Here is a 56,171-nt window from a genome sequence, read left to right on the forward strand (position 1 = left end):
GAATCCGGCAATCCGGGACCAGCACCCTGCCCGCATCAGCACCTGGCGCAATCACACACTGCACCCGGTCGGGCGGCAGGCCGCACGTCTGCATGAGCTTCAGCGCGTGCAAGGCCATCAAGCTGGTCTGCTCGGCGGGCTTGGCCAGCACCGCATTGCCGGCGGCCAGAGCCGCGGTAATCTGGCCGATGAAAATCGCCAGCGGAAAATTCCACGGGCTGATACACAGCACCACGCCATGAGGGCGCCCTGGCGGCAAGCGCTGAATTTGCGCCGCGTAATAGCGACAAAAATCGGCCGCTTCGCGCACTTCGGCCAGCCCATCGAGCAGCGTTTTGCCCGCTTCGCGTGCGCACAGATCAATCCAGTGCGCCTGCTCGGCTTCCAGGGCATCGGCCAAGCGCAGCAGAAACGCGGCCCGGGCGGGCGCCAGCCAGTCCTTGCGCGCGAAGGCGCGCTGGGCGCGCGCAAGCTTGTCCTGCATGGACGCCGTGCTATCCCAGGCAAAGCTCCCCACACGCTGGCGGATGTCCGCCGGACTGTAAACAGTCTGCTCTGCCCTGCCCGCGTGCTCGTACGTGGGCAGGGTTCTGGCCGCATCATCCAAACGCTGCAATGCACAGATATCCGACACATCAAACCCACCGGAGTTGTCACGCGCTGGTGCGTACAACGCGCGGGGTGCCGCGATGGCCGGGTTATGCACATCAGCGCACTCGCGCAGTTTGAGCAAAGGGTCCTGAATCAGCGCCTGAACAGGGATGTTTTCATCCGCCATGTTGTTGACGAAGGAGCTGTTGGCACCGTTTTCCAGCAGACGCCGAACCAGGTACGCGAGCAAGTCCTGATGCTCACCCACCGGCGCATAAACCCGGCAGGTAACACCGCTGTCTCGCATCACCTGATGATGCAGCTCCGCACCCATGCCATGCAGGCGCTGGAACTCGTAGCCTGTACGCTGCTGATCCATGGCCAGAATCGCAGCCACCGTCCACGCATTGTGGGTGGCAAATTGCGGATACACGTAGGCGCGCTGATCCAGCAGCTTGCGCGCACAGGCTTGATAGCACAGGTCAGTGCTGAGCTTGCGCGTGAATACCGGGTAGCCAGCCAGGCCCTGCACCTGGGCGCGCTTGATCTCGGTGTCCCAGTAAGCGCCCTTGACCAGCCTGACCATGATGCGCTGACCGGCCCCGCGGGCCTGCGCAACCAACCAGTCGATGACCAGCGGTGCACGCTTCTGATAGGCCTGAACCGCCACCCCAAAACCATCCCAGCCGCGCAATGCCGGCTCGCGCAGAACGGCCTGGATGACCTGCAAGGACAGATCAAGGCGCGCGGCCTCCTCCGCATCCAGCGTAAGACCGATGTTGTAACGGCGCGCCTGCACGCACAGATCCAGCAATGTCGGCACCAACTCGTGCAGCACACGCTCACGCTGGGCCGCCTCAAAACGTGGGTGCAGCGCAGAAAGCTTGATTGAAATACCCGCCGCCTGATCGGGATGTCCGCTGGTGTTGCGCTGTCCGATTGCATCAATGGCCTGGCGATAACGGTGCGTATACGTGGTCGCCGCCGAAGCGCAACGCGCCCCCTCTCCCAGCATGTCGTAGGAATACAACTCGCCTGGGCTTGCCGTTTTTTCGGCGCTCACCAGAGCTTGCTCGATCGTGCAGCCCATCACGAACAGCTTGCCGATCATCGCCATGGCCTGCCGAATCGCGCGGCGCAGTACGGGCTGACCCAAGCGCCCGAGCATACGCGGGACAACACCGTGCAACGCTTGGCGTTCGACGTCGCCGTAGCGCAGCACTTTGCCGCTGATCAGCAGCGCCCAGGTGGTCGCATTGACGAATAATGCATGGCTGCGGCCGCGATGCGCGGCCCAGTTCGTGTCCTGCAGCTTGTCGCGGATCAGGGCATCCATGCTTGTCACGTCGGGCACCCGCAACAAGGCTTCGGCCAGACACATCAAGGCAACACCCTCTTCGCTTGATAACGAATATTCGTGCAGCAGCGCCTCAACGCCACCGCGTTGGTGCTGCGTGGCGCGAACCTGCTCGACCAGCCTGCGCGCATATTCACGTGCCTGCTGGCGAGCGCTTGCCCCCAGATCAGCCAGCGTCAGCAGCGGCGCCAAAGCGGCTTCATCGGCCTGAAGCCAGTGCTGGTGCATGGCTCGGAGCAGCGGATCATCAGCGGATGGCAGCGGTGGCGTCCAGGGCATATGCATCACTCGTTGGTCATGCACCGCATGGTAAAAAGCCTGACAAAAAATAGTGTGGCTTTTTACACGCCTATTCAGAATAATAAGCGGTAAACTTCATTTTTATAGGTGTTTTATGCCGCCCCGCGCGCCAGATCGCATTGATTGCCTGATTCTCAAGGAACTGCAGAGCGACGGGCGCCTTGCCAATGTGGAACTGGCCCGACGCGTCAATCTCAGCCCCAGCCCATGCCTGGAGCGGGTCAAGCGCCTGGAAAGCGAAGGCTATATTGCCCGCTATCAAGCCCATCTGGATGCGCAGCGCCTCAACTACGGAACCACGCTGTTCGTGGAAATCACCCTGGATCGCACGACCAGCGAAGTGTTTGCACACTTTCGCGATGCGCTGGTTGATCTGCCGGAAGTCGCCGAATGCCACATGGTGGCGGGTGGGTTTGATTATCTGGTCAAACTGCGCATGTCGGGCATGGATGACTACCGCCGCGTACTGGGTCGCCTGGTTGATCTACCCGGCGTCGCGCAAACGCACACCTATACCGTGATCGAGCAGGTCAAGGACGATCTCGGCCTGCCCTTGTAGCGCGCCGTTACTTGAGCGCCTGACAGATGACCACCCGTCCGGGCGCTGTGCTGTGTTTGTTCAGCACATCCTGAACACGGCGCGCCTTGTAGTCGAAACTCCACAGCCCGTGCAGGCAAGCTGGCAGCGTGTCATGCAACACAGGCTCATCAACCTGATCTCCGCAAAGCACCAGGTAGTCACCTTTTTGTGCATTGACCAGATTGCGATCGATCTTGGGGCGCGTGCGCCCTGGAGCGCCTAACTGACTCATGCGCTCGGTGGTGACGAGATATCCCCCGCCCCCGCCGTCGATATCGCGGGTCAGCGTCAGCACACGGCGCTGGCGGACCAGAAACGCCCGCATGGCCCCGACCCAGGCCAGTTCAAAGCTGTTGCCGTGACGGCGCAGCGCCACGATACGCGCGCCCGGCGTGTTGAGCTCTCGCTGGGCGCGCCCATGTGCACTGAGAAAGGCGGCGGTAAGGTCTTCACCGCGCGCAACCTGGGCCTGCACCGCAGCGAGCAACAACGCGGCGGCCCCGCCAGGCGTCGCCACCACATCCTGGGCCAAGGCCCACAAGCCCACCTCTGGCGCCTGGATGTCATGCAAGCCAGCGCTGGACTTCGCACCGAAGCCCAGCGCCAGACTGCGCCATTTCCCGGGGAAAGCCCCCACGCCAGACTCAGCCGGCTTTGGCTTCGATACGGCGCGCGTGCAGGACCGGCTCGGTGTAGCCGCTGGGCTGCTCGCAACCCTTGAAGACCAGGTCGCAAGCCGCCTGGAAAGCCACAGACTGATCGAAGTTCGGCGCCATGTTGCGGTACAGCGGATCACCGCTGTTCTGACGGTCGACCACTTCAGCCATACGCTTGAGCGTTTCCATGACCTGCTCCTGCGTGCAGATCCCGTGACGCAGCCAGTTGGCGATATGCTGGCTGGAGATACGCAGGGTCGCACGGTCTTCCATCAGGCCCACGTCATGGATGTCCGGAACCTTGGAGCAGCCCACGCCCTGATCAATCCAACGCACCACGTAACCGAGGATGCCCTGTGCGTTGTTGTCCAGCTCCTGCTGGATCTGCTCGGCAGTGAGGCTGGCCGGGTCCGTCAGCAGCGGAATGGTGAGGATATCTTCCAGCTTGGCACGGGCCCGCTTGGCCAGTTCCTGCTGACGCGCCAGCACATTGATCTGGTGGTAGTGGATAGCATGCAGGGTTGCCGCGGTCGGCGACGGAACCCAGGCACAGTTGGCGCCGGCCAGCGGGTGATTCTGCTTGGTCGCCAGCATTTCGGCCATTTCGTCCGGTTTGGCCCACATGCCCTTGCCGATCTGCGCCCGGCCGTTGAAGCCGCAGGCCAGACCGATATCAACGTTCCAGTCTTCATAGGCTGTCAGCCAGGGCTGCGACTTCATGTCGCCCTTGGGCAGCAGCGGACCGGCTTCCATGGAGGTGTGAATTTCATCACCGGTGCGATCCAGGAAGCCGGTGTTGATGAAGATCACGCGCTCGCGTGCTTCAAAGATGCAGGCCTTCAGATTGACCGTGGTCCGGCGTTCCTCATCCATGATGCCGACCTTGAGCGTGTTGCGCGCCAGCCCGAGCAGATCTTCAACCCGATTGAACAACTCGCAGGTCAGCGCCACTTCCTCGGGGCCGTGCATCTTGGGTTTAACGATGTACACGCTGCCGCTACGCGAGTTGCGCGCACCGCTGGTCTTGGCCAGATCATGCATGGCACAAACGCTGGTCACGGCCGCATCAAGAATGCCTTCCGGCACTTCGTTGCCTTCCCCATCCAGCACGGCGTCCACGGTCATCAAATGGCCGACATTGCGCACCAGCAGTACACTGCGCCCCGGCAAGCTCAAGCTGCTGCCATCCAGCGCCGTGTATTCGCGATCCGGATTCAAGCGACGCGTCATCAGCTTGCCGCCCTTGTTGAACGACTCTTCCAGCGTGCCTTTCATCAGGCCCAGCCAGTTGCTGTAAACCACGCTCTTGTCCGGGCCATCGACAGCAGCAACCGAATCCTCGCAGTCCTGAATGGCGGTCAACGCCGACTCAAGATGCACCGCACAGACATGTGCCGGATCGTCCCGGCCAACCGGATGATCGGCATTGATTTCGATTTCGATGTGCAGACCGTTCTGCACCAGCAACACCGCGCTCGGGTTCGGCGCATCACCGCGATACCCGACCAGCGCAGTGGTGTCTTTCAAACCAGTGGTTTCGCCCGACGACAGTTTGACCTCAAGCTGACCATCAACAATGCGATAAGCCGTGCTGTGCAGATGGCTGCCAGCGGCCAGCGGCACACTTTCGTCCAGGAATTTGCGTGCAAACTCGATCACCTTGGCGCCACGCACCGGGTTGTAGGCCCCGGCACGCTCCGCCCCGCCCTCTTCCGAAATCACATCGGTGCCGTACAGCGCGTCATACAGATTGCCCCAGCGCGCGTTGGCAGCGTTCAGGGCAAAGCGTGCATTCATCACCGGCACGACCAGCTGCGGGCCGGCCACCTGGGCGATCTCCGGATCAACATTCTGGGTGGAGATCTGGAAGTCAGCCGGTTCTTCGACCAGATAGCCAATCTCCTGCAAGAACGTCTTGTACTCGTCCATGTTGATCGGCTGGCCGGCGCGCTCGGCGTGCCAGACATCAATTTTCTTCTGCAAATCTTCACGCTTTTGCAGCAGCGCGCGGTTTTTCGGCGCCAGATCCGACAGGATGGCTGCAAAGCCGTCCCAGAATTTGTCGACACTGATGCCGGTCCCCGGAAGAGCCTGTTCAACGATGAACGAATCAAGAACAGCCGCAACCTGCAGGCCAGCGCGCTCCACGCGTTGGGTCATGGTGAATACTCCGGTTTGTGAGGACTGTGGCTGCGTTTGCACGCCGCCGAAAAAGCCGGAAATTATACCTGAGTGACCGCAATACCGCGTGACGTGAGCGGGTGATCGCACTCGCCTTGTCGCGCGCACAAAAAAGCCAGCTCAAGGCTGGCTTTTTGCGGACGCCCTGATGGCGCGCCCCGGTTTCGTTAGGCCGGCCTACGCCAGCGTGAAACCTCGATATTTATGGTGGGCCGTCCGCGACTCGAACGCGGGACCAGCGGATTAAAAGTCCGATGCTCTACCAACTGAGCTAACGGCCCGGATGCTGCTTTTACTGCACCGCGTTTTCTGCGGAGCGCGAAAGGATAGTCATTTTCGCGACGAATTCAAGTGCTTGCACTGATATATCTTGTCGGATCGTTCACCCCGGCCTGCACAAAACCTTCCTGGCGCAGGCGGCAGCTATCGCAAACCCCACAGGCACGGCCCTGATCATCGGCCTGATAACACGACACCGTCGCCGCATAATCCACACCCAGCGCGATGCCTTGGCGAATAATTTCACCCTTGCTCATGTGCAGTAATGGCGCATGAATGCGCAAACCCTGGCCGCTTTCAACCCCGGCTTTGGTCGCAAGCTGACTGAGCTTCTGGAACTGCTCCAGAAAAGCCGGACGGCAATCAGGATAGCCCGAATAATCCACGGCATTCACGCCGATAAACAGATCCTGCGCACCAAGCACCTCGGCCAGCCCCATCGCGAGAGACAAAAAGACCGTGTTGCGCGCCGGCACATAGGTGATGGGGATATCGTCGCTGGGCGTGGTCGGCACCTCAATCGCCGGGTCAGTCAGGGCCGAACCACCGATTAGGCGCATATCCATTTCGATACGCCGATAGCTCAGGCAGCCTGCCTGTTCCGCCAGGGCCCGCGCCGCCTCCAGCTCTGCCACATGGCGTTGGCCGTAGGAAATGCTCAAAGCGTGGCAGCGAAAGCCCTGCGCCTGTGCCATCGCCAGCACCGTGGCTGAATCGAGACCGCCGGAAAGCAGGATGACCGCATCGCGCGGTGCGTGTTCAATGTCCTGGTTCATCGCCCCATAACAATTTGTGCAGTTGTAGCTGAAAGCGCAGCTCAAGCCCGCTGTCCAGGACCCATTGCGCAAGCGCACTGGGATCGACCTGACCAAAACTGGGCGACACCAGCACCGCGCAACGCTCCAGCAAACGGTACTGATCAATAATAGTGACCGCCCAATCAAAATCAGCCCGACTGCAAATCACCAGCTTGACCTGATCATGCGCACGCAGGCCATCCAGGTTGTCCCACAGATTACGCCGCACTTCACCGGAATCGGGGGTTTTGATGTCCACCACCCGGCTGACGCGCGCATCCACGGGCGAGATGTCCAGCGCACCGCTGGTTTCCAGCGACACCGCATGCCCGGCATCGCATAGGGCACGCAGAAACGGAATGCAGGTTTTTTGAGCCAGCGGCTCGCCCCCGGTCACGCAGATGTGCCGGGTGCCCTGAACCAGAGGGTCGCTCAGCAGATCTTCAAGCTCACGCCACTGGCCACCATGAAACGCGTATGCGCTGTCGCAATAACGGCAGCGCAGCGGGCACCCGGTCAATCGAACGAACGTGGTCGGCAACCCGACCTGCAGCGCCTCGCCCTGCAAAGAGCGAAACACTTCAGTGATCTTCAGGCGCGCGGCGGTAGGGGCTCGAACTTGGGTCTGCGCGCTGGTCAGCGCGTCACCCACCGCCCATCTGCTGCAGGCGCTCACGCGCCAGATTGGCCGCCGAGCTGTTCGGATAGTCGCTTACGACTTTATTCAACACCGTCCGCGCTTCAGCATTCTTGCCCTGCTCGACCCTTAACAGGCCTTGTTTAAGCAGTGCATCGCTGGCTTTGGAACTCGCTGGGTAACGGTTGAGAACTTTGGAAAACGCATCCCAGGCTTTATCAAAAGCGCGGTCTACGTAAAACGCCTCGCCGATCCAGTACTGGGCATTCGGCGCATAGGGGCTTTCCGGGTATTTGCTCAGAAAGTCCTGGAACGCACCAACGGCCTGATCGTAACTGCCTGACTTGAGGCTCTGGAACGCTGCCAGATACGCCTTTTGATCGGCATTGTTATCTTCTTGCAGCAGCGCAGACGCAGCGCCCCCGGTCGATCCACCTTCCAGCCCTTGCAAGCGGGTGTCGATGTCGACGTACAGCGCACGCTGACGTTCGTTCTGCCGGTCCAGCTTGTACTGCAACTCTTCCACCTGACCGCGCAGCATGCGCACTTGCTCTTCCAGGTTGGCCACGCTGCTGCCCAACCCCACCGCTCCCAGGCCGCTCAGACGCCGCTGGGTTTCCGCCAGCTCCGAACGCAGCTCCTGATTTTCGGCATCCAGAGCATTGAGCTTGAGCTGGACCGGATCGGGCTCCGAGCCCATGCTTGCGCAGCCGCTGAGCGCGGCCACGGCCAGAACGATGGGTATACGCATTACTGATAAACCATAACGACGCGGCGATTCTTGGCCCAGGCGGTTTCACCTGAGCCCAGCACCGCTGGCTGTTCTTCGCCGTAACTCACAACCAACAGCTGAGCCCGGGCCGCACCGCGCAGCAGCAGTGCGCGACGCACGGCTTCGCCGCGACGCTCGCCCAGGGCGATGTTGTACTCACGCGTGCCACGCTCGTCGGTGTGGCCTTCAAGCCGAATACGCGCACCAGGGTTGTCACGCAGGTAGCGGGCGTGAGCATCCAGCACCGGCAGGAAGTCCGCACGGATCTGGCTGCTGTCGTAGTCGAAATAAACGGTCAGTTGCTGACGCAGCGCGGCGTCGCGCTGTTCGGCCTGGCTCAGCGCATTAGCCTGTCCCAGCTCGCGGTCACTGACGCCCTGCCCGTCCAGACCACCGCTCTGACCCATGCTCTCCTGATCGTAGGCGCTGGTATCCTCCGGCTGATCCGGCGTTGAACTGCAACCCGCCAGCGCCAGCGCGGCGGCCATAATCCAGATGCCAAACTGATTTTTCATTGTGTCGTCCTACTTGTTGAACGGCGACCAGGCCGGTTCCCTGACATCACCCGGCTGACTCAAACCCTGCTGTATGCCGGTGTCTATCGCTACAGTCGCCAACTCGGCCCCACGGGGCCCTTTGGTCGAATAAATTATAACAACGCCGTTGGGTGCAAAGCTTGGGCTTTCATCCAGCGGGCCGTTACTGAGCACACGCAGATCACCGCTTTTCAGTTCCAGCGCGGCAACACGGAAACCACCGTCGTCACTTTGATGCACCAGGCTCAGAAAACGCCCATCCGGCGAATATGTTGCACGGGCATTGCTGCGACCTTCAAACGTGAGGCGCTTGGGCTCGCCGCCGCCAGCCGGAATGCGATAGATCTGCGGCCGCCCGGCCCGATCCGAGGTGAATACGATGTACTGGCCATCGGGCGAATAGGACGGCTCGGTATCGATAGCCGGATCATTGGTCAGACGCCGGGTGTTGCCGCTGGCCACCTCCAGTTCATAGATTTCCGGGTTGCCTTCATGCGACAGCGTAACCACCAATTTGCGCCCATCTGGCGAGAAGCTCGGCGCACCGTTGATGCCGCGGAAATTGGTCAGCTTGCGCACCACCCCGGTCGAGACCGTTTGCAGGTAGATCGCCGACTGACCCTGGTCGAAAGCCACAAAAGCCATCTGGCGACCATCCGGTGACCAGGCCGGTGACATGATTGGCTCGCGCGAGCTGACCAGCTGGCGCGGATCATGCCCATCGGCATCGGCAATCATCAGCTTGTAAGTACGGCTCTCCACCGTACCTTCCGCCGTCACATAGGCGATGCGCGTGTTGAACACGCCCCGATGGCCGGTCAGTTTCTGATAGATCAGGTCACTGATCTGGTGGCTGGCATAACGCAAGCCGCTGGCGCTGACCGGAATCTCGTAAGCCAGCGACTCGGTTCCACGAAACACGTCCAGCATGCGGAACTCGACCAGCCAGTTGCCCATGGAACCACGGCGGATGCTGCCGATAACCAAGTGCTCCACGCCCAACGCACGCCAGTTCTCGTAGCGCACGTTCTCCGCTTGACTGGGCTGAGCCAGCATATCTTCACGCGGGAACGGGGCAAACAGACCGCTGCTCTTGAGGTCGGCCTCGACGATGCGCGCCACGTCGGTGTCGAGATTCTCCAGCGCTTCAACCTGGAACGGCACAACCCCGACAGAGACCGGTTCGACCTGGCCTCCGGTGATGGTGATTTCCAGGTTGGCCAGCGCCGGCGTGCACAGCAGCCACAGCAGGGGGATCAGAATTCGGCTCATCATCACGGTTGGAATATCAAAGTCAGTGTTCGTTCAAAAACCCGGGGGTTATTGGGCAAGGGTAGCGGATCAGCGCTGCGTATGGCTTTTTCGACCGACGCGTCGAGGAAACTGTTGCCGCAGCTCTGCAGCAGCTGGAAACTCTGAATCTGACCACCCGGCAGCTGCTTGATCTGAATCCGGCAGGAGAAATCCTCATCCACGCCCGGTGGTCGTGACCAATGGCGCTGGATGTGTTCGAACAGCTGCCGCTGATAAATCTCGCGGTCGCTGGCGTCACGTTTGGCCTGGGCAGCCGCTTCACGTTCAGCCTCGATCGCCGCCTCTTCAGCGGCCAGCGCCTCACGCATGCGCCGCTCGTTCTCTTCCTGGCGCCGCTTGCGTGCCTCTTCCTCGGCTTTACGCTTGGCCTCGGCTTCCGCTTTCTTGCGCGCCTCCTCTTCAGCTTTGCGTTTGGCTTCTGCCTCGGCCTTCTTGCGCGCCTCTTCCTGCGCCTTGCGCTTGGCTTCTTCTTCCGCCTTGCGGCGCGCTTCCGCCTCGGCTTTTTGACGCGCCTCTTCTTCCGCCTTGCGCTTGGCTTCTTCCTCGGCTTTGCGCTGTGCTTCGGCCTCAGCTTTTTTGCGCGCCTCTTCCTGTGCCTTGCGCTTGGCCTCTTCCTCGGCCTTGCGCCGGGCTTCTTCTTGCGCCTTGCGCTGGGCTTCCTCTTCGGCTTTGCGTCGGGCTTCGGCTTCCGCCTGCAAACGCGCCTGCTCTGCCTGATTCTGCCGCTGCGTATCCAAAAAAACCGCTTTGACTGGCACGATCTGGGCTTGCTGCTGGAACAAGGACGGCGCACCAAACCACAGCAGGGCGACAGCCAGCACATGCAAGGCCACCGCCAAGGTCAGAGCGAACACGTCTTGGGCGTCGAATTTCATCGCGCAACCCTACTCCGGTGATTCAGTGGCGAAACCGAGAGTTTTGACGCCTGCCCCCTGCAACAACCCCATGGCGTACATCACCCGGGCATACGGTACCTGCTCGTCACCTTCGACCACCACCGAGGTGTCTGGCTTGTGCTTGAGAATGTTGACCACAATGCGATGAATGTCCTCGTCACTCACCGGCTCTTGCGGATTCTCACCACGGTTGAGGTAGTAGTTGCCCTGCGCATCCACGCTGAGCACAACAGGTTCATTCTCGCTGTCATAGTCCAGCGTTTCGGCCGCGGCGTCGGGCAAATCCACTTCGACCCCCTGGGTCAGCAGCGGCGCGGTGATCATGAAGATCACCAACAGAACGAGCATGACGTCGATATACGGCACGACGTTAATCTCGTGCGCCAAACGGCGTCTTTTCTGCTGCATCATGCCGACGGCTTCTGCAAACCGCGTTCAACAATGCCGATGAATTCTTCGGAAAATGCGTGGAAACGCGATTCCAGACGATCGACCTGACTGGTAAACATGTTGTACGCGATCACCGCCGGAATTGCCGCAACCAGGCCCATGGCGGTTGCAATCAGGGCTTCGGCGATGCCCGGCGCAACCATCGTCAAGGTGGCGTGCTTGGCGTTACCCAGGCCGATGAAGGCGTGCATGATGCCCCACACCGTGCCAAACAAGCCGACATAGGGCGAGGTGGAGCCAATGGTGGCCAGCACCGGCAGACCGCTTTCCAGTCGGTCGATCTCGCGCATGTGGGCAACCCGCACCGCGCGTTGTGCCGCGCCCAGCACTTCGTCGCGATCACCACCCTCGCCACGACTGCGCTCGAACTCTTCGAAGCCCGCCTGGAACAGCGATTCCAGCCCCAGAGGCTGCTGATTGCGCCGCCGCATGGCATCGGCAATATCGTGCAATCGCCCACCCGACCAGAAGTTGTCCTCGAAACGATCGGCCGCCCGGCGCAACGCATCCAGCGTGGCCTTTTTGCGAATGATCATGAACCAGGACACCACGGAAGCCAGCACCAGCAGACCCATGACGATCTGCACCAGAATGCTGGCATTGAGAATCAAATGACTGAAGGACATAGGGTTTTACTTGCTCTGCAATGCGGTCCGCACATCCTCGGGCATGCGGGTGACTTGGAAGGAAGGATACGCCACACACCCGGCGCGCACAGTCAGTTCCGCCAGATCCTGATCCGCTGCGGCCGCGAGCCACATACGTTGACGGAACTGCACTGACGCCGCACCGGCCTTTTCGACTACAACCGACACGATGAGTTCATCATCCAGCCGCGCCGGGCGGCGATAACGCACCGCCAGATCGCTCAGGGTAAAAGCTATGCCCTGCTCCTGCATCAGCGCTTGCTGGTCGAATCCCAGTGCACGCAGATACTCGGTGCGGGCGCGCTCGAAGAAAGCCAGATAGCGCGCGTGGTACATCACCCCGCTCGCGTCAGTGTCTTCGTAGTACACACGAAATCGCTGCTCGAACATGAGATTCAGCCTTGAAACAAATCACTGTTGCCCGGCGCATCCAGGCCCAGCAATCGGTAAGTTTGCGGTGTGGCCTGGCGCCCGCGCGGGGTGCGCAGCAGAAAGCCCTGCTGGATCAGATACGGCTCGATGACATCCTCAATGGTGTCCTTGCTTTCACCAATCGCCGCCGCCAGTGCATCCACGCCCGTAGGACCACCGCCATAGCGATGCACCAGCGCGCCCAGCAGCTTGCGATCCATCAGGTCAAAGCCTTCTTCATCGACCTCAAACATCTTCAGCGCGGCGTCAGCCAGCGCTGCGTCGACGCGCCCATCCGCCTTGACCTCGGCGTAGTCACGCACCCGCCGCAACAGCCGGTTGGCGATACGTGGCGTGCCGCGCGACCGTCGTGCGATCTCACGCGCACCGGCATCGTCCATCTCGACATTGAGCAGCTTGGCGGAACGCGCAACGATCGAGGTCAGATCAGCCGTGTTGTAGTACTGCAGCCGTTGCACGATGCCGAAACGATCGCGCAACGGCGAGGTCAGCGCCCCGGCTCGCGTGGTCGCCCCGATCAGCGTGAACGGCGGCAGATCCAGCTTGATCGAGCGGGCCGCCGGCCCTTCGCCGATGATGATGTCGATCTGGTAGTCCTCCATCGCCGGATAGAGAATTTCCTCGACCACCGGACTGAGGCGGTGAATCTCGTCGACAAACAGCACATCATTGGGTTCGAGATTGGTCAGCTGAGCGGCCAGATCACCCGGCTTTTCCAGCACCGGGCCGGAGGTCTGGCGCAGATTGACATCCAGTTCGCTGGCGATAATGTGCGCCAGCGTGGTCTTGCCCAGGCCCGGCGGCCCGAACACCAGTACATGATCAAGCGCTTCGCCCCGTCCACGTGCAGCGTTGATGAAGATATCGAGCTGCTCGCGCACCGGCTGCTGGCCAATGTATTCGCTCAGTGAGCGCGGACGGATCGCCCGATCAATGCGCTCTTCCTCGCCGCCACCCTGCGGCGACAACAAGCGCTCTTCGAACGGCACATCGTTCATCGCGCAGCCGCCTGCAGAGCCAGACGAATAACATCCTGGGCACCACTGACGCTGGCATCAACCTTGCCAACCAGTTTGCGCGCTTCCGCCGCCGAGTAGCCCAGCGCCTGCAAGGCATCCTGCGCTTCGGCGCGGTCCTGCGACGCCGCACCGCCAGATGCGCTCGAGCCGGCAGGCCCAAGCTGCTCGAAGCGGCTGAGACGCCCGCGCATTTCCAGCAACACCCGCTGCGCAGTTTTTTTGCCGATCCCCGGCACCCGGGTCAGGCGATCATCATCCCCCGCCTCGATGACGGAAAATAGCTCGGAGGTGCTCATCGTCGATAACACGGCCAGCGCCATCTTGGCGCCAATGCCGGTAATACGCAGCAACTCGCGGAACATGGTGCGCTCCTCACGGCTGGCAAAGCCATAGAGCAACTGCGCGTCCTCACGCACCACCATATGGGTGTGCAACACCACGGCCTGACCCTCGGCCGGCAAAGCGAAAATGGTCGACATTGGCGCTTCCAGCTCGTAGCCCACGCCCTGCACGTCCAGCAGCACCTGTGGCGGGGCTTTCTCCAGCAGAGTTCCTGACAGCCGCCCGATCATCGCGCAATCCCCCGCCGCTGCGAACGCATGTGAAAGGCGTGACACACCGCTATCGCCAGCGCATCGGCCTGATCCTCCTGCGGCGCCTCGCGCAATGCAACCAGACGCTGAACCATGAAGTTGATCTGCTGCTTGTCGGCACGTCCACCGCCAACAATGGCCTGCTTGACCGTCGCCGGCGGGTATTCAGCCACGCTGAGCTGCTGACAGGCGATGGCCGCGATGGCCGCGCCCCGCGCCTGTCCCAGTTTGATCGCGCTCGCGACATTCTTTTGAACGAACACCGTTTCCACCGCCGCAGCCTGCGGCTGGTATTGCTCGATCATGTCATTCAACCCCTGAAAAATGCGGGCCAGTCGCTGAGCCATGTCACCCCGCCCCAGCGCCAGGTGGCCGCTGTGCACATGGGTGAATTGTTGTCCGTGAAAATCGATGATGGCAAAACCTGTACGCACCGAGCCCGGGTCGACCCCCAGAATGCGCACCGGCAAGCTCACGCGCTACTCGCTCAGTTCGGCGTTGGCATAGACGTTCTGCACATCATCCAGATCTTCCAGCGCGTCGACCAGACGCTGAATGCTGGCGTAGCTCTCTTCATCCAGATCCACGCTGGTCTGCGGACGCATGGTGACATCATTGTCTTCGGCGACCAGACCCGCAGCTTCCAGCGCATCTTTGACCGCTTCGTACTCATCCGGACCGGTGATCACCTCAACCGATTCGTCGTCGTAGCTGACAATGTCTTCCGCCCCGGCTTCCAACGCCACTTCCATGATCTGCTCTTCACTGCTTCCCGGCGCGAACAGGAAGTAACCCTTCTTGTCGAACAGGTAGGCCACCGAGCCATCGTTGCCGAGGTTGCCGCCATGCTTGCTGAACGCATGACGCACTTCCGCCACGGTGCGATTGCGGTTGTCGCTCATGCAGTCGACCATCACCGCGACCCCATTCGGGCCATAGCCCTCGTAGCGGATTTCCTCGTAGGCGTCACCTTCAAGCAAGCCGGCGCCACGCTTGATCGCGCGCTCGATGTTGTCCTTGGGCATCGACTGGGCCTTAGCCTTGTCTACGGCCAGGCGCAAACGCGAGTTGGTCGCCGGATCCGGATCACCCATGCGCGCAGCAACGATGATTTCCTTGGCCAGCTTGGTGAACAGCTTGCCGCGCTTCTTATCCTGCGCGCCTTTGCGGTGCTGAATATTGGCCCACTTGCTGTGACCCGCCATTAGAACACCATCCTCAAACCGATGAAGGCCGAGTCTTCTATATCGACATCCGGACCACCGTCCAGGCCGGCTTCGAGCTTGCGGTAGCCGGCCACGATATAAGCCTGGCGAATCAGCTGGTAATCCACGCTCAGACCGAATTCGAAGTATTTGTCGATGTCGTCGAAGGCGCTGACGCTGGGGGCATAGAACACCCAGGCACGCCCGCCGATACGGTTGAAGTCCGGCACCCGACCATCCAGCGTGCCGCCCAGCGCGACCGCCGCACCGGTCAAGCCGCTGTCACTGTCGAGAATCACGGCACGGCCACCCACGCCGGCTTTGACATTGGCTTTGGGGGCGCCGGTGTCACCGAGAATCATAAGCCCGACGTGACCGAGCAGCGCATCGCTGCCACTTTCGTCCTGGTACAACACGCCCAGGTCGAGAGAGGCCACGTTGTCAGCCCGGTTCGGGCCCACAGCAACGGCATATTCGCCGCGAATCGAATCTTCGCCGAAGGTCAAATCCAGCGACGCCGAAAAAGCCGGCATGGCCAGTGCGGCCAAGCCCAGAGCGATCAAACCACGAATCATAGAATCAACGTTTTTTGTTAATGGCGTGAATGGCGCGTCCGTCAACCGACAGCGCCGCTTCGTGCACGGATTCCGACAAGGTCGGGTGCGCATGCATGGTCAAGGCAATGTCTTCGCTGGTGGCGCCGTATTCCATGGCCAGGACCATCTCGGCAATCAGCTCAGACACATAAGGCCCGACCATATGAACACCCAAAATGCGATCAGTTTCCGCACAGGCCAGCATTTTGACCTGACCGGCAGCGGCTTCCAGCGCTTTGGCGCGGCCATTGGCGGTGAATGGGAAGCTACCCACGCGGTAGCTGACACCGGCCGCCTTCAGAGCTTCCTCGGTCTTGCCAACCCAGGCCACTTCCGGCGCGGTGTAGATCACCGAAGGTACACAATCGTAGTTCACCTTGGCTTTGTGGCCGGCGATGATTTCGGCCACGGCCACGCCTTCTTCGCTGCCCTTGTGAGCCAGCATCAGGCCACCGATCACATCACCCACGGCATACACATCGGGCATGCTGGTGCGGTAAGCCTCATCAACCGCAACAAAGCCCTTCTCATCCAGTTCCACACTGGCGTCGCTGCTGCACAGATCGCGCGTATAAGGACGCCGGCCCACGGCCACGATCAGGCGATCAAAGCGCTCGCTGTGTTCTTCACCGTTGACGCTGAACTTAACGTCCACACCGGCGCCTTTGACATCGGCGGACATGACCCGCGCGCCAAGCCGGATATCCAGGCCCTGCTTCTTGAACTGACGCAGTGCATCCTTGGCGATCTGACCATCGGCAATACCGGCCAGGAACTGATCCTGCGCTTCCAAAAGCACGGTGTCCGAACCCAGGCGTGACCACACGCTGCCCAGCTCGGTGCCGATCACACCGGCGCCGATCACACCGACGCGCTTGGGCACGCTTTCAAACTCAAGCGCACCCCAGGAATCGACGATGTACTTGCCGTCGAACTTGGCCATTGGCAGTTCCACCGGTTCGGAACCACTGGCAATGAGAATCTTGTCGCACTCCAGCATCTCGGCTTTTTTCTTGCCCAGGGCGGTGAATGCGACCTTGCCCTGGCCACGGATCTGCCCGGTGCCGGCCAGCCCATCCACACCATTAGCCTTGAACAGCTGGGCGATGCCGCCCGTCAGCTGCTGGCTGATGCCGGTCTTGCGCGCCTGCATCGCAGCCACGTCCAGCTTGACCTTGCCGGTGGCGATGCCGTGCTTTTCGAACTCGTGCTGTGCCCGGTGATACAGCTCCGATGATTCCAGCAAGGCCTTGGACGGGATACAGCCAGCGTTGAGGCAGGTGCCGCCGAAGGCCGCTTTACCGTCGTGATTGACCCATTTGTCGATACAGGCGACGTTCATGCCGAGCTGGGCCGCGCGTATGGCTGCGACATAGCCCGCCGGGCCGGCGCCGATAACGATCAGATCGTACTTCTTGCTCATGATCAGTTCCTTGTCGCGGATCCATCTCTCCGCGGTAGTAAAAAGAGCCGGCACAGCCGGCTCCTGGAGTTTGCACGCGCGGCGTCCCGCCGCGGCGTTTAGATTTCCAGCAGCATGCGTGCCGGATCTTCCAGCACTTCCTTGATGGTGCGCAGGAACAGCACGGCTTCACGGCCATCGATGATGCGGTGATCGTAGGTCAGCGCCAGATACATCATCGGACGGATCACGATCTCGTCATTCACCACAACCGGCTTCTTGTTGATGCCGTGCATGCCCAGAATCGCACTCTGCGGCGGATTCAGAATCGGCGTCGACATCATGGAACCGAACACCCCACCATTGGTGATGGAGAAGGTGCCGCCAAGCAGGTCGTCCATGGTCAGCTTGTTGTCCTTGGCGCGCGCCCCGAACTCACCGATGGAGGATTCCACCTCGGCAAAGCTGAGTTTGTCGGCATCGCGCAGGATCGGAACCACTAGGCCACGCGGCGAGGACACCGCAATACCGATGTCGTAGTAACCGTGGTAGATGATGTCGTTGCCGTCCACCGAGGCATTGACGATCGGATAGCGCTTGAGCGCTTCAACCGCAGCACGCACGAAGAAGCTCATGTAACCGAGACGAACCTTGTGGTTCTTCTCGAACACGTCGCGGTATTGCTTACGCAGTTTGTCGACGGCGTGCAGATCAACCTCATTGAAGGTGGTCAGCATGGCCGCGCTTTGCTGAGCCTCAACCAGACGCTCGGCGATACGCGCACGAATACGTGTCATCGGCACACGCTGTTCGATGCGTTCATCCTGAGCCGGGGCCGAACCCACCGCACCCGCATCACGATCACCCACCGCCGCATCGGCTGCTTTGGGCGCCGCTTTGGCTTCTGCCGCCGGTTTGCTGCTGGCGTTGTCTTTCAGGTACTTCTCAACATCAGCCTTGGTCAGGCGACCACCCTTGCCGCTGGCCGGAATCCCTTCAGCCTTGAGGTCATGCTCGTCGAGCAGGCGGCGCACTGCCGGGCTTTGCTGCACGTCGCCAGCCGGCTCGGCCTCATCCGCGGCCTTGCTTGGCTGCGAGGCGGCTGGTTTGTCATCGCTCTTCTTGGCCGCGGCATCGCCAGCTTCAAGCACGGCAAGCACGTCACCCGCGGTGACCGTGTCGCCCGGCTGAACCATGATCTTGACCAGAGTACCGCTATCGGTGGCTGGCACTTCCAGCACGACTTTGTCGGTTTCCAGGTCGGCCAGATTCTCATCGCGGGTGACGCTGTCGCCTTCCGCTTTGTGCCATTCCGCCACTGTGGCTTCCGTGACGGATTCCGGCAATGCCGGCACCTTGATTTCGATACTCATTGAATTGGCTCCTCGCGGGATTCCTGCCTGTTCGTGACCTTGAATGTGTTACGCGCCGACCAGCACTGAACCTTCCTTCAGCGCGGCCTGCATCAGAATGTTCTGCTGAATTACATGAACCTTGTTGTAACCGGTTGCGGTGGACGCCGCGCCTGGACGGGTGGCGTACATCATGCGGTGGTTCTTGCTCAGCGGGATCTGCAAGCGATGCTTGATCTGGTACCAGGCACCCTGATTCTCGGGCTCTTCCTGACACCACACGATATCGCGTGCATTGGGATAACGTTTGAGCGCCGCACCGTAAGCCTCGGTCGGGAACGGATACAGCTGCTCCAGACGCACGATGGCGACATCGTCGATACCGGCTTCCTGGCGCGCCTTGTAGATGTCAAAGAACACCTTGCCGCTGCACACCACGACCCGCTTGACCTTCTTCGGATCCAGATCATCGATCTCGTCAATGACGTGCTGGAACTCGCCTTTGGTGAGATCTTCAAGCTGAGACACCGACAGGGGGTGACGCAACAGGCTCTTGGGCGTCATCACGACAAGCGGTGAGCGCAGCTTGCGCAACTGCTGACGGCGAATCATGTGGAACATCTGAGCCGGCGTGGACGGCACACACACCTGCATGTTGTTTTCGGCGCACAACTGCAGATAGCGCTCCAGGCGCGCCGACGAATGCTCCGGCCCCTGCCCTTCGTAGCCGTGCGGCAGGAACATGGTCAAGCCGCACAGGCGCCCCCACTTGGAGTAGCCGGAGGCGATGAACTGGTCCATCACCACCTGAGCGCCATTGGCGAAATCGCCGAACTGGGCTTCCCAGACCACCATAGTGGTCGGATCTGCCGTGGCGTAGCCATATTCGAAACCGAGCACACCCTCTTCCGACAGCAGGGTGTCGAGCACCTCGAACTGGCCCGGCCCGACATGGGCCAGCGGCGTATAGCTCAGGGTCTCTTGCTGGTTGTGCAGACGCGCGTGGCGATGGAAGAAGGTGCCGCGACCGCAATCCTGACCGGTCAAACGCACATTGTGTCCGTCATCGATCAGACTGGCATAGGCCATGGTTTCGGCAAAGCCCCAATCCAGCGGCGCCGCACCTGCGGCCATACGCGAGCGGTCCTTCATGATGCGATTGACGCGATCATGCACCGTGAAGCCTTCCGGCAACTGCAGCAGACGTTCGCTCAGATCACGCAGTTTTTTCAGGGTAATCGCAGACTTGCAGGCTTCCGCATGATCGCCACCCTGATAAACACTCCAGTCCACCGTGTGCTCGTTGCCGACCATGCCCAGGGTCTTGCGCGCGATGTTCTCGCCACGATCCAGGCCTTCACGGTAGTCATCCAGCATCTGGGCCGCATCATCTGCGGACACCACATCACGCTCGGCCAGACGCTCGGCAAACAACGCCCGCGTGGTCGGCCATTTGCGGATCTTCTGGTACATCTGCGGTTGGGTCACCGCCGGTTCATCAGCCTCGTTATGGCCATGACGGCGGTAACAGACCAGATCGATGATCACATCTTTCTTGAACTCGGCGCGGTAATCCGCCGCCAAGCGGGTGATGAACACCACCGCTTCCGGATCATCGGCGTTAACGTGAAACACCGGTGCCTCAAGCATCTTGGCGATGTCGGTGCAGTACAGCGAGGTGCGTGAGTCGCGCCGACCGCTGGTTTCAATCGGGTTTGGGGTGGTGAAGCCGATCTGATTGTTGACGATCAGATGGATGGTGCCACCGGTCGAAAAACCGTTGGCCTGCGACAGCTGCAGGGTTTCCATGACCACACCCTGTCCGGCAAACGCGGCATCGCCGTGAATCAGCACCGGCATCACTTCCTTGCCAGCCTCATCGCCCCGGCGCACCTGACGCGCGCGCACCGAACCCTGCACCACCGGGTTGACGATCTCCAGGTGACTGGGGTTGAAGGCCAGCACCAGATGACAACGGCGACCATCCACATCCACATCGGTGGAGAAACCCATGTGGTATTTCACGTCACCCGATGCACGCGGATCGTCTTCGATGTTCTTGCCTTCGAACTCGGCAAACAGGTCCGCCGGCGATTTACCCAGCGTGTTGACCAGCACGTTAAGACGCCCACGGTGTGCCATGCCGATGATGACTTCCTCGACATCATGCGTGGTGCTGCGACGCAGTAGCTCATCCAGTGCCGGAATCAGGCTGTCGCCGCCCTCCAGCGAGAAGCGCTTCTGGCCCACATATTTGGTGTGCAGGTAGCGTTCGATGCCTTCGGCCGCGCTCAGCTGCATGAGCACGGTGCGCTGCTCCTGCTCGGTCAGCCACGGCTGGTAGACCTGCCCTTCCAGACGACGCTGAATCCAGCGCTTTTCGCTGGTTTCAGTGATGTACATGTACTCGGCGCCAATCGAGCCGGTGTACACGGTGCGCACCAGATCGAGAATATCGCGCAGCTTCATACGATCTTCGGCGGCCAGCGACCCGGTGTTGAACACCGTGTCCATGTCCTGCTCGCCCAGGCCGTGGAAGGCTGGCTCAAGATCGGGCACGTGCGGCCCTTTGGTCAAACCCAGCGGATCGAGATTGGCCGCCTGATGCCCGCGCACGCGGTAATAATTGATCAGGCGTAGCACCGCAGCCTGCTTTTCCGCAGCCTCGGGATTCATGGCCTCGCCGCGGCGCGCGCGGCGCGCACGCTCTTTGGCCATCTTGACGAAGGAGGAGCGAATCGGTCGATGCGCCACCTCGGCCTGTTCGGCCTCACCCAATCCCCGGAAATAGTTGCGCCAACTTTCGTCGACTGCATCCGGGTTTTTCAGGTATTCCTCATACACCGCCTCGACGTATCCGGAACTGACACCCGACATCGGGGTGCTGGCCAGAAACTTGCGAATGAGGTCCCCGCTCATGGGTATCTCCAGGTCGTCAGATTACTTCGGTTATTGTACGAGAACGTGAGGCAAAAAGCGCTGTTTTCACCGGGAAAATCTCACTTTTTTGCATCCCAGGTGTTGGTCAGATCACTCAGATAGCTTTTGAACTCGTCCGCGAACTCCGGATGCTTGAGTCCGAACTCCACATTGGCCTGCAAATAACCCAGTTTGCTACCACAATCAAAGCGCGTGCCTTCGAACTCGAAAGCCAGCACAGTCTGTTCTTCAAGCATCTTGGCGATGGCATCGGTGAGCTGAATTTCACCGCCGGCACCACGCCCGGTGGAGCCAAGGATCTTGAAGATGCGTGGCGGCAGAATGTAACGCCCCACCACAGCCAAATTGGACGGCGCTTCCTCCGGCTTGGGCTTCTCCACGATGCCTTTGATTTCGCTGACCCCATTGCCGATGGGTTCGACATCGACGATACCGTATTTATAAGTCTCTTCCGGCGGCACACGCTGGACAGCAATCACGGCCGTGCCGTACTCGGCATAAACACGCTGCATCTGAGCCAGACAGGGACGCAGTTTGCCGTCAATCAGGTCATCCGCCAGGATCACCGAAAAATCCTCATCGCCGACCGCCGGCTGGGCACATAACACCGCATGACCAAGCCCCATGGCTTCCGGCTGGCGGATGTACATGCAGCTCACCCCGATCGGCAGCACCTCCCTGAGTTCTCGCAAAGTGTCGGTTTTACCCTTTTGCTCCAAGGTGTGCTCGAGCTCATAGGAGCGATCGAAATGATCCAGAATCGAGTTCTTGTTGTTGCTGGTGATGAACACCAGCTCTTCGGCACCGGCGCTGATCGCCTCATTGACCGCGTACTGAATCAGCGGTTTATCGACGATCGGCAACATTTCCTTAGCGCTGGCCTTGGTCGCGGGCAGAAACCGCGTACCCAGACCAGCCACCGGAAATACAGCTTTGCGAATACGCATGTCTTAGGCTCCTGCTGTCCACTTACCGGACAGGATCGGCTTGTGATTGTTGGCGTCCTTGACCTCGAAGACGAAATCGCTGGCTTTGGCCTCACCATGCAACTTGGCCTTGCCCGGCAGGAACAAAGGCGTTTTGAACTCGACCTCGAGCACACCGGCTTCCTCGGTGTTGACCGGCAGTGTCGCGGCACTGCGCGCCAGCGTCCACATACCGTGAATAATGGCCCGTTTGAAGCCCAGCAGTTTGGCCGTCGGTGCCGAGATGTGAATCGGGTTGATGTCGCCAGACACCAGCGCGTAGCGGCGACCGAGATTGCCTTTGAGGGTCCACAGCGCCAACTCGGGCAGCGAACTGGGCTTGGGTGCCGGCGGCTTCTTCTTGGCACCACTGGATGCCCCGCTCTTGTCGCTGCGACGACTCAGAATGGAGGTGATGCCACGCCACACGACCTTGCCCTGCGCATCCTGAAATTCGGTGACCAGATCAAACTCGTAGCCACGCGCGGTCTCATTGATACCGTTGATCTCGACCGATACGTCGTAGCTGGCGTCGATGCGCATGGGCTGAGCCTGCTCGATGCGATTGGAGACATGCACCATGCCCATCGCAGCGAGCGGGAAATCGGGATGACCCATAAGATGCAAATGCAACGGAAAAACCATGACCTGCGGGTAGCACACCGGCAGGAACTCACTTTTCGTGCCGCCGCAGACCCGCCGGTAGGCCGCAACCATCATGGCGCGGGGCTTGACGTTGTCGGCCGTGGCAATCAGCGGCTCTTTCAGCTCAACAGTTTTGGATGCACGTGACACCACCACTTTGCCAAAGGCTGGCAACGCGGGCGGCAGTCGATCGAAATTCAGTTCAGCCATGATTGAAAACTCCGGATTAAATAAATGCGTGCAATGCGCTTCAGGGCAATTGCTGCTCAATGGTTAAATCAAGTATTCCGTCTGGCGGCTCATTCAGGGTGACACTGGCCTGCCAGTCACCCGATTGCGCCTGCGCCTGACCGCTACGACTGATTCGTGCAACCACCGTCCAGGCGTCAAAAGATGCCAAGCTGGTGTTTTCCAGCATGCGCATGCTGTCATCCAGCGTAACCCGGACCGGCCAGGATTGCGGCAAGGCTTGGCGCGACACCGCAAGCGGCATCGGCGGACCGTGCAATGCACGAACGAATACAAATAATGTGGCGTCCTGCGCCACTTGCGATTGCGCCTCGGGCGCGAGTGCTATATCGATTTCGAAGCGGATGTCTTGAGCATCCACCTCATCCGCAGATGCTGCGGGCTCAACACCAAACTCGGCGCGCAGCCAGGTGGCCATCTCATCCGGCAGATCGGGCAATGCGCGCAGACGCTCGATGTAGCGGGTCTGCGCAGCATCATCGCCGCGCTGGGCCGCCGCCAGCAGCGCATACCACAAGCCGCGCAAGTGCCCCGGCTCCAGGGCAAGCGCCTTGTCGATCAAACTCAGCGCTGCCGCATCGAGCTGTTGACCATTGGCCAGCCCCAGGGCTTCGGCCTGCGCCACAAGCAGGTCCGGATTGCCTTCGGCGGTCAATGCATTGGCTCGGGCGTAAGCCTGAGCCGCATCGGCATGCCGCCCCATAACGCTGTAGGACCGGCCCAACATCATCCAACCCTGCGGGTCATCCGGCTGCTCCTGTAGCCGCGCGTGCAAGGCGGTGACCAGCTCTTCCAGCGACGGCTGCTGATCCGCATCGACAGGTGGCGCCGCTGCGAAATGTTGGGCGCCATGACTCAACTGAAAAGTCAGTGCGGCCAGCGCGACCGGCACCGCGCACAATGCCAACTTTTGCACCAGCGACCAGCTTCGGTGTGCCCACTGCGACTGTTCCGGTGCAACCGCATGCATCTCCGCGGCAAATGTTTGCTCAAGCTGAGCCAGCGCTTCGGCGTGCTGCTGTGCATTCAATTCCTCAGCCCTGGCACGCCGCTCAAGCGTTTCACGCTGCTGCTTGAACGCTTCCGCATTGAGTTTTCGGCGCTCTTGTAACTGAACACCGCGGGATCCGCGCTGACTCCCGACAACCAGCCAGAGCCCTGCCGCCAGAGCCAGTAACAGACCAGTGATCCACACCAATTCAATCATTGATCAATGTCTTTCAGCAGACGCTCGACATCTGCATGTGTCTGTTCTCTCTCACCTTCGGCAGCGCTTTGCATGAGCGCTGCCGTGCGCCGCATACGCAACACCATGGCGGCACCAACAAGCAGCATCAACAGCGGCCCCAGCCATAACAACCAGGTTGTGGGCTTGAACGGCGGGCGGTAAAGAACAAAATCGCCGTAGCGTGCCGTCATGTACTGCCGAATGTCTTTGTCGGACTTACCCGCTTCAATCATTTGCCGGGTTTGTGCACGCAAATCTTCGGCCAAAGGTGCCGCGGATTCCGCAATCGACTGGTTTTGGCAAACCAGGCAGCGCAGCTCGTCATTCAGTGCGCGCCAGCGGTTTTCGTCCTGGTCAGTCCAGGCGTGAGCCAACAACGGCAGCATGAAAAAAACCAAAGCGATGCGACGCATGTCAGGACTCCGCCTTGAGCTGCTGCAACAGCGGCAACAGGTCCTGGTTGACGTAATCCCAGGTCAACGGCCCGATGCGCTTGGCCCGAATCACGCCGCGACGGTCGATCACGAACGTCTCCGGAACGCCGTACACCCCCCAATCGATGCCGACCAGACCATCGTAATCACGCAATGAGGTGACATACGGATTGCCCCGCTGTTCAAGCCAGCGCTGCGCATCGCCGGCTTCATCTTTGTAGTTCAGCCCAATGATGCGCATGCCAGGCTGCTCGCTCAAAGCGTTCAAAATTCCGTGCTCAGCACGACACGCCACACACCAGCTGGCCCACACATTCAGCAGACTGACCTCACCTTCAAACAACGCCTGGGTTGCAAGCTGATCACCCCCCAGCACCGGCAAGCTGAACGCGGGTGCAGGCTTGCCTATCAACGGCGAGTCAACCTCGCGCGGATCCAGCGACAGACCGCGACCAAGGACCGCGATCAAGGCCAGTAGAACCAGCAATGGCACAGCCACCAGCAAACGCTTCACGCTGCAGCCCCGAGCTCGGCGGTGGACGCGGACGCCTGAAGCTTGCGCTCCATGCGATAGCGTCGATCTGTCGCCGCGACTCCGCCACCAACTGCCATCAAAATTGCACCGAACCAGATCCAGCGTATGAACGGCTTCACATACAGCCGCACACTCCAGGCATCCTCGCCCAGCGGCTCGCCCAGAGAGACATAAAGATCGCGAAACAATCCAATATCAATCGCCGACTCGGTCATGGGATTGTTGGGTTGCGAGTGGTAACGCCGTTTCTCCGGCTCCAGCACGGTCAGCTGTCGCCCGTGGGAATCGCGAATCTCAATCACCCCATGTTCGGCGCTGTAGTTCGGCCCTTCAAGGTGATCCGTCCCCTTGAACAACCATTCGTAACCACCAAACGTAACCTGCTGGCCGGGGCGCATGGCCAGATCTTTCTCCGCGTCGGCCTGGCTGACCAAGCCAACGCCAATCGCGAAAATACCCAGGCCCAGATGCGCCACACTCATGCCCAGAATGGATGCCGGCGGCAACCGCCCTTTGCGCAACCAGGCAAAAATTTCGGCCAGCGCCGTCACCGTGCACCACATCGCCAGCACACAGGCCACAAAAATACCCACCCCACGCACATCAGGTGTCATCAGCGGTAGGGCCAAGCCGCCAACCAATGCGACCAGCATGGCCACACGATTGGCGCGCACCGCTGCGCCCCAGTCAGCCTTCCACCAATTAACCCGCCAGGAAAACCCAACCAGCGCCAACATCGGCAGCATCAACGGCACGAACGTCGCGTTGAACCAGGGTGGCCCCACCGACGGCTTGGGCAACCCCAAGGCATCAACCATGAGCGGATACAACGTGCCCAGCAGCACGCTGAATGCGGCCACCACCAGCAGCACGTTATTCACGAGCAGCAGGCCTTCACGTGAATTCAGGCGAATCGGTGCCTGCAGGCTCATGCTCGCCGCGCGCCAGGTGTACAGAGCCAGCGAGCCACCAACCACAACACTGAAAAAGCCCAGAATGTAGACACCACGGGCCGGATCAGTAGCGAATGCGTGCACCGAAACCAGCACCCCTGAGCGCACCAGGAACGTGCCCAGCAGGCTCAACGCAAATGCGGCGATAGCCAGCAGAATGGTCCAACTCGCCAGCACGCGGCGCTTTTCGGTCGCCGCCAGGGAATGAATCAGTGCGGTGCCGACCAACCAGGGCATGAAAGACGCGTTCTCTACCGGATCCCAGAACCACCAGCCGCCCCAGCCCAGCTCGTTATAGGCCCACCACGAGCCCAGCATGATGCCCAGCGTGAGGTAACTCCAGGCCCAGGTCGCCCACGGCCGGGTCCAGCGCAGCCATGCGGTATCAAGGCGTCCATGCAGCAAGGCCGCAATGGCGAACGCGAACGGCACCGTAAACCCGACGTAGCCCATGTACAGCATGGGTGGGTGTATCGCCAGACCGGGGTCCTGAAGTAGCGGATTCAGGTCACGCCCTTCCAGCGGCGCTGGCAGCAAGCGCTCGAACGGATTGGAGGTGAACAGGACAAACAGCAAAAAGCCCACCGTCACGCCCGCAATAACGGCCAACACCGTGGCACTGATCTCCAACGGCAGCTTGCGCGAACGTGATGCCACCGCCAGCCCCCAGCCTGTCAGCATCAGCAGCCACAACAGCAGTGAACCTTCATGGCCACCCCACACCGCCGAAATCTTGTAAATCAACGGCAAGGCACTGTTGGATTGGTTCGCTACATAAGACAGCGAGAAATCATCCTGCAGGAAGGCCACCGTCAACAAACAGAAGGCACAAAGAATCAGTACAAAGGATGCGCGCGCGGCCGGCAACGCCAGAACAAGCGACGCTGTGTTGCGCGAGCGCAACCCCCACAGGGGCACCACGAACTGAATTAGCGACACGGCCAATGCCGTGGCCAGCGCAAAGTGACCCACGGCCGCGATCATGAACGCTCCAGCGATTTGAATGGCGCGCAGCTGTGGCCGGTGCCATCGGCGCCGAGCTTCTCAGCCAGTTCCGGCGGCATGTAGTTTTCGTCATGCTTGGCAAGGACTTCGTCGGCAACGAACAGCCCGTTTTGCAGTCGCCCGGTCGCCACAATGCCCTGCCCCTCACGGAACAGATCCGGCAGGATGCCTTCATAGCTGACCGGCACGGCGTGCTCACAGTCCGCCATACGGAAATCAACCCTCAGACTGGCCGGCTCGCGCTGCACACTGCCGGGCACCACCAGCCCGCCGAGACGAATGCGCGCCTGCGGCGGCACATCACCGTTGACCACCTCCGTTGCGCTGTAAAAATACATCAGGTTTTCGCGAAAAACCTGGCTGGCCATGGCCACGATTGCCGCGACCATCACCACCAAACCCAACACCATAAAGGTGCGTCTTTGTCGTCTTGTCATTGAATTTCGTTGCGCCCCCGGCGTTCTCGCACAATCGCCTGGCGAATTCGACGCCCGCGCCACAGCGCGGTTCCCCAAGCCCCAAACAAGACCGCCAGAAATACCGCGTAACTGGGCCATAGATAGACGGCATAACCGCCCATGGCGAAGAACTCACTCATTGTTCCGCCTCAACAATTTCCCCGACCCAGCGGCTGTGCCGTTCGCGCCACAGCAAGGTCGCGCGCATGCGCACCAGCACGATGGTGCCGAATAACAGCGTGCTGGCCAGCGTCAACTCCAGCAGCGGCACCAGCATGCGCATATCCATGGATGGCGAATCAAATTTACTCACCGTGGGGCCCTGGTGCAGCGTGTTCCACCACTCGACCGAGTAGTGCACGATCGGCACGTTGACCGCCCCAACCAGGGCGAGCAGCGCACAGGCCCGAGCAGCTTGGCGTTTGTCTTCGATAGCCTGATCAAGAGCCAGCACGCCCAGATACAGGAACAGCAAAATCAGTTCGGAGGTCAACCGCGCATCCCACACCCAGTAGGTTCCCCACATCGGCTTGCCCCACAGCATGCCGGTGATCAGCGCTGCCGCAGTAAAGCCCGCCCCGGGTATGGCTGCGTCAATGATGTAGACCTCGGCCACCTTCATGCGCCAGATCAGTGCCACCACCGCGGCCACAGCCATGGAGGTGTATATGAACAATGACAACCAGGCAGCCGGCACATGCACGAAAATCATGCGGTAGCCCTGGCCTTGCTGATAATCCACCGGCGCCGCCCACAGGGCGCCGTAAAGGCCGTGCAGCAGCAGCAACAGACCAGGAATAGCGAGCAACCAGGCCAGACGCCCGGCAAACGGATAAAAGGTCGGGCCGGAGCCAAGCCTGTGAAACCAAAGCCACATAGAGATCAGGAGGATTCGCTTGCGATCTTAAGAGCCGCGGCGCTGGCCCAAGGAGCAAGAAACATGGCCGCGACGAGCATACAAGCGAGCAAGTATAACTGACCGGTGATGGGCAATCCGTCGTGTGCAGCAACCCCGCAGCCCGCGCCAAAAATCAGCACCGGCACATACAACGGCAACATCAACAAACTGGTCAGCAAACCACCTCGTCCCATGCCGGCTGTCAGCCCTGCCCCAATGCCCCCAAGCAGCACCAGCACCGGCGTGCCAAGCAGCAAGCCATAGAGGACCGCCCAGACCTGCTCGGCGGGAAAATACAAAGCACGACTCATCGGCCAGGCCAACAAAACCACCGGCAAGCCGGTGAACAACCAATGCACCAGGGCTTTGATAAACAGCACCAATGGCATGGGCCACGCCGAGAGCAGCATGGCGTCCACCCAGCCCTCCGCCATTTCCTGGCGATACAAAGCTTCCAGACCAAAAATGCACGCGGTCAACGCGCCAGCCCAAATCACCGCCGGCGCATAGCGCGCCAGATGCTCCGGTGAGGGCACGCCACCCAGAGGAAACAGCAGGCAGATCAGACAGAAAATCAGCGGCGCCTGCAGGGCATCGCCCCGGCGGCGCCAGTAGCGCTGCAATTCACGCCGCAACAACGCCGTCAGGCCGCGCATGCACCCTCCAGCGTCTCGATCCGTGGCGGCCTAGCCAACGGCAGCTCATCATGGCTCGCAAACACGCACACGCCACCCTGCGCACGATGGGCTTCGATCAGAGCCGACAAGCGTGCACGGTTGGTGTCATCCAGGCCGTTGGCCGGCTCATCAAGCAACCAGACCACGGCGTTTTCCAGCAACAGACGGGCCATGCCCACGCGCTTTTTCTGTCCGGTCGACAACTGGCCAACCCGCCGCGCGAGCAGCGGCGCAAGCTCAAGGGCATCGATTGCAACAGCGGTTTGTGTCGCGCAGGTGTCGGCGATGTAACGCAGATTGTCGGCGACACTCAGATCGCGACTCAGACCAAGTCGCTCATCAAGAAAGCCAATCGCTTGCCGAGATTCATCCATGCGGCTGGCAAAGCCTTGGCCACGCCAACTGAGACGGCCTGTTTCGGGCGTCACCAAGCCCGCCAGTATGCGCAGCAAGGTCGTTTTGCCACGCCCATTGGGCGCGCGCAGCCACAGCACGTCCGCCGCATGCAGCTGCAATGAATAACCGTTGAAGAGTTCGCGCTCGCCGCGCCGCAACCACAGATTTGTGGCGCTAAGAATCGCCTCAGACATACTCAACCCCAGCCTGACGTCGAGCGATACCGCCGAGTCGCGTGATGGACAAATCCGAAGGCGGGTTCAGCGGCAAAGTGAGGGCGATCTGGGCACGGACGAAACTGGTGCCCGAGGCCGGAATCGAACCGGCACGGCCGCAATGGCCGGCGGATTTTAAGTCCGCTGCGTCTACCAATTCCGCCACCCGGGCCATGCACGATTGAATGGAGGCTAGGACCGGAATCGAACCGGTGTACACGGCTTTGCAGGCCGTTGTATAACCACTCTACCACCTAGCCATTGTGCTGATCATACAAAAAACCCCGGATGAACCGGGGTCAGATGTCGCGGAAGCTCCGACAACGCATCGGACCGCAGTAACTGGAGCGGGAAACGAGATTCGAACTCGCGACCTCAACCTTGGCAAGGTTGCGCTCTACCAACTGAGCTATTCCCGCATCTGGGTCTATTTTACGTCATTTTGATGACGCCCGGAAACCCTTCCGGATTCACTGACTTGCAGTGGCTTGAAGCCGCTGCCTCAGCGAGGAAGGCGGCATTTTAGGGGTTTTTCTGTGGGTGTCAACCCAAGCCGGAATTGGCCCCGTGATGGTCAGTCGGCTTGCGACAACAAAGGCCATGCGGCGCGCAAATACACAGCCATCGACCACAGGGTCAAAACGCTGGCAATCAGCAGTAAAGCGTAGCCCAGATCGTAGACCGGCAAGTTGAAAGTGGACTCTTCCCACAGCAGCATGGAAATGGCCGTCATCTGCGTGCCGGTCTTGAGTTTGCCGATACCGCGCACCGCCACACTGGCGCGCTGACCAAGCTCTGCCATCCACTCGCGCAGGGCGGAAATAGTGATCTCGCGCCCGATGATCACGGCCACCGGCAGCAGCATGGCCACGCCTGGATCATTTTGAAGCAGCACCACCAGCGCTGTCGCCACAATCAGCTTGTCGGCCACCGGATCCAGGAATGCGCCGAAGTTGGACATGGCATTCAAGCGTCGGGCGAGGTAGCCGTCCAACCAGTCGGTAATTGCGGCCAGGATGAAGATGATCGCGGCAACAATCGTGTTGTGCTGAAAATCGAGATAGTAGACGAGCACCAGCAAGGGGATCGCCAGCACGCGCAGCAGCGTCAGTTGCGTCGGCAAAGTCAGGCGCAAAACAGTTATCCGGAGGGGTTTTCGTGCAAATGATCATACACGCGCCGTGCCAGGGCGCGATGAAAGCCTTCGACTTTCTGCAGCTCATCCAGGCTGGCGCGGCGCAACTGACGCATGCCGCCAAAGCGCCGCAACAAAGCCTGGCGCCGCACCGGGCCTAAACCCGGTATGTCGTCCAGCTCGGAACGTGTGCGCGCCTTGGCCCGTCGCCCACGATGCCCGGTGATGGCAAAACGGTGTGCCTCGTCCCGGACCTGCTGAATCAGATGCAGAGCCGGATCATCATCATCCAGGCGCAGTGCCTCGTTCTTACCCGGCATGAACAATTGCTCCAATCCCGGTTTGCGAGCACTGCCCTTGGCCACACCCAATATCAGCGGCGGCTCAACCGCAAGCTCCTCCAGCGCACTCATGGCCGAGGCCAACTGCCCCTTGCCGCCGTCAATCAGCAGCACGTCTGGGCACGGGCTCTCGCCGCTGACCACGTGCTTGAAGCGACGCAGCACCGCCTGGCGGATAGCCGCATAGTCATCGCCCGGGGTGATCCCGTTGATGGCAAAGCGCCGGTACTGCGATTTATCCGCCCCTTCGCTACCGAACACCACGCAGGAGGCCATGGTCTCTTCACCGCGGCTGTGACTGATATCGAAACATTCCAGGCGCTCGGGCACACGCTCCAGCGCGAAACGCGCCTGCAGCGCCAACAGACGACTGCCAATGTTCTGGCGAGACAAGACCCGGTGCTTGAGCGCCTCGCGCAGGCTGGCGCTGGCCATGTCACGCAGGCGCCGACGCACGTCGCGCACTTGCGCCTTGATCACCAGCTTGCGTCCGGCCGCCTCACTCAAGGCGTGTGTCAGCCAGTCGGCCTCGGCCGGGGCCACATTGACGATCAGCTCGTCGGGTGGCGCATGTGAGGTGTAATGCTGAGCCAGAAATTCGCCCATCAACTCCTCCGCGCTGACATCCTTGGGCACGCGCGGGAAGTGCTGCACCTGCCCCCGGTTCTGCCCTGCCCGAATACTCATGACCCCAACGCCGGTCAGGCCGTTGATGGACTCCAGCACGACCACATCGGCATCGCCCTTGAGTCCGGTCACGATTTTGGTCTCCTGCATGCGCCGGATGGCCGCAATGCGGTCTCGGGTGCGTGCGGCTGACTCGAAATCCAGCGCCGCCGCCTGCTCATCCATGCGCGACTGCAACGCGCGCACCAGGGATTCGGCGCGGCCCTGCATGACATCACTGACCGCATCAACGCTGGCGGCATAGTCGGCTTCGGAAACCAGCCCCACGCACGGTGCGCTACAGCGTCGAATCTGGTGTTGCAGACAGGGGCGCGTGCGCGCTTCGAAATAACTGTCTGAACAACCTCTTACCTCGAAAACCTTCTGTAAAGTCGAGATTGTTTCACGGACCGTAGCCGCACTCGGGAACGGGCCAAAGTAACGCTCATTCGGCTTGCGCGCACCGCGGTGGAACACGATGCGAGGATAGCGATGACCGGTCAGGCGCAGATAGGGGTAACTCTTGTCGTCGCGCAAACACACGTTGTAGCGCGGCTTGAGCGATTTGATCAGGCTGCTTTCCAGCAGCAGCGCTTCATCCTCGGATGCGGTGATGCTGATCTCGATCGCAGCGACCTGATCGACCATGGCCTCGATACGCGGGTTACCACTGGCGCGCAGAAAATAGCTGGAAACGCGCTTCTTCAGATTGCGCGCCTTACCGACATACAGCACCTCACCGCCGCCATCGAGCATGCGGTAGACGCCGGGCTGAGTGGTCAGCCGGCGAACAAAAGCCTGTGCATCAAATGCCTCAGCTGCCGTCATCCAGCACGCCGTAACGCATCGCCATGCGGGTCAGCTCTACGTCGTTGGTGACATTGAGCTTGTCGAACAACCGGTAGCGGTAGGTGCTGACGGTCTTGGGCGAAAGACACAGGCTGTCGGAAATCTCCTGATTACCCAGCCCCTTGGTCACCATCAGCATGACCTGCATCTCGCGCTGCGAAAGCCGATCGAACGGTGATTGGTCGGCATCGCTGCCCTTGACCAGGCTGGCAGCCAGATTGCTGGCCACGCTGGCGGCCACATAAATACCGCCATCAGCAACACGCCGGATGGCACTGACCACTTCGTCGGCCGCGGCGTCCTTGCTGATGTAACCGCGCGCACCCGCCGAGAGCAAACGGCTGGGGTAAGGCTCATCCATATGCATGGACACGGCAATGATGCGCACCGAGGGATGCCGCTGCAGGATTCGGCGGGTCGCCTCAAGCCCCCCAATACCAGGCATGTTGACGTCCATCAACACCACATCCGGTTTGAGTTCGCGCACCTGCTCAATCGCATCTTCGCCACTGCCGGCCTCGGCAACGACCTCCATACCCGGTGTGTCTTCCAACACCCGGCGCAAACCGGCTCTCACCAGTCGATGGTCATCGCACAGAATCAGTCTTATCAAAGCTCACCTCCGCTGCGTGGATTCTAGCAGTGATCAGCGCGACGTCCCGGCTTTTTAAGGCTGCTGGCCTACTGCGCAGGCTCGGGTTATGGTGCGCCTCCCATCACCGGGATGAACCTCGATGCGCCTTGTTATCAAGCTGCTTGTGCTCGCTGCCATACTGGTTTCGGCCACCTGGCTGGTACTGCCACACCTCTGGCAACCCGGACTCGAGCGTTACCAGCAGGCGCAGCTCAAGGCCGCTACGCCCGACGCCCCCGGCGTGACGCTGACCTGGCTGGGCGTCAGCAGCCTGCTCGTTCGCGACGGACAACATGCCTTGCTGATCGACCCTTTCTTCAGCAGGCCGCCGGGCCTGTGGGGGCTGTTGAGCAACCAGAACATTGCACCCGATCATGCCGCCATAGAACGCGGCCTGAAACAACTCGGCGTCGAGCAGCTGGATGCCGTACTGGTGTCCCATTCGCACTTTGATCACGCCATGGACGCCGGCGTGGTGGCGCGTATCAGCGGCGCAGATCTGATCGGCTCATCAAGCACCCTGAACATTGGCCGTGGCGCCGGCCTGCCGGGCGAGAGGCTCAAGCAGGCCAGTCCCGAGCAGCCCATGCGCTACGGCCCGTTTACCCTGCACTGGATACGCAGTCAGCATGCCGGAGCCACCGGCGGGCGCCCGACCGGCGATATCACAGCACCACTTACGCCTCCTGCCGGCTATATGGACTATCGCCAGGGCGGCACCTGGTCGATCTTGATCGAACATGCTGATGGCACGCTATTGCATCACGGCAGCGCCGGCTTTGAACCTGGTGCGCTAGAGCCCTACCAAGCCGATATCGCCATTCTGGGCGTTGCGCTGGTCGACGATTACAGCCGCTATTTCGACCAGGTGATCGACGCCACCGGCGCCAAAACCATCATCCCGGTGCACTGGGATGATTTCACCCGCCCACTCAATAAGCCGTTACGACCCTTTCCGCTGATCGTGAGGCTGGACCGCTTCTTCAATGCGGTGGATTACCGCGCTGACCTGGAAGCGGTCACGCTGCCGCTGGGCCAGGCAACGCAGGCGCCCTGGCCGGCGTCGCCTGCACTCAACTAACTGCCAATACCGATCGCGTTGAGGTTGTTCTCACGCGATTCGATCGCCTCGCGGGTGCGCTGTTCCAGCTCGTCCTGGCTGCGCGACAATTCACGAATGCGCTCAATTTCCTTGAGCGTATACGACTCCCATTTATTGGCCGAGGCGAAGGTGTCGCGTGATTGCTTGGCACGGCGGAAGGCCTGCAGGGCCGGCTCGTATTTGCGGTCGTTGAAATAGGCCATGCCCAGCAACATCAAATTGCCAGCCGGATTCTTCAAGCCGCCCTGTTGATCGGCCTGGATCGCCGCCTCGGCCGCGGCGGCGTAGTCACCGGCATTGAAATGCACCCCGGCCAGTCGCGCGTAGTACAGCCCATCGCCGCTGATTTGCGCCGCCTTGCTGAGGGTCGGAATGGCCTTTTCGTACTCGTTGGCCTGTGCCCAGGCATTGGCCAGCGATTCCACGTTTTTGGGCGATTCTTCGATCGCACCTTTGGCCATGCCCTGCTCGATGATGCGTCCAGCCTTGTACGGCACCTGCTCGCCCTGCCACATGTAGGCCAGATTGAGCAGGTCCGATTCGGTTTTCAGCGCGCCGTGCTCGTACAAGGCGTCGAACACAGCCAGGCGCTCGCCGCCCTGCCCGGTCTCGCTGTACATGCCCGCCAGCTGACGCAGATAGGTGCTGTTGGGGTACAGCGATATCAGCTCTTCGTAGGTCTGCGCGGTCGAAGCGTAGTCACCCTTGGTGTAGCTGAGCACCGCCTTGAGGCGCAGCCAGCCCTCCTGCACACGATTGCCAGCGGCCCGCTCAAGCGCAAGTGCATCGTCCACGTGGGTCATGGCGCGATCGTACTCATGCGTCTGATAGTACGCCTGAGCCAACATAATATGCGCGGTCGGCGTGGGCTTGTCCGCCGTTTCCAGCCATTCGTTCATGAAGCGGATGCAGTCGCCATATTGCTCCATCTGAAAATACAGTTGAGCAATGGTGTACTTGGCCGTAAGGACCAGCCCGTTGGGTGCGTCCTCCTGCTCCATAACCTTGAAATAGGCATCAATGGCCTGCTGATACTCATCCCGGCTGGCGTATATGAAAGCGTAGAAATTCCACAGCTGAGCCGTGGCATAACTGTTCAGGCGCCCGCGCTCCTTGAGTCGGTCAAGGATGTACAGCGCATCATCATGGCGATCCTCGGCGGCCAGTTCCTGGGCCTTGGTCAACTGATCAAAGGTGCGTGCGTCGATGGCACCGTTTTGCGCCCACAGGGCGCCCGCCGGGGCCAGCAGTGCCGCCAGCATCAGCATTTTCAAGCGCTTCGCCATGCTCTTATCCATTGCTCATGCGGAATTTGATACGCGTGCGCACCGCCGGCACTTCCTGGGCTTCACCATTGATGACGCGCGGCTTGTACTTGTAACGCAGGGCCGAATCGATGGCCGCCTGATTGAACACCGAGTCGGTGCTCTGCAGCACTTTGGGATTGCGCACAGAACCTTGCTTGGTGACCGTGTATTCCAGCACGACGTCACCTTCCAGCCCCCGCTTGAGGGCACGCCGTGGGTATTGCGGGGCAACCTTCACAATAGGCAGATATTCCCCATCCGACGCGGACAAACCAGCCCCCATGCTGAGGTCAAGCTTGGCCACCAGTTGATCCACGCCCCCCAGCGCGCCGATCTGAGCATTACCGTCGATGTTATCGAAAGCCTGCTCCGGCACGTCCGGCGGAGGGGTGTCGTCAAGCTGCGGTTTTTCGGGCTTCTCCAGCTGGCGCTGGGTCTTGATCTCGACCTCCGGCATGGCGATTTCCGGCAACTTCACCGTGGTCGATTCATCCAGCCGGCGGTCAGCAAACTGAATCAGCGACACCATCACCATTTGCAGACTGAACGTCACAATCGCAGCCGGGAACACCACCATCAATAAACGCATCCCCGACTCCTACTGCTCTGTGGCCAGTGAAACGCGTTCCGGCGGCACCACCTGGCGCGCCTGATCCAGCACTTCGGTGAAGGTCTTCACCGAAGCCAGCTCATCGGCCTGAATGATGACCGCGCCCTCCGGGTTTTCCGCGTGCAGGCGCTCGATGTTGGCGCGCACCGAGCGAATGTCGACGCGGCGGCCATCCATCCACACCGAGTTGTCAGCATTGATCGCAACCAGCACCGCGGCGTTTTTCTGTTCGGCGGTATTGGCCTGCGGGCGATTGACTTCAACCCCGGCTTCCTTGATGAAGCTGGCGGTCACGATGAAGAAGATCAGCATGATGAACACGACGTCGAGCATCGGCGTCAGGTCGACCGTGCCCTCTTCTTCCAGTTCGTCGTTGGATACGTAGCTACGTGCCATGAGTAGTCCTTGTCACGAGCCGGCTAAAGCGCCGGCTCCAGATGATGTCGAGGCAGTTCGTGATCAATGGCCTCGCGGCGGCGCCGCGCCATGCGCTCGAGATAGATGTTTCCGAATACGCCCGACAGCGCGGCCACCATGCCGGCCATGGTCGGGATGGTGGCGCGTGAGACGCCGCCCGCCATGAGCTTGGCGTCGCCACCACCGGTCAGCGAGAGCACGGTGAACACGTCGATCATCCCGGTCACCGTGCCGAGCAAGCCGAACAGCGGACACAGAGCGATCAGCACCTTGATCACGCGCAGGTTGTCGTTGACCTTGACCTTGAGCTCCGAGACCAGCATGCGGCGCACCGCATCGCCGTACCAGGAAAACAGATCCTGGCGAGCATGGAAGTCATGCGCCGCATGTTTGAGCTCGCTCTGGAACGGGCGCAGGTAGTACACCACCCGCTCCAGAATGAGCATCCACATCACGAAGGTCAGCACTGCGATCAGCTGCAGTACCGGCCCTCCTGCGGTGAAGAAGTCATCGATCGCCTCGCGGGCATCGAGCAGAAACAGCAACATGGCTGCGCTCTAACGCCCGGCGCGCTGAGCAACCAGCCCGGCGGTCTGTTCTTCCAGCACATGCAGCAGGCCACGCGCGCGGCTGTGCAGCAAGGTGTGGCAAAGCAGCATGGGGATGGCCACGATCAAACCCAGCACCGTGGTCACCAGCGCGCTGGAGATACCACCGGCCATGGCCTTGGGATCACCGGCACCGTAGATGGTGATGGCCTGGAACACGATGATCATGCCGGTCACGGTGCCCAGCAGGCCCATCAGCGGCGCGACCATGGCAATGATCTTGATCAGCGGCAGACCGCGCTGAATGGCCGGACGCTCCTTGATGATGGCCTCACCGAGTTTGACCTCCAGGGTTTCGACATCGTCATTGGCATGCGCTTCGCCGGCCAGCAGCACACGGCCCAGCGGATTGTCATCACGCGCGCTGTCCGATTTACGCTGGCGATTGACCTTGGCCATGACCGCACCCAGCGCAACAAAACGCCACAGGGCAACGATCAAACCGAACACACCCACCGCGGTGATCACGTAACCCACCAGCTTGCCCTGATGCCAACGCTCGGCCAGGGTCGGGTTGTTGATCAGCGCACGCAGATAACCGCCGCCGGCAGCGCCGGTCGGGTCAACACCCAGCGCGGTGTAGCCGCTGTCGGCCTGTTGCAGCTTGGCAGCGCCTGCGGTGTAGTCGTCGGGCTGACGCGGCAGCACCGAGACGGCATCGGTGTCACCGTCATAGCTCAGATAATCGCCATCCGAAATCAGGTTGAACAGACCAACCCGAACCACCTCACGGCTGGCCTCGGTTCCGACCTGGGTGGTGAAGGCAACCACGCGACCGGATTCGGTCAGCTCGCGATGCAGTTCAAACCACAGCCGTTCGATCTCTTCAATGGTCGGCAGTTCGGTATCGTCATTCATCTTCTTGATGAACGCAGTAATGAAGGCGCTGCGGTCTTTGAACTGCGCCGAGGTGATCGACTGCGCAAAACGTGCCCGCAGATCACCTGCGGTGCCGGTCAGATGACCGAACAGTTCTTTCAGCGAGCCAAGACGCTCATCGCGCTGCGCCCGCTTCTCCTCAACCGCCAGCTCATTGGCATTGAATTGCTCTTCAAGCGTGGCGCTGCGGGATTCAAGCGCCGCAATTTGAGCCTGCGCTTCGGCGATCAGGGCATCCTGACGTGCTGCATCCTGCTTAAAGGCGTCCTCGCGCTTGCGGTTTTCATCCGCATCACGCAGGCGCCCCTGACGCACCTCCTGCAGCAGTTTGTCCATGGCCAGGGAATCCTGCCCCTGAGCCGCCAGCGGCGCGGAAAAAGCCACGGCACTCAGTGCGGCCGCAGCGACCATTGCAGTTTTGAACGCATTCATTGCGCCACCTCCGGCGCCGAAATCGGCAGCGTCACCATGTCGATAGAAGCCTGTTTGCGTGCCATGCGAATGCCGTTACGCACGCTGTTGCGGTAGGTGCCCGCGTCAATCACGTCCCAGCGCTGGGCCTGATGATTCCAGGCGGCAGTGGTGGTGGTGTCTTTGGTTTGAGCGACCATCGCGATGCGCCCAAAACGCAATACATCGACTTCCTGCGGCTGACCATCGATGTCGATGATGTCCTGATAGGCGTCGATCTTGCGGCCGTACTCGTTTTCCACCTGATAGGCCTCGAGGACCTGGCGGAATTTTTCGGCGACATTGATATCCGCCTTGCTGATGGTTTCATCAATGAACGCCAGCCGTTCGCGGCGCTCCACTTCATGAAACGGAAGATCCAGGTTGACGTAAGCCTCAAGGCTTTCGGCCATGCGCGTCACCAGCGGCAACATCTGCCGTTCGATCTTGGCGACCTGGGCGATGGACCCGTCAAAACGTTCGATCAGCGCTTCCTGACCCTTGATCTGAGTCTCCAGCTGCTGGTTGTAATGCTCCAGGCCTTCAATCTGCTTGAGCAGGGCCCGGTAGGTAATCAATTTGGCTTGCTGGGAATCGACCATGGCATCGATACGCGCTTGCGATTCGCGCGCCGAGTCCGCCTTGGTCATGCCCTCATCCACCACCTTGTCCAGCGGGGCTGCGGCCATAACCGACGTGGACGCGCACAGGCCTATAGCCAGAAGCAGAGATGATTTTTGATGTCTGCTGAAGCGCTTCGCCATCAGTCCATCCTCAAAAGTATTCATTGCAATCGGAAGAAGCGGCGACCTCATGCGGCCGCCGCCTCTCAGTTCAGAGGGCTCTTTCAGAACCCTTCAGGTCTCAGTCGACCGACACCGAATTCGGAATCGTCCAACCGTTCCACCAGGCATCAGCCACGTTGGTACCCGGCGCCACGGCACCGATGTAGTTGGTTTCGTCGAAGCTGAAGCCGGACCCGTTGGCCACTGCGGTGATGCTCGGCGCGCTAACCTGAGCTGCGGCACCGGTCACAACCAGGGCCTGATTCAGGTTCACGGCGTTGCTGACGTAGTTGGTCTGGCTGTCAGCATCACGGTGGGTATAGAGGCCACCACTGCAATTGCCGAGGATGTTGACCAGGGTCACGTCGGAGAACGCATCGTTGGTGTCGTCACCATTGGTGTCTGCATCATCGATGCGGATGCAGCCTTCGTCCCACCCGGTCAGGGCAGTGTTGAAGATCGACACGGTCAGGGCGCCGCGCAGGCGCATGCCCGGCTCGTTGGCACTGACGGTGTTGCCGACCAGCAGGATGTTGGCCAGCGTGGCCTGGGTTTGCGGCACGTAGTCTTCATCCGAGCTGTTGGCCTCGATACCGCGCGGGTCATTGCTGCCCTGCGGCGTGGCGTTGTCGCTCTTGATCACGATGGCGTACTGGATGTTGCCCTTGTAGCCTTCATCGAAATCGATGTCGTCATCGTCGTTGCCGGTCAGCACCAGGTGCTTGGCGTTCACCGTACCGCCGAACCATTCCACACCGTCATCCAGATTGTTGTGCACCTGGATGTAGTCCAGCGACGTCATGTAGCCCACACCTTGCAGGGTCAGACCGTTGACTTCGTTGTTCGGACCCGCAACCAGGCCACCTTCAGCGATACGCACGTAGCGCAGCGAACCGCTGTTATCGGCCGGATCGTCACCGCCGTAGAAGGCCACGCCACCGCCGCCTTCACCGGCCACGTTGCAGTAGCTGTTGGCGCCATGACAGTTGCCGGTGTTACCCGCGCCAAACTGCGGGGCAAAACCCTGCAGCACGACACCACCCCACTCACCCAGGCCGTCGAAATTCTCGTCCAGGCTGGAGAAGGTGATCGGGGCCGAGGCGGAACCGTTAGCGATCAGTTTGGAACCACGGGTCACCACCAGCACGCCGGTTTCGGTGCCTTTGACATCCACGCCCGGACGGATCGTCAGGGTTACGCCGTCGGCTTTGATCTGATCAGCTTGGCTTTCGCTGTTGATCTCGACATTGCCATCGCCAACCTTGACCAGGCCGTTCAGAACCCAGGTGTAGCCGGCAACAAAGGTGTAGTCCTCGTCGATGGTGCCGGTCACTTCGCAGATCATGGTGCTGTCGTTGCAGCTCACGAAGCTGGCCGAAGCCGGCGCTTCATCCGCATCGCTGAGCGAACCCGGAATGGTCCAGCCAGCCCACCAGGCATCACCCATGGACGTGCCCGGCTCAACCGCACCGACATAGTCCGTGGTTTCGAAGGCAAAGCCCGAACCGTTGTCGACAGCCACGATGTTGGTCGCACTCGCCAGCGATGCGAAGCCTTCGTTGATGGCATAAGCATCGTCCAGGCTGATGGTCTGGCTGCCCACGCCACCGGCGGTGCTGTCGGCATCTTCGTGGGTGTAAAAGCCGCCAGCGCAGTCGCCGAAGACATTTTCCAGCGATACGTTGGAGAACTGATCCGCCACGTCGTCAGCATTGGTGTCGGCGTCATCGATACGGATGCAGCCTTTGTCCCAGCCAACCAGCGCCGTGTTGAAGATGGACGTCGTCAGCGCGCCACGCAGACGCATACCCGGCTCATTCGCGCTGACCGTGTTACCGATCAGCAGAATGTTGGCCAGGCTTGCGGTGGTCTGAGGCACGAAATCTTCATCCGAGCTGTTGGCTTCGATGCCGCGCGGGTCATTGCTGCCCTGCGGTGCATCGTTGCTGCTCTTCTTGACGATGGCGAACTGAATGTTGCCCTTGTAGCCTTCGTCGTAGTCGATGTCGTCATCGTCGTTGCCGGTCAGCACCAGGTACTTGGCATTGACCGTGCCGCCGAACCATTCCACACCGTCATCCAGGTTGTTATGGACCTGAACGTATTCGATGGTCGTGGCATGGCCCACACCCTGCAGGGTCAGACCGTTGACTTCGTTGTTCGGGCCAGCCACCAGGCCACCCTCGGCGATACGCACGTAGCGAATGCTGCCGCTGTTATCAGCCGGGTACTTGCCGCCATAGAAGGCCACGTCCGAACCACCTTCACCAGCGACGTTACAGTAGTTGTTGTCGCCAAAGCAGTTGCCCGTGCCGCCAGCACCGAACTGCGGCGCAAAGCCCTGCAGCACGACGCCACCCCATTCACCCAGGCCGTCGAAACCATCGTCGACGCTGCTGAAGGTGATCGGATTGGCCGCGGTGCCATTGGCAATCAAGCGGTTGCCGCGGGTCACGATCAAAACACCGGTTTCCAGTGCCTTAACGTGCGTGCCCGCCGGGATGGTCAGTTCCACACCGTTGTTACGCAGGTCATTGGCCTGCGCATTGCTGGTGATTTCAACGTTGCCGTTGCCAACCTGGACGAACCCGTCGAGGAACCAGTTGAAGTCCGTGCTCAGGGTGAAATCTTTGTCGATGGTGCCGGACAGCGTGGCATTGGTGCCGCTGCAGCTGACAAAGCTCTCATCACACACGGAATCGCCGGCGCCCGGCGTTGCAGTGGGTGTCGGGGTCGGAGTCGGCGTCGGATCGGAGCTGCCCCCGCCGCCGCCACCGCCGCCGCAACCAACCATCGCGGCTGCGGTCAGGCCCAATACTGCCAGGCCAGTTTTCTGAATCGTCATGGGGTTTTCCTCTCCATTGAAACGTCAGGTGAAATGATCAAAAGCTCAGCGAGTAACCCAAAGACAGGCTCATGCCTTTCTTGTAGGTCTCGATAACCCGCCCGCCCTGTGTGCGCTCGATCGGCTCGTCGAGCAGGTTTTTCAGCTTGAGGCTGAATTTGGAACCGTTGCGCAGGGTCTTTTCCGCGGTCACGTTGATGTCCAGGCGCCCGCTTTCCTTGATCGGCTCTTGAGGCGCACGGGCGACCGCGTCGATGCGGTCGTCGAAGTAATTGGCCACGAAGGTCAGCTTGGCGTCCCAGGCGTAGTTGTCGTAAGCAACCTGCAGATTGGCCAGAAACGGCGACTGGCCCTGAAGCTCGCGGCTGTCGCGGCCCTCGAGGCGCTGTCCGTCCTCATCCAGGCTGATTTCGGATTCGATCACCGCGATGTTGCCGCTGAGGTCGATGACGTGATCGATGCCATCGAGCACGCGGCTGCTGGCGTCAAGCTCAAAACCCTGCACAGTGGCGGATTCGCTGTTGCGGAAGGTCAATGCCGACACAGCCGAACCGGAGCCGTCGGACACGGCGCGTTCCAGCGGATCGCTGATGTCCTTGTAGAACACGGCCAAGGAAACACTGTTCTGATCGCCAAAGTAGTATTCGCCGCGCACGTCGAAATTGCTGATGTCCGAATCGCTGCAGTTGGGGCAGCCGATGTACTGGCGCCCTTCCTGGTCGAAGAATCGCGAGGCCGCCAGCTCGGTGATGTTTGGCCGCGACACGGTGCGGGCGAAACCACCACGCAGCTGCAAGGCATCACTGAACCGGTAAATCACCGACAAGCTCGGCAGGGTTTCGCTGGAGTCACGATCCGAACCGGCCGATACATCCTCATCGGAGGCATTCGGATAGTTAAGATCGATGCTGTAGTCCTCCATGCGCACACCGGTCACCACGGTCAGGTCCGTGCCCAGATCCGTCTCAGCGGAGAGATAAACCGCGGTGGTGTCCTGGCTCGCTTCGTAACTGTCGGTGTCGGTGGTCTTGTTGGTGTTGAGGCGGTAAAGATCGGCCTCGAAATTTTCCGCAACCAGCAGTGTTTCCAGATCCTGTGAAGGGTCGAGATCATTGCCTGAGCGGGTCAACACGCCCAGGCGAATCAGTTCGTTGTCGCGGTCACGTGTGTTGCTCAGCACACCGAATTTGAGGTTGGTGAACAACCAGTCGTTGATCTGCAGCGGCATCTCGTAGTCGAGGCCCAGGTCAAGACCATCTTCGGTCAGGTCCGAATAGCTGCGCTCCAGCGTGGAGGCGATAAAAACATTGTTGCGATACTGATATTCGCGCCGATCTGGCGAAAGACGATTGGTCTGACTCAAGCCGGCACGCAGACGCAGCTCATGATTGCCGAACAAGCTGATGCTGCCGTCAATCTGCTGCCCCAGAAACTGACGTTCCACCCACTCCAGTACGGTCAGCGTTTCATCAACTTCGTCTTTCTTGTTGAAACCGACTTCGTAGGTGGCACGGTCTTCCGAGTCACGCAAGATGATGGTCTTGCTCAGCACATCCCAACCGTTGTCCGACACCCAGCCGGCGACCAGATACCCGTTGAGGCTGACGGCGAAGCTGTCCCAGTCATAGGTGCCGACAGCATCGGTGTCATTGAAGCTTGCCTCCTGCCGTGAGGCGTAGCCCTGGTCGTAGGTCAGCGACGAGTAAAACGCGAAATCACCGGTTTCACGCTCGTAGCGCCGTCCCAGTTTGGCGGCCAGCCCAAAATCCGGGCCTGCCGATTCACGTGTGGTGTTGTAGATATTGGGCAACTGACCAGCCAGTGCGGCGCCCTCTTCCTGTGAAATACAGTTGGACTGGCCTTCGAACTGACAGATGCTGAAACGGAAGTTGCCATTGGACAGATTGGAACGAATGCCACCCGGCAATTCGCGCAGGCCATCGTCCATACCCAAGATGTCGCCGTCGCTGCCTTCGTAGCTGAGCAGATCTTCTCCGGTGGCACCATCGACAAAGCCAAGCGACACGGACAGGCCAAACTCGTTTTCTTCTGGCAGATCACGCGAGGTCATGCGAATGATCCCGCCGGTGGTGTCGCCAGGCAGATCAGCGGTAAAGCTTTTCTGAATTTCGATCCCGCCGAGGATTTCAGCCGGAAACAGATCCAGCTGCACATCGCGGCGGAACGGATCCGTACTTGGCATCAGGCTGCCGTTCAAGGTGCTGGATATGTAGCGCCCGTCGAGTCCGCGCACATTGGCATACTTGCCGCCCGTCACCGCCACACCGACGATACGTTTGAGCGCCGCAGCCACATCCGAGTCGCCAAAACGCAGCAGATCATCAATGCTGATCGCGTCGGTGATAGCGACGGAGAACTTTTCCAGGTCCGCTGTATCTTCACCCGGCTTGTAGGCGCCCATGACCATGACTTCCTCCACATCGGAGAAGTCCATGTCCGAGCCCACCTCATCAGTGGCTGAGAGCGGCCGAAGCATCATGATATTGGCCGCAATGCCGATATTGGCCACGACGCGCAAACCGTCTTTGCTGACGGTATTGAAGTCCGGGTGGCTGATTTCCAGGCTGTGAATGCCGCGCGGCAATTCCAGCGAGTAGCTGCCGTCGGGTTTGGAGCGAACCTGTGCACCGCTTTGCGGTGCGCGAATCACTGCATCAGCAATGGGCCGATCGTCCATGTCGGCAACCAGCCCTACAATACGCCCTGTCGGACCGCCAGGCTCCGCACTGTCAAAGGTAGCGATGGTGATCGCAGGAGCGCTTTGAAAATCGCTGAAGGTCAGGCTGATCTCAGCGCTCTCGCCCTGCTCGACAATGAACTCATAGGTCGCAAGCTCTGCAGCATCGCGCAACGCGCGCAGAGTGTGCGACCCCGAATCCAACGCCGTGCTGACTTGGCCCTGCGTGCCAGTGCGCCCGATGCGGCGACCGTCCAGTTCCATATCCAGCCCCTGAAAAGGGCGGCTTTCCAGAAACGTGTGCACCAGCAATTCCTGCGCAGACGCAAGCTGCCCCAGGGTGAGGCCCGCCGCTAACATCAGGAACCGGAAATTCAATCTCATACCTTGCGCTTTGATGCAGATAAGCGCGTGCTGCGCCTCACTGCCGATTGGAAAATCTGCGGGTGAAAAACGTCACCCGATCTCAAGGCGCGGCACATTATCGGAGCGATATGACAAACCCGTGACAGCTACAAACGCCGGGGAATCAAGGCGTCATCGAAATGTTGCAAAGCGCAGTTAGGCTTGATCGCTTGCCCGTAACACAGTCATCACGATGATCGTCATCAATGAATTGAGAACGTTGGAGACGCTGATCGAGCGCCATCGCGGCGCCCTTGGATCACGTTTGCGCACCTCGGTCCCGGTGGTTGTGGGCCCGGGCGAGGGCTATGCGGTGCATGTGATCGAGTTGGGCAGCCAGGCACCTGAGGCACCCGCCGTTGGTTTTTTTGGCGGCATCCATGGCAACGAACGCATCGGCAGTGATGTCGTGCTGGCTTTTTTACACAGCGTGCTTGAAGCCATGCAGTGGGATGAGAGCCTGCAGCATCTGCTGGACACCACGCGGCTGGTGTTCATGCCACTGATCAATCCCACCGGTATGGCACGCAACCGGCGAGCCACCGGCGCGGGTATCGATCTGATGAGAAATGCCCCGGTGGAGAGCGCTCACGCCCACTGGCTACTGGGTGGGCAACGCATCACCCGTTACCTGTCGTGGTATCGCGGCCGGCGCGGTGAACTGGCACCGGAAAACCGAGCCGTGCTCAGTACTGTGCGCGAAAAGCTGATGAACGCCCCGCTGAGCATCGCGCTGGATTGCCACTCCGGCTTCGGTATCCGCAACTACATCTGGTTTCCCTATGCACATAGCCGGGTTCCGATTCCGCACCTGGCCGAGATCTATGCCCTGCGCAAGCTGTTTCGTCGCACCTACCCCAACCATGTGACCTACCGCATCGAACCACAATGCCGGCACTACATGACGCACGGCGATATTTGGGATGCCTTGTATATGGAGAGCCTGGCCACTCCAGAACGCGTGTTTCTTCCACTCACGCTGGAAATGGGCTCGTGGCTTTGGGTCAAGAAGAATCCGCGCCAGCTATTCACCCGACTGGGCTTGTTCAATCCTTTAGTGCCGCACCGTAAACGGCGCATTTTGCGCCAGCATCTACTCTGGTTCGACTTCCTAACCCGCGCAGTTCACGCGCATCGGCGCTGGGTGCCAGACTCAAGCACACGGCCGTTTCTGGCTGGCGAAGCTTGGGCTTACTGGGGTCATCACTATCAGGGTGATCGCGACCCACTGCGCGTTCACGGATAAAAATTGCCGGCCAGTACCGGTTCGGCGTACCATTCGCGGCCGTCGGGGCGTAGCGCAGCCTGGTAGCGCATCTGCTTTGGGAGCAGAGGGTCGGGGGTTCAAATCCCTCCGCCCCGACCATTTCTATTCTTGTTGCCACGATTGCGCCCGCCATGACCGCCCAGATACTTGACGGCAAAGCCATCTCCGCGGACATCCGCGCCGATCTTACGCAGCAGGTCGCGAGTCTCACCGCGCAGGGCCAACGCGCGCCATGCCTGGCGGTGGTACTTGTCGGCGATGATCCCGCCTCACATGTTTATGTGCGCAACAAGGAACGGGCGTGCGAGCAGATCGGTATTCGCTCCCTGCCCCACCGGCTGGATAGCGCGACCGCCGAAACCGATCTGATCGAGCTGATCGACACGCTCAACGAGGCCGAGGATGTTGACGGCATTCTGGTCCAGCTGCCGCTGCCTGCGCACATCGACGCCGACCGCATTCTGGGTCGCATCAGCCCGGCCAAGGACGTTGACGGTTTTCATCCGTCCAACATCGGGCGCCTGCTGCAGCGTCGCCCGGGCCTGCGTCCGTGCACGCCCTACGGCGTGATCAAGATGCTTGAGCGCACCAACACCGCCGTGGCCGGCAAACGTGCCGTGGTGGTCGGTGCCTCCAACATCGTGGGTCGCCCGATGGCCATGGAATTGCTGCTGGCCAACGCCACCGTCACCATCTGCAACAGCAAGACCCGCGATCTGGCTGAAGAAGTCGGTCGCGCCGAGATTGTGGTGGCCGGCATCGGCAAGCCCGAATTTGTGCGCGGCGACTGGATCGCCGAAGGCGCGGTGGTCATCGACGTGGGCATCAATCGCCTGGATGATGGTCGTCTGGTCGGTGACGTTGAGTTCGAAGCCGCTGCACAGCGCGCCTCGTGGATCACTCCGGTTCCCGGTGGCGTCGGCCCCATGACCATTGCCATGCTGATGCACAACACGGTCGAAGCCTACCGCGCACGTCAGGTTTAGTAGGCGGCGCTTACACGCCGCCTGCGAGCTCAGGCGCGACGCCAGGTGGTCCCGGCCGGCCCGTCTTCCAGCTGAATACCCGCTGCACTCAACTCATCACGGATCTGATCTGCCAGGGCGTAATCCTTGTCAGCCTTGGCCTGCGTGCGTGCGGCGATGCGTGCATCGATATCCGCCTCGCTGAGCGCGACCCCGGCCTTGAGCACACTGTCCGGATCGGCCTGTAACAGGCCCAAACGACCGGCCAGAGCCTTGAATTCGGCAGCAAGAGCAGCCGCCGCCTGCGGCTCGGCAGTCTTGCCCGTATTGATGGCTTTGACCATCTCATGCAGCACGGCATAGGCCTGCGGCGTGTTGAAGTCATCATCCATCGCGGCAACAAAGCGCGCGGTGTAATCCGAGGCCTGATAGCTCGCCCCCGGCTTCACGGCATCCAGCACCGTGTACCAGCGCAGCAAGCCCTGCTCGGCCACATCCAGCGCCTCTCGCGTGTACACCAGCGGGCTGCGGTAATGGGTGCCGAGTATGAAATGGCGAATGGTCTCGCCGCTGTAGTCGGCCAGCAGATCACGTATGGTGCTGAAGTTGCCCAGCGATTTGCTCATCTTTTCCGAGCCCACCTGGACAAAGCCATTGTGCATCCAGGTCGCCGCAAAGCTGGCGCCGGTGGCGCACACGGATTGAGCGATCTCATTCTCATGATGGGGGAATTTCAGGTCCATGCCGCCCCCGTGAATGTCGAAGGCATCACCCAGGCAGTGGGTCGACATCGCCGAGCACTCGATATGCCAGCCCGGGCGGCCCTCGCCCCAGGGTGAAGACCAGGCCGGCTCACCCGGTTTGGCCGCTTTCCAGAGCACGAAATCCAGGGCGTCGCGCTTGGCTTCGCCCGGCGCAATGCGGGCACCGATGCGCAGCTCGTCCAGCCGTTTGCCGGACAGCGCGCCGTAGTTGTCATAGCTGCTGACCGAGAAATACACATCACCATTGGCGGCTGCATAGGCGTGCCCATTGGCAATCAGCCGCTGCACCATGTCGATGATCTGCGGCATGTGCACGGTGGCGCGCGGTTCCTGATCAGCCTCACGCAGGCCCAGCGCCGTGCAGTCGGCATGAAACTCATCGACGAAACGTTCGGTCAGTTGCTCGGTGGCTTCGTCATTTTCCTGCGCACGCTTGATGATCTTGTCGTCCACATCGGTGATGTTGCGGACGTAGTTCACCCGCAAGCCGCTGGCCTCAAGGTGACGCACCACCGAATCGAACACCAGCAGAAAACGCGCATGGCCGAGGTGGCAATAGTCGTACACCGTGACACCACAGACGTACAGGCCCACTTCGCCCTGAACCCGTGGTGTGAATGCGTCTTTGCGACCGGTGAGACTGTTGTGTATGCGCAGCATGAGTGGAGGTGCGAACAAAAAGGGCGGCTACTTTACCCGATGTTGCGCCTCAACTCAGAACCGCAACACTGGCCATCAGCGCCAGGGCCGCGAACACACCGGCCAAAAGGTCGTCCAGCATGATGCCAAGGCCACCATGTACGTGGCGGTCAAGCCAGCGTATCGGCCAGGGCTTGAGCACATCGAAGACCCGAAACCATACGAAGACCAAGCCCAGAAGCAGCGGTGACAAAGGGTAGGACACCGGCCACAAGGCCAGTGGCAGCGCGGTCACATAAAGCCCGGCGAACTCGTCCCACACGATGCCGCCATGATCATGGACACCCAACCGGCGCGATGCTTCGCCGCAAATCGGGATGCCAACCAGGGCCACGATCACGGTGACCGCCACATACGGCCATGAACCCAGCCAGGCCAGGCTGAGCCACACCAGCGGCAGCGCGGCCAGCGTACCCGCCGTCCCGGGTGCCTTGGGTGATAAACCGCTGCCGAAGCCAAAGCCCAGCCACAATATGGGATCGGAGAAAACCTGTCGTGCGCTGGGATTCATGCTCAGAAATGGCTGTAGCCGGTGAGTGGAACAGGGTTCAGCTTACCTTGCCCGTCGCGCCCGACAAGCCCGCCCTCATGCTGAATCTGCCCCACCGCGCACAAGCCCGCGTGCCGGCCCTGCAAACTAGCCCACGCGGCGGGCGCCAAGGTGGCCACCAGGGCATAGTCATCACCGCCGTGCAAAGCCAGTGTCTGCGCCTCGCCCGGCGGCAGCGCGCGCAGCGCAGGCGCCAGCGGCAAGGCTTCAAGCTCGATCAGCGCGCCGCAGCCGCTGGCCTTCAGCACATGGCCCAGATCCGCAGCAAAGCCGTCTGAGACATCCACCGCTGCATGTGCCACACCGGCCAGTGCCTGACCGCAAGCCAGCTGCGGCTGCGGCCGGTCCAGATAGGCGCGCAAGGCCGGTGGCGCATCAGCGCCCTGTTGCAACGCCAACGCGGCCGCGCCCAGCTCACCGGCCACCACGATCACATCGCCGGGTTTTGCGCCATCACGGCGCAAGGCCTGACCCGCCGCAACATGACCGAAAGCGGTGATGCTGATGCTCAAGGGGCCGCGCGTGGTGTCGCCACCGATCAGCGCCACATCGTGCTGCGCCGCCAGCTCGAACAAACCGTCGGCCAGCCCCGCCACAAAAGCTTCATCAGCCTGCGGCAGACTCAGATTGAGCAAGAACCCCAGCGGCTGTGCGCCCATGGCGGCCAAGTCACTGAGATTGACCGCCAGGGCCTTCCAGCCGATATCCGCGGGCGCCGTGCGCACAGGGAAATGGCGTCCTTCGATCAGGGTGTCGGAACACAGGGCCAGCTCGCGTCCGGCCGGAGGCTGGATCAGTGCGGCGTCATCGCCTATACCCAGAGTGCACCATGACGGCGTCGGTTTGCCCTGAAAGTACTTCCGAATCAGCTCGAATTCGGTCACCGCGCGTGATGCAGCGCTCAGGCGCCGTGCGGGCGCAGCTCACGCGACAGCTTGTCGAGCACGCCGTTGACGTATTTGTGCGCCTGATCGGCACCGAACAGTTTTGACAGCTCGATGGCCTCGTTGATCACGATGCCCTTGGACAACTCCATCGACTCGGACAGCTCATAGGCGCCAACCAGCAGCACCGCATGCTCCATCGGATCGAGCTGATCAAGCGCGCGATCCACATGTGCGGCGATGCGCTCATTAAGCCGCGGCGCGGCCTCGATGGTGCCGAAGACCAGAGTTTCGAGCATCGCCTTGTTGGCGTTCCTGAGGTGCTCCCACTCGCTGACTTCTTGCCAGATCTGCTGCGCCGCCACCTGGTTCATCAGCCAGCGGTACACCGCCTGCACAGCGCCATAACGTGCTCCGCGACGCCCCGCAAGGCGCTTGCTCTCGCTCATCAAGCCACCGCGCGCAAAATGTTCAGCGTATCAAGTACGGCAGCCGCCGCCTCCACGCCCTTGTTTTCCTCGTTCGGCCCGGCCCGGTCCAGGGCCTGCTGCAGGTCGTAGGTGGCGAGCACGCCAAAGCCCACAGGCAAACCGTAGTTGAGGGCCACGTCGGCAATGCCGCGGGCACATTCACCGGCCACATACTCGAAATGTGCGGTATCGCCCTTGATCACCGCACCCAGGGCGATGATCCCGGCGTAGCGCTCACTTTCCGCCAGACGCCCGGCCATCAACGGGATTTCGAATGCTCCCGGCACCACGTACTGGTCGATATTTTCGGCCGGCACGCCGCGTTGGGTCAGCGTGCGCTCGGCCGCATCGACCAGCGAATCCACGATAACCGGGTTCCACTGGGTGCTGACGATCGCAAAACGATCCATGGAGAAACTGTCGGCTTGAGCCGCGATCTTGTTCATGCTGTGTACTCAGTCGGTCTGAACGTATTCGGCCACTTCCAGATCAAATCCGGAGATAGCATGCATGCGCTTGGGCGCCGACAACACCCGCATCTTACGCACATTGAGATCCATCAGAATCTGGGCGCCGATGCCGTAGGTGCGCAGATCAGCCACTTCTTCTTCGTCGGTAACCGGCTCGCTGGCCGACAGATGCATGATGTTCTTGACCAGAGCCTGCGGGGTTTCCCATTTGCGCAGCACTACAACCACGCCCTCGCCGGCCTCGGCGACGGTCTTCAGCGCGTTGTCCAGCGGCCAACCGAAGTCTTCGTGCTGGATACCCAGCACGTCAGACAAGGTATTGCGCAGATGTACGCGCACCAGTGTCGGCCGCTCCGGATCGATGTCGCCCTTGACCAGCGCCATATGCACGGTGTTGTCGACCGAATCTTCGTAGGCCACCAGCTTGAACGCGCCGTGGCGGGTGTTGACCACCGACTCGCAGACTCGCTCCACCGAATGTTCGTTCTGCAGACGGTAGCGAATCAGGTCGGCAATGGTGCCCAGCTTGATGCCATGTTCGGCGGCAAACTTTTCCAGATCCGGGCGACGCGCCATGGTGCCATCTTCGTTGAGCACCTCGACGATCACCGCGGCGGCTTCCTTGCACCCGGCCAGACGGGCCAGATCGCAGCCTGCCTCGGTATGCCCGGCGCGCGCCAGCACCCCACCCGGCTCAGCCATCAGGGGGAAGATGTGACCCGGTTGAACCACGTCTTCAGGGCGCGCTTCCGGCTCCACCGCAACCCGCACGGTGCGCGCGCGGTCATGGGCGGAAATACCGGTGGTTACGCCTTCGGCCGCTTCAATCGAAACGGTGAAGTTGGTGCCGTGCGCGGCGGCGTTGTCATTCACCATGAGCGGCAGACGCAGCTGGCGGCAACGATCACGGGTCAGGGTCAGACAGATCAGGCCACGCGCGTAGCGGGCCATGAAATTGATGTCTTCCGGCCGCACGAATTCCGCAGCCATGACGATGTCGCCTTCGTTCTCACGGTCTTCATCGTCCATCAGAATCACCATGCGCCCCTGGCGCATGTCTTCGATGATGTCTTCGATCCTATCCATCTTTTACTGTCCTTGGCGGGCGTCGTCACGCGCGCTGAGCAGGCGTTCGAGATAACGTGCCACCACATCCACTTCCAGATTAATCCGCTGCCCCACATCCCACCCCGAGATGGTGGTCATCTCCTGGGTGTGCGGCACGATATTGACCGTGAAAGTGTTGGCGCTGACATCGTTGACGGTCAGGCTCACGCCATCGAGCGTGACCGAGCCCTTGCGGGCGATATAGCGTGCCAGATCAGCAGGCGCTTCAAGTTCAAATTGTCGGCTGCGCACCTCGTCGCGACAAGCGCGGATGTGCGCGATGCCATCGACATGACCGCTGACCAGATGGCCGCCGAGGCGGTCGCTGGCAGCCAGCGCCCGCTCCAGATTAACCGGCTGTTCAAGCTGCAGATCATCCAGGGTGGTCAGACGCAGGGTTTCCGCCGATACGTCGGCCCAGAAGGCGTTCTTTTCCCAGGTCTGCGCGGTCAGGCACACGCCGTTAACGGCAATGCTTTCGCCGACATCGGGCTTGTCCATTGGCAGATTGCCGGTCTCGATCAGAAAGCGCATGTCGCCGCCGTGATCAACACGGTCAACGAGCCGGCCCAAACCGGTGATGATTCCAGTGAACATGATTCAGATACGCGTTTGTGGACGCGCGATGATACGCAAGTCGTCGCCGATGCGCCGAGAATCCAGCCAGTCCAGGCGAATTCTCGCATCAAGATCATCCAGCACACCGAGCTCGGCCGCAGGCAAGCCTTGACCAAGCAAAGCGGGGGCGGCGTAGATGATCACCTCATCAACCAGCTCCGCGCGCAGAAACGCCGCCGACACAGTAGGCCCGGCCTCGACCAGGATTTCATTGCAGCCACGCGCCGCAAGCGCATCCACGGCGGCATGCAGATCCAGCCGTTCATCGCACACAGGCAGGCTTTGACCATTGCGCACCGGATCCCGACTGGCATGCAGAATCAGGTAGTGCTCATCGGCCCTCAAGCGCGCATCACGCGGGGTCCTGTGCTCACGATCGAGAACCACCCGCAAAGGTTGCTGCACGCTGTCGTGAGGCAGGCGCGCGGTCATTTGCGGGTCATCCGCCAGCACCGTGCCCACGCCGGTGATCATGGCGCAGGAACGCGCCCTCCAGCGGTGTCCGTCGAGCCGTGCCTGCGCACCGGTAATCCACTGACTGCGCCCGTCTGGCAGCGCGCTGCGCCCATCCAAACTCATCGCCAACTTCATGCGCAGCCACGGTCGGCCACCACTCATGCGCCGGTGAAAACCGGGATTGAGCGCTGCGGCTTCGGCTTGCAGCAAACCGCTGCTGACCTCGACCCCGGCCTCGCGCAGTGCTTGCGCACCGCCGCTTGCGCCGCTGGCATCCGGCGCGGCAAACACCACGCGTTTGATGCCCGCCTTGATCAAGGCCTGGCTACAGGGCCCTGTGCGCCCCTGATGGTTGCACGGTTCAAGGCTGACATAGGCGGTGGCGCCGCGTGCGCGATCACCCGCCATGGCCAGAGCGTTGACCTCGGCGTGCGCCTGCCCGGCGCGCTGGTGCCAACCCTCGCCCACGATGACATCGCCGCGCACGATGACGCAGCCGACCTGTGGATTGGGGGCACAGCTCAGACGCCCACGCGCAGCCAGGCGGATCGCCCGGGCCAGAAACTGGCCATCACGCAGGCTCATGACTTGCTCGATTCGAGATCGATCAGGCTGAGCTGGCGGCGTCGCAGTTCCGGGCCGGGTTCGCCCTCCAGGGTTTCGATCTCGCGCCGGAACTCCTCTACATCCTTGAAGTTCTTGTACACCGCGGCGAAACGTACGTAGGCCACGTGATCCAGATCCTGCAATTCCTGCATGACCCAGTCGCCGACCTGACTGGCTTCGACTTCGCGCTCGCCGGTGGTGCGCAACTTGTGCATCACGTGGGTCACCGCCGCTTCCACCTGATCGGCGGAAATCCGCGTTTTGGCCACCGCATGATTGATGCCCCGGCGCAGCTTCTGTTCATCAAACGGCTGCACCACACCACCGCGCTTGCGGATCAGTGGCATGACCAGTTCAGCACTTTCGAAAGTGGTGAAGCGCTCGCCGCATTGCCCACACTCGCGGCGACGGCGGACCTGATAGCCCTCCGCCGCCAGCCGTGAATCAACGACGCGGGTATCCGGTTCGTTGCAAAAAGGACACTGCAAGACGCATCAACCCCGAGCGACGACGAACAGCCTTAGCCGTAGACCGGGAAGCGCGCGCACAACTCCGCCACCTGGCCGCGCACCTGATCAACCGTCGTCTGGGCATCGCCAGCCTGCAACGCATCGAGGATGTCGCAGATCCAGCCGGCGATCTGGGCCATTTCGGCCTCTTTGAAACCGCGCGTGGTGCCGGCTGGCGAGCCGATACGCAGCCCGCTGGTCACAAACGGCGAGCGCGGATCATTCGGCACCGCATTCTTGTTCAGCGTGATATGAGCCTGACCAAGGGTCTCTTCGGCATCTTTGCCCGTAACCTCACGACCGATCATATCAACCAGGAACAGATGATCATCGGTACCGCCAGACACCACCTTGTAGCCGCGCTCGATCATGACCTCAGCCATGGCCTTGGCGTTCTTCAGGACCTGCTGCTGGTACTCGGCAAACTCCGGCTTCAGCGCCTCACCAAAGGCCACGGCCTTGGCTGCGATGACATGCATCAGCGGACCGCCCTGCTGGCCCGGGAACACCGCCGAGTTCAGCTTCTTGTGCAGATCTTCGTTGTCTTCGGCGGACAGAATCAGGCCACCGCGTGGGCCGCGCAAAGTCTTGTGCGTGGTTGTGGTCACCACATGCGCGTGCGGCAGCGGGCTGGGATAGGCGCCGGTGGCGACCAAGCCCGCCACGTGAGCCATGTCAACCATGAACCAGGCGCCGATTTCGTCGGCCAGACGACGCATGCGCGCCCAGTCCACATGCCGTGAGTAGGCGGAGAAACCACCCAGAATCATCTTCGGCTTCTCACGCCGTGCAGCCTCTTCCAGCGCGTCGTAATCAATCTCGCCGGTTTCGGCATTCAGCTCATAGGCAATCGGCTGATACAGCTTGCCGGAGAAGTTGACCGGT

General features: G+C 60.9%; 56 protein-coding genes and 5 tRNA genes (2 of these 61 running past the window's edge). 5 read left to right on the forward strand and 56 right to left on the reverse strand.

From position 1 onward, the window contains the following. Positions 1 to 2,227 carry the 5' portion of a bifunctional proline dehydrogenase/L-glutamate gamma-semialdehyde dehydrogenase PutA gene (gene putA / locus ATO7_RS13360; protein ID WP_083562485.1) on the reverse strand. 1,295 nt of this gene lie to the left of the window's left edge, so the window shows 2,227 of its 3,522 coding nt (coding positions 1-2,227); its start codon is at positions 2,225 to 2,227; its stop codon lies beyond the left edge, outside the window. A 115-nt stretch (positions 2,228 to 2,342) separates the two neighbouring features. Here putA and ATO7_RS13365 point away from each other — a divergent pair, with 115 nt between their 5' ends. Beyond that, positions 2,343 to 2,807 (forward strand): Lrp/AsnC ligand binding domain-containing protein, encoded by a 465-nt coding sequence (locus ATO7_RS13365; protein WP_083562487.1) that lies wholly within the window; start codon positions 2,343 to 2,345, stop codon positions 2,805 to 2,807. Between the two features lie 7 nt (positions 2,808 to 2,814). Here the strand turns inward: ATO7_RS13365 and ATO7_RS13370 are convergent, their stop codons facing one another. The 37 genes from ATO7_RS13370 to ATO7_RS13545 all read right to left on the reverse strand — a co-directional run bounded on the left by ATO7_RS13370 (position 2,815) and on the right by ATO7_RS13545 (position 33,794). Next, positions 2,815 to 3,465, reverse strand: a complete 651-nt coding sequence (locus tag ATO7_RS13370; protein WP_083562489.1) for a hypothetical protein — start codon at positions 3,463 to 3,465, stop codon at positions 2,815 to 2,817. Between the two features lie 7 nt (positions 3,466 to 3,472). Continuing rightward, positions 3,473 to 5,644, reverse strand: coding sequence for a malate synthase G (locus ATO7_RS13375; RefSeq protein ID WP_083562491.1), 2,172 nt, complete (start codon positions 5,642 to 5,644; stop codon positions 3,473 to 3,475). A 226-nt stretch (positions 5,645 to 5,870) separates the two neighbouring features. After that, positions 5,871 to 5,946: transfer RNA gene (locus tag ATO7_RS13380), tRNA-Lys, on the reverse strand. 66 nt (positions 5,947 to 6,012) lie between these two features. Then, positions 6,013 to 6,720, reverse strand: coding sequence for a 7-cyano-7-deazaguanine synthase QueC (gene queC, locus ATO7_RS13385; protein WP_083562493.1), 708 nt, complete (start codon positions 6,718 to 6,720; stop codon positions 6,013 to 6,015). Beyond that, positions 6,704 to 7,393 (reverse strand): 7-carboxy-7-deazaguanine synthase QueE, encoded by a 690-nt coding sequence (queE, locus tag ATO7_RS13390; RefSeq protein WP_240499478.1) that lies wholly within the window; start codon positions 7,391 to 7,393, stop codon positions 6,704 to 6,706. The genes queC and queE overlap by 17 nt, the downstream gene beginning before the upstream one ends. Further along, positions 7,386 to 8,129 carry a tol-pal system protein YbgF gene (gene ybgF / locus ATO7_RS13395; protein ID WP_083562495.1) on the reverse strand — a complete coding sequence of 248 codons (744 nt, stop codon included), beginning with the start codon at positions 8,127 to 8,129 and terminating at the stop codon, positions 7,386 to 7,388. Before ybgF ends, queE begins: the two co-directional genes overlap by 8 nt. Beyond that, a complete protein-coding gene (gene pal / locus ATO7_RS13400; RefSeq protein WP_083562497.1) occupies positions 8,129 to 8,665 on the reverse strand; it encodes a peptidoglycan-associated lipoprotein Pal in 537 nt (178 codons plus the stop codon). Before pal ends, ybgF begins: the two co-directional genes overlap by 1 nt. A gap of 9 nt (positions 8,666 to 8,674) precedes the next feature. Continuing rightward, positions 8,675 to 9,958 (reverse strand): Tol-Pal system beta propeller repeat protein TolB, encoded by a 1,284-nt coding sequence (tolB, locus tag ATO7_RS13405; protein WP_083562499.1) that lies wholly within the window; start codon positions 9,956 to 9,958, stop codon positions 8,675 to 8,677. A 2-nt stretch (positions 9,959 to 9,960) separates the two neighbouring features. Beyond that, positions 9,961 to 10,875 carry a cell envelope integrity protein TolA gene (tolA, locus tag ATO7_RS13410; protein WP_083562502.1) on the reverse strand — a complete coding sequence of 305 codons (915 nt, stop codon included), beginning with the start codon at positions 10,873 to 10,875 and terminating at the stop codon, positions 9,961 to 9,963. A gap of 9 nt (positions 10,876 to 10,884) precedes the next feature. Then, positions 10,885 to 11,307, reverse strand: a complete 423-nt coding sequence (gene tolR / locus ATO7_RS13415; protein ID WP_083562504.1) for a protein TolR — start codon at positions 11,305 to 11,307, stop codon at positions 10,885 to 10,887. Then, a complete protein-coding gene (gene tolQ / locus ATO7_RS16840) occupies positions 11,304 to 11,972 on the reverse strand; it encodes a protein TolQ (protein WP_146680353.1) in 669 nt (222 codons plus the stop codon). Before tolQ ends, tolR begins: the two co-directional genes overlap by 4 nt. Positions 11,973 to 11,978: 6 nt before the next feature. After that, positions 11,979 to 12,383 carry a YbgC/FadM family acyl-CoA thioesterase gene (locus ATO7_RS16845; protein ID WP_146680354.1) on the reverse strand — a complete coding sequence of 135 codons (405 nt, stop codon included), beginning with the start codon at positions 12,381 to 12,383 and terminating at the stop codon, positions 11,979 to 11,981. Positions 12,384 to 12,388: 5 nt separating this feature from the next. Then, entirely contained in the window at positions 12,389 to 13,423 is a 1,035-nt protein-coding gene (gene ruvB, locus ATO7_RS13425) for a Holliday junction branch migration DNA helicase RuvB (protein ID WP_083562506.1), read from the reverse strand. Then, positions 13,420 to 14,016 (reverse strand): Holliday junction branch migration protein RuvA, encoded by a 597-nt coding sequence (gene ruvA, locus ATO7_RS13430; RefSeq protein WP_083562508.1) that lies wholly within the window; start codon positions 14,014 to 14,016, stop codon positions 13,420 to 13,422. The genes ruvB and ruvA overlap by 4 nt, the downstream gene beginning before the upstream one ends. After that, positions 14,013 to 14,513, reverse strand: coding sequence for a crossover junction endodeoxyribonuclease RuvC (ruvC, locus tag ATO7_RS13435; RefSeq protein WP_206044926.1), 501 nt, complete (start codon positions 14,511 to 14,513; stop codon positions 14,013 to 14,015). Before ruvC ends, ruvA begins: the two co-directional genes overlap by 4 nt. A gap of 3 nt (positions 14,514 to 14,516) precedes the next feature. Further along, positions 14,517 to 15,242 carry a YebC/PmpR family DNA-binding transcriptional regulator gene (locus ATO7_RS13440; protein WP_083562509.1) on the reverse strand — a complete coding sequence of 242 codons (726 nt, stop codon included), beginning with the start codon at positions 15,240 to 15,242 and terminating at the stop codon, positions 14,517 to 14,519. Next, a complete protein-coding gene (locus tag ATO7_RS13445; RefSeq protein WP_158523213.1) occupies positions 15,242 to 15,817 on the reverse strand; it encodes a YfaZ family outer membrane protein in 576 nt (191 codons plus the stop codon). The genes ATO7_RS13440 and ATO7_RS13445 overlap by 1 nt, the downstream gene beginning before the upstream one ends. A 4-nt stretch (positions 15,818 to 15,821) precedes the next feature. After that, entirely contained in the window at positions 15,822 to 17,261 is a 1,440-nt protein-coding gene (gene lpdA / locus ATO7_RS13450) for a dihydrolipoyl dehydrogenase (protein ID WP_083562513.1), read from the reverse strand. A 98-nt stretch (positions 17,262 to 17,359) separates the two neighbouring features. Next, positions 17,360 to 18,613: a 2-oxoglutarate dehydrogenase complex dihydrolipoyllysine-residue succinyltransferase gene (gene odhB, locus ATO7_RS13455; protein ID WP_083562515.1), complete on the reverse strand. Its 1,254-nt coding sequence runs from the start codon at positions 18,611 to 18,613 to the stop codon at positions 17,360 to 17,362. A 48-nt stretch (positions 18,614 to 18,661) separates the two neighbouring features. Continuing rightward, positions 18,662 to 21,511 (reverse strand): 2-oxoglutarate dehydrogenase E1 component, encoded by a 2,850-nt coding sequence (locus ATO7_RS13460; RefSeq protein WP_146680355.1) that lies wholly within the window; start codon positions 21,509 to 21,511, stop codon positions 18,662 to 18,664. Between the two features lie 80 nt (positions 21,512 to 21,591). Further along, a complete protein-coding gene (galU, locus tag ATO7_RS13465; RefSeq protein ID WP_083562517.1) occupies positions 21,592 to 22,479 on the reverse strand; it encodes a UTP--glucose-1-phosphate uridylyltransferase GalU in 888 nt (295 codons plus the stop codon). 3 nt (positions 22,480 to 22,482) lie between these two features. Then, a complete protein-coding gene (locus ATO7_RS13470) occupies positions 22,483 to 23,352 on the reverse strand; it encodes a MaoC family dehydratase (protein WP_083562519.1) in 870 nt (289 codons plus the stop codon). Positions 23,353 to 23,392: 40 nt separating this feature from the next. Then, entirely contained in the window at positions 23,393 to 24,598 is a 1,206-nt protein-coding gene (gene ccmI, locus ATO7_RS13475) for a c-type cytochrome biogenesis protein CcmI (RefSeq protein ID WP_083562521.1), read from the reverse strand. Further along, entirely contained in the window at positions 24,595 to 25,032 is a 438-nt protein-coding gene (locus tag ATO7_RS13480; protein ID WP_083562524.1) for a cytochrome c-type biogenesis protein, read from the reverse strand. The genes ccmI and ATO7_RS13480 overlap by 4 nt, the downstream gene beginning before the upstream one ends. A gap of 1 nt (position 25,033) precedes the next feature. After that, positions 25,034 to 25,567: a DsbE family thiol:disulfide interchange protein gene (locus tag ATO7_RS13485; protein WP_083562526.1), complete on the reverse strand. Its 534-nt coding sequence runs from the start codon at positions 25,565 to 25,567 to the stop codon at positions 25,034 to 25,036. Then, positions 25,564 to 27,525, reverse strand: coding sequence for a heme lyase CcmF/NrfE family subunit (locus tag ATO7_RS13490; RefSeq protein WP_083562528.1), 1,962 nt, complete (start codon positions 27,523 to 27,525; stop codon positions 25,564 to 25,566). Before ATO7_RS13490 ends, ATO7_RS13485 begins: the two co-directional genes overlap by 4 nt. Continuing rightward, complete coding sequence (ccmE, locus tag ATO7_RS13495) at positions 27,522 to 27,983, reverse strand: cytochrome c maturation protein CcmE (RefSeq protein ID WP_083562530.1); 462 nt, start codon at positions 27,981 to 27,983, stop codon at positions 27,522 to 27,524. Before ccmE ends, ATO7_RS13490 begins: the two co-directional genes overlap by 4 nt. Further along, positions 27,980 to 28,144 carry a heme exporter protein CcmD gene (gene ccmD, locus ATO7_RS13500; protein ID WP_083562532.1) on the reverse strand — a complete coding sequence of 55 codons (165 nt, stop codon included), beginning with the start codon at positions 28,142 to 28,144 and terminating at the stop codon, positions 27,980 to 27,982. Before ccmD ends, ccmE begins: the two co-directional genes overlap by 4 nt. Further along, positions 28,141 to 28,881, reverse strand: coding sequence for a heme ABC transporter permease CcmC (gene ccmC / locus ATO7_RS13505; protein ID WP_083562534.1), 741 nt, complete (start codon positions 28,879 to 28,881; stop codon positions 28,141 to 28,143). The genes ccmD and ccmC overlap by 4 nt, the downstream gene beginning before the upstream one ends. Before the next feature lie 5 nt (positions 28,882 to 28,886). Beyond that, positions 28,887 to 29,558 carry a heme exporter protein CcmB gene (ccmB, locus tag ATO7_RS13510; protein ID WP_083562536.1) on the reverse strand — a complete coding sequence of 224 codons (672 nt, stop codon included), beginning with the start codon at positions 29,556 to 29,558 and terminating at the stop codon, positions 28,887 to 28,889. Continuing rightward, positions 29,546 to 30,169 carry a heme ABC exporter ATP-binding protein CcmA gene (gene ccmA / locus ATO7_RS13515; RefSeq protein ID WP_083562538.1) on the reverse strand — a complete coding sequence of 208 codons (624 nt, stop codon included), beginning with the start codon at positions 30,167 to 30,169 and terminating at the stop codon, positions 29,546 to 29,548. The genes ccmB and ccmA overlap by 13 nt, the downstream gene beginning before the upstream one ends. 105 nt (positions 30,170 to 30,274) lie before the next feature. Then, positions 30,275 to 30,362: transfer RNA gene (locus ATO7_RS13520), tRNA-Leu, on the reverse strand. A 14-nt stretch (positions 30,363 to 30,376) separates the two neighbouring features. Then, positions 30,377 to 30,450 (reverse strand) — tRNA-Cys (locus ATO7_RS13525). An 83-nt stretch (positions 30,451 to 30,533) separates the two neighbouring features. Beyond that, a tRNA-Gly gene (locus tag ATO7_RS13530) sits at positions 30,534 to 30,609 on the reverse strand. Positions 30,610 to 30,764: 155 nt separating this feature from the next. Continuing rightward, the gene (gene pgsA, locus ATO7_RS13535; RefSeq protein WP_206044927.1) at positions 30,765 to 31,325 is read right to left on the reverse strand and encodes a CDP-diacylglycerol--glycerol-3-phosphate 3-phosphatidyltransferase; all 561 of its coding nucleotides are present in this window, start codon (positions 31,323 to 31,325) and stop codon (positions 30,765 to 30,767) included. A 5-nt stretch (positions 31,326 to 31,330) separates the two neighbouring features. After that, positions 31,331 to 33,160: an excinuclease ABC subunit UvrC gene (gene uvrC / locus ATO7_RS13540; protein ID WP_083562540.1), complete on the reverse strand. Its 1,830-nt coding sequence runs from the start codon at positions 33,158 to 33,160 to the stop codon at positions 31,331 to 31,333. Next, entirely contained in the window at positions 33,147 to 33,794 is a 648-nt protein-coding gene (locus tag ATO7_RS13545) for a response regulator (protein WP_083562541.1), read from the reverse strand. The genes uvrC and ATO7_RS13545 overlap by 14 nt, the downstream gene beginning before the upstream one ends. 121 nt (positions 33,795 to 33,915) lie before the next feature. Here ATO7_RS13545 and ATO7_RS13550 point away from each other — a divergent pair, with 121 nt between their 5' ends. Beyond that, the gene (locus ATO7_RS13550) at positions 33,916 to 34,896 is read left to right on the forward strand and encodes an MBL fold metallo-hydrolase (protein WP_083562544.1); all 981 of its coding nucleotides are present in this window, start codon (positions 33,916 to 33,918) and stop codon (positions 34,894 to 34,896) included. On the opposite strand, the gene ATO7_RS13555 is transcribed toward ATO7_RS13550, so the two are convergent. Genes ATO7_RS13555 through ATO7_RS13590 form a run of 8 tightly spaced genes read right to left on the reverse strand, consistent with a single transcriptional unit; the run spans position 34,893 to position 45,822 of the window. Further along, a complete protein-coding gene (locus ATO7_RS13555; RefSeq protein WP_146680356.1) occupies positions 34,893 to 36,203 on the reverse strand; it encodes a tetratricopeptide repeat protein in 1,311 nt (436 codons plus the stop codon). The two genes, ATO7_RS13550 and ATO7_RS13555, sit on opposite strands and share 4 nt — an antisense overlap. A 4-nt stretch (positions 36,204 to 36,207) precedes the next feature. Then, positions 36,208 to 36,813: an energy transducer TonB gene (locus tag ATO7_RS13560; protein ID WP_206044928.1), complete on the reverse strand. Its 606-nt coding sequence runs from the start codon at positions 36,811 to 36,813 to the stop codon at positions 36,208 to 36,210. A gap of 9 nt (positions 36,814 to 36,822) precedes the next feature. Further along, positions 36,823 to 37,230 (reverse strand): ExbD/TolR family protein, encoded by a 408-nt coding sequence (locus ATO7_RS13565; protein ID WP_083562548.1) that lies wholly within the window; start codon positions 37,228 to 37,230, stop codon positions 36,823 to 36,825. Between the two features lie 23 nt (positions 37,231 to 37,253). Beyond that, positions 37,254 to 37,799, reverse strand: a complete 546-nt coding sequence (locus tag ATO7_RS13570) for a MotA/TolQ/ExbB proton channel family protein (protein WP_083562550.1) — start codon at positions 37,797 to 37,799, stop codon at positions 37,254 to 37,256. Positions 37,800 to 37,808: 9 nt separating this feature from the next. After that, positions 37,809 to 39,170, reverse strand: coding sequence for a MotA/TolQ/ExbB proton channel family protein (locus ATO7_RS13575; protein ID WP_083562552.1), 1,362 nt, complete (start codon positions 39,168 to 39,170; stop codon positions 37,809 to 37,811). Continuing rightward, entirely contained in the window at positions 39,167 to 40,003 is an 837-nt protein-coding gene (locus ATO7_RS13580) for a DUF3450 domain-containing protein (protein ID WP_083562554.1), read from the reverse strand. Before ATO7_RS13580 ends, ATO7_RS13575 begins: the two co-directional genes overlap by 4 nt. Before the next feature lie 49 nt (positions 40,004 to 40,052). Beyond that, positions 40,053 to 42,818 carry a hypothetical protein gene (locus ATO7_RS13585; protein ID WP_083562557.1) on the reverse strand — a complete coding sequence of 922 codons (2,766 nt, stop codon included), beginning with the start codon at positions 42,816 to 42,818 and terminating at the stop codon, positions 40,053 to 40,055. Positions 42,819 to 42,855: 37 nt separating this feature from the next. Beyond that, positions 42,856 to 45,822, reverse strand: a complete 2,967-nt coding sequence (locus tag ATO7_RS13590; RefSeq protein ID WP_158523215.1) for a TonB-dependent receptor — start codon at positions 45,820 to 45,822, stop codon at positions 42,856 to 42,858. Positions 45,823 to 46,114: 292 nt separating this feature from the next. On the opposite strand from ATO7_RS13590, the gene ATO7_RS13595 reads away from it, so the two are divergent. From ATO7_RS13595 to folD, 3 genes are all read left to right on the forward strand, one after another. Next, positions 46,115 to 47,167: a M14 family zinc carboxypeptidase gene (locus tag ATO7_RS13595; RefSeq protein ID WP_083562561.1), complete on the forward strand. Its 1,053-nt coding sequence runs from the start codon at positions 46,115 to 46,117 to the stop codon at positions 47,165 to 47,167. A gap of 43 nt (positions 47,168 to 47,210) precedes the next feature. After that, positions 47,211 to 47,287: transfer RNA gene (locus tag ATO7_RS13600), tRNA-Pro, on the forward strand. A gap of 32 nt (positions 47,288 to 47,319) precedes the next feature. Continuing rightward, positions 47,320 to 48,174, forward strand: a complete 855-nt coding sequence (gene folD, locus ATO7_RS13605; RefSeq protein WP_083562563.1) for a bifunctional methylenetetrahydrofolate dehydrogenase/methenyltetrahydrofolate cyclohydrolase FolD — start codon at positions 47,320 to 47,322, stop codon at positions 48,172 to 48,174. Between the two features lie 29 nt (positions 48,175 to 48,203). Here folD and cysS read toward each other — a convergent pair whose 3' ends face one another. The 10 genes in view from cysS to glyA are tightly spaced (at most 49 nt apart) and all read right to left on the reverse strand, a layout consistent with a single transcriptional unit that may run on beyond the window. Next, a complete protein-coding gene (cysS, locus tag ATO7_RS13610) occupies positions 48,204 to 49,577 on the reverse strand; it encodes a cysteine--tRNA ligase (protein ID WP_083562565.1) in 1,374 nt (457 codons plus the stop codon). A 49-nt stretch (positions 49,578 to 49,626) separates the two neighbouring features. Next, a complete protein-coding gene (locus ATO7_RS13615; RefSeq protein WP_083562566.1) occupies positions 49,627 to 50,127 on the reverse strand; it encodes a phosphatidylglycerophosphatase A family protein in 501 nt (166 codons plus the stop codon). Positions 50,128 to 50,129: 2 nt separating this feature from the next. After that, positions 50,130 to 51,050 carry a thiamine-phosphate kinase gene (thiL, locus tag ATO7_RS13620; protein ID WP_083562568.1) on the reverse strand — a complete coding sequence of 307 codons (921 nt, stop codon included), beginning with the start codon at positions 51,048 to 51,050 and terminating at the stop codon, positions 50,130 to 50,132. A gap of 17 nt (positions 51,051 to 51,067) precedes the next feature. After that, complete coding sequence (gene nusB / locus ATO7_RS13625; protein ID WP_083562570.1) at positions 51,068 to 51,499, reverse strand: transcription antitermination factor NusB; 432 nt, start codon at positions 51,497 to 51,499, stop codon at positions 51,068 to 51,070. Next, the gene (ribH, locus tag ATO7_RS13630; RefSeq protein WP_083562572.1) at positions 51,499 to 51,966 is read right to left on the reverse strand and encodes a 6,7-dimethyl-8-ribityllumazine synthase; all 468 of its coding nucleotides are present in this window, start codon (positions 51,964 to 51,966) and stop codon (positions 51,499 to 51,501) included. Before ribH ends, nusB begins: the two co-directional genes overlap by 1 nt. Before the next feature lie 9 nt (positions 51,967 to 51,975). Next, positions 51,976 to 53,076 (reverse strand): bifunctional 3,4-dihydroxy-2-butanone-4-phosphate synthase/GTP cyclohydrolase II, encoded by a 1,101-nt coding sequence (gene ribBA, locus ATO7_RS13635; protein ID WP_083562573.1) that lies wholly within the window; start codon positions 53,074 to 53,076, stop codon positions 51,976 to 51,978. Between the two features lie 3 nt (positions 53,077 to 53,079). After that, entirely contained in the window at positions 53,080 to 53,694 is a 615-nt protein-coding gene (locus ATO7_RS13640) for a riboflavin synthase (protein ID WP_083562575.1), read from the reverse strand. 3 nt (positions 53,695 to 53,697) lie between these two features. After that, complete coding sequence (gene ribD / locus ATO7_RS13645; protein ID WP_083562577.1) at positions 53,698 to 54,756, reverse strand: bifunctional diaminohydroxyphosphoribosylaminopyrimidine deaminase/5-amino-6-(5-phosphoribosylamino)uracil reductase RibD; 1,059 nt, start codon at positions 54,754 to 54,756, stop codon at positions 53,698 to 53,700. Then, positions 54,753 to 55,265 carry a transcriptional regulator NrdR gene (gene nrdR / locus ATO7_RS13650; protein ID WP_083562580.1) on the reverse strand — a complete coding sequence of 171 codons (513 nt, stop codon included), beginning with the start codon at positions 55,263 to 55,265 and terminating at the stop codon, positions 54,753 to 54,755. Before nrdR ends, ribD begins: the two co-directional genes overlap by 4 nt. Before the next feature lie 32 nt (positions 55,266 to 55,297). Next, a protein-coding gene (gene glyA, locus ATO7_RS13655) for a serine hydroxymethyltransferase (protein WP_169712865.1) crosses the window boundary here: on the reverse strand, positions 55,298 to 56,171 show its 3' portion. 392 nt of this gene lie beyond the right edge of the window; 874 of the gene's 1,266 nt are visible here — the last part of the coding sequence; the start codon falls outside the window, past its right edge; it ends in the stop codon at positions 55,298 to 55,300.

The sequence above is a fragment of the Oceanococcus atlanticus genome (assembly GCF_002088235.1).
GTDB lineage: Bacteria > Pseudomonadota > Gammaproteobacteria > Nevskiales > Oceanococcaceae > Oceanococcus > Oceanococcus atlanticus.

What these genes read in the sequence shown, in the direction of transcription:
- ATO7_RS13365 (WP_083562487.1), top strand. Translation starts at nt 2,343, where the DNA reads ATGCCGCCCCGCGCGCCAGATCGCATTGATTGCCTGATTCTCAAGGAA.
- ATO7_RS13375 (WP_083562491.1), bottom strand. Translation starts at nt 5,644, where the DNA reads ATGACCCAACGCGTGGAGCGCGCTGGCCTGCAGGTTGCGGCTGTTCTT.
- queC (WP_083562493.1), bottom strand. Translation starts at nt 6,720, where the DNA reads ATGAACCAGGACATTGAACACGCACCGCGCGATGCGGTCATCCTGCTT.
- ybgF (WP_083562495.1), bottom strand. Translation starts at nt 8,129, where the DNA reads ATGCGTATACCCATCGTTCTGGCCGTGGCCGCGCTCAGCGGCTGCGCA.
- pal (WP_083562497.1), bottom strand. Translation starts at nt 8,665, where the DNA reads ATGAAAAATCAGTTTGGCATCTGGATTATGGCCGCCGCGCTGGCGCTG.
- tolB (WP_083562499.1), bottom strand. Translation starts at nt 9,958, where the DNA reads ATGAGCCGAATTCTGATCCCCCTGCTGTGGCTGCTGTGCACGCCGGCG.
- tolA (WP_083562502.1), bottom strand. Translation starts at nt 10,875, where the DNA reads ATGAAATTCGACGCCCAAGACGTGTTCGCTCTGACCTTGGCGGTGGCC.
- tolR (WP_083562504.1), bottom strand. Translation starts at nt 11,307, where the DNA reads ATGATGCAGCAGAAAAGACGCCGTTTGGCGCACGAGATTAACGTCGTG.
- tolQ (WP_146680353.1), bottom strand. Translation starts at nt 11,972, where the DNA reads ATGTCCTTCAGTCATTTGATTCTCAATGCCAGCATTCTGGTGCAGATC.
- ATO7_RS16845 (WP_146680354.1), bottom strand. Translation starts at nt 12,383, where the DNA reads ATGTTCGAGCAGCGATTTCGTGTGTACTACGAAGACACTGACGCGAGC.
- ruvB (WP_083562506.1), bottom strand. Translation starts at nt 13,423, where the DNA reads ATGAACGATGTGCCGTTCGAAGAGCGCTTGTTGTCGCCGCAGGGTGGC.
- ruvA (WP_083562508.1), bottom strand. Translation starts at nt 14,016, where the DNA reads ATGATCGGGCGGCTGTCAGGAACTCTGCTGGAGAAAGCCCCGCCACAG.
- ATO7_RS13440 (WP_083562509.1), bottom strand. Translation starts at nt 15,242, where the DNA reads ATGGCGGGTCACAGCAAGTGGGCCAATATTCAGCACCGCAAAGGCGCG.
- ATO7_RS13445 (WP_158523213.1), bottom strand. Translation starts at nt 15,817, where the DNA reads ATGATTCGTGGTTTGATCGCTCTGGGCTTGGCCGCACTGGCCATGCCG.
- lpdA (WP_083562513.1), bottom strand. Translation starts at nt 17,261, where the DNA reads ATGAGCAAGAAGTACGATCTGATCGTTATCGGCGCCGGCCCGGCGGGC.
- odhB (WP_083562515.1), bottom strand. Translation starts at nt 18,613, where the DNA reads ATGAGTATCGAAATCAAGGTGCCGGCATTGCCGGAATCCGTCACGGAA.
- ATO7_RS13460 (WP_146680355.1), bottom strand. Translation starts at nt 21,511, where the DNA reads ATGAGCGGGGACCTCATTCGCAAGTTTCTGGCCAGCACCCCGATGTCG.
- galU (WP_083562517.1), bottom strand. Translation starts at nt 22,479, where the DNA reads ATGCGTATTCGCAAAGCTGTATTTCCGGTGGCTGGTCTGGGTACGCGG.
- ATO7_RS13470 (WP_083562519.1), bottom strand. Translation starts at nt 23,352, where the DNA reads ATGGCTGAACTGAATTTCGATCGACTGCCGCCCGCGTTGCCAGCCTTT.
- ccmI (WP_083562521.1), bottom strand. Translation starts at nt 24,598, where the DNA reads ATGATTGAATTGGTGTGGATCACTGGTCTGTTACTGGCTCTGGCGGCA.
- ATO7_RS13480 (WP_083562524.1), bottom strand. Translation starts at nt 25,032, where the DNA reads ATGCGTCGCATCGCTTTGGTTTTTTTCATGCTGCCGTTGTTGGCTCAC.
- ATO7_RS13490 (WP_083562528.1), bottom strand. Translation starts at nt 27,525, where the DNA reads ATGATCGCGGCCGTGGGTCACTTTGCGCTGGCCACGGCATTGGCCGTG.
- ccmE (WP_083562530.1), bottom strand. Translation starts at nt 27,983, where the DNA reads ATGACAAGACGACAAAGACGCACCTTTATGGTGTTGGGTTTGGTGGTG.
- ccmD (WP_083562532.1), bottom strand. Translation starts at nt 28,144, where the DNA reads ATGAGTGAGTTCTTCGCCATGGGCGGTTATGCCGTCTATCTATGGCCC.
- ccmC (WP_083562534.1), bottom strand. Translation starts at nt 28,881, where the DNA reads ATGTGGCTTTGGTTTCACAGGCTTGGCTCCGGCCCGACCTTTTATCCG.
- ccmB (WP_083562536.1), bottom strand. Translation starts at nt 29,558, where the DNA reads ATGCGCGGCCTGACGGCGTTGTTGCGGCGTGAATTGCAGCGCTACTGG.
- ccmA (WP_083562538.1), bottom strand. Translation starts at nt 30,169, where the DNA reads ATGTCTGAGGCGATTCTTAGCGCCACAAATCTGTGGTTGCGGCGCGGC.
- uvrC (WP_083562540.1), bottom strand. Translation starts at nt 33,160, where the DNA reads ATGACGGCAGCTGAGGCATTTGATGCACAGGCTTTTGTTCGCCGGCTG.
- ATO7_RS13550 (WP_083562544.1), top strand. Translation starts at nt 33,916, where the DNA reads ATGCGCCTTGTTATCAAGCTGCTTGTGCTCGCTGCCATACTGGTTTCG.
- ATO7_RS13555 (WP_146680356.1), bottom strand. Translation starts at nt 36,203, where the DNA reads ATGGCGAAGCGCTTGAAAATGCTGATGCTGGCGGCACTGCTGGCCCCG.
- ATO7_RS13560 (WP_206044928.1), bottom strand. Translation starts at nt 36,813, where the DNA reads ATGCGTTTATTGATGGTGGTGTTCCCGGCTGCGATTGTGACGTTCAGT.
- ATO7_RS13565 (WP_083562548.1), bottom strand. Translation starts at nt 37,230, where the DNA reads ATGGCACGTAGCTACGTATCCAACGACGAACTGGAAGAAGAGGGCACG.
- ATO7_RS13570 (WP_083562550.1), bottom strand. Translation starts at nt 37,799, where the DNA reads ATGTTGCTGTTTCTGCTCGATGCCCGCGAGGCGATCGATGACTTCTTC.
- ATO7_RS13575 (WP_083562552.1), bottom strand. Translation starts at nt 39,170, where the DNA reads ATGAATGCGTTCAAAACTGCAATGGTCGCTGCGGCCGCACTGAGTGCC.
- ATO7_RS13580 (WP_083562554.1), bottom strand. Translation starts at nt 40,003, where the DNA reads ATGAGGTCGCCGCTTCTTCCGATTGCAATGAATACTTTTGAGGATGGA.
- ATO7_RS13585 (WP_083562557.1), bottom strand. Translation starts at nt 42,818, where the DNA reads ATGACGATTCAGAAAACTGGCCTGGCAGTATTGGGCCTGACCGCAGCC.
- ATO7_RS13595 (WP_083562561.1), top strand. Translation starts at nt 46,115, where the DNA reads ATGATCGTCATCAATGAATTGAGAACGTTGGAGACGCTGATCGAGCGC.
- folD (WP_083562563.1), top strand. Translation starts at nt 47,320, where the DNA reads ATGACCGCCCAGATACTTGACGGCAAAGCCATCTCCGCGGACATCCGC.
- cysS (WP_083562565.1), bottom strand. Translation starts at nt 49,577, where the DNA reads ATGCTGCGCATACACAACAGTCTCACCGGTCGCAAAGACGCATTCACA.
- ATO7_RS13615 (WP_083562566.1), bottom strand. Translation starts at nt 50,127, where the DNA reads ATGAATCCCAGCGCACGACAGGTTTTCTCCGATCCCATATTGTGGCTG.
- nusB (WP_083562570.1), bottom strand. Translation starts at nt 51,499, where the DNA reads ATGAGCGAGAGCAAGCGCCTTGCGGGGCGTCGCGGAGCACGTTATGGC.
- ribH (WP_083562572.1), bottom strand. Translation starts at nt 51,966, where the DNA reads ATGAACAAGATCGCGGCTCAAGCCGACAGTTTCTCCATGGATCGTTTT.
- ribBA (WP_083562573.1), bottom strand. Translation starts at nt 53,076, where the DNA reads ATGGATAGGATCGAAGACATCATCGAAGACATGCGCCAGGGGCGCATG.
- ATO7_RS13640 (WP_083562575.1), bottom strand. Translation starts at nt 53,694, where the DNA reads ATGTTCACTGGAATCATCACCGGTTTGGGCCGGCTCGTTGACCGTGTT.
- ribD (WP_083562577.1), bottom strand. Translation starts at nt 54,756, where the DNA reads ATGAGCCTGCGTGATGGCCAGTTTCTGGCCCGGGCGATCCGCCTGGCT.